Below are 46,324 nucleotides of genomic sequence, written 5' to 3'. Positions count from 1 at the left end.
GTCGCCGGCGCGCTGGTGCGGCTGCGGGATGGCTCGGCGGCCGGTGGGTTGGTGGCGCCGGGATCCGGCGGCAGGGTCCCGGACGGCGTGGTGGCCGGCTCGGACGCGGCGACCGAGCCGGACGCCGAGGGAACAGGCTGCCCGGTGTTGGTGCCGTCGTCGTCCGGCCCGCAGGAGGCCAGCACCACGAAGAGGAGAATCAGCCCCAGAAGGATCCCGACGCCGATCGTGGTCAGCTGGTTCCGATTCATCTGGTGCCTCCGGGGGAGCGGCGGCGCTGGGGGGACTGTCCACGTTAGCGGCCTGGCGGCCACCCCGCGAAACGGTGTCCGTGATCGGTCACTTACCTACCCTCAATGGTCCGCAGGTATCCACCGAGGACGCGTTTCACCTCCACGGTGAGGGCTGGGCGCTCCTCCTCGGGCGCGGCGACGACCAGCGGGACCAGGCCCTGGAAGACCTGGACCAGCACGCGAGCGTTGCGGGCCCGCTCCGGTTCCGGCGTGCCGGGGGCGCGGGCCGCCAGCAGCCGCTCGATCCGGCCGAGCAGCGCGCCCTGGATCGGCTGCGCCGCGGCGGCCAGGTCGCGGGGCATGTCCGGGCGGGCGAACAGCGCCTTGAAGCCGGGGTTGTCCACGTTGAACGCCAGGATCGGGTCGACCACCCGGTCCAGCAGCTCGTCCAGGGGCAGGGCCGCGAAGTCGGCGCCCTCGAACGCGGTGCGGTGGGCGGTGTCCATCTCGGTGACGAAGCGGTCGGCGAGCGCCTGGGCGAGAGCCGGCTTGTTCGGGAAGAACTGGTAGAGCGAGCCGGGGGAGATGCCGGCCGCGGCGGCGATCGCGTTGGTGGTGGCGCGCTCGAAGCCGGCCTCGGCGAAGACGCCGGCGGCGGCGTCGAGGATCTCCGCCATTCGTCGCTCGCCCCGCGCCTGCCGGCGGCGCGGACGTTCCTCGGGCATGAACCCCCCTTGTGAAACACGAGCGATTGCTCGTAATCTGGCGCTACGAATACGAGTGGTTGCTCGTAAACCTAACAGGAGTGTCCATGACCCGTCGCCGGGCCAGGTGGACCCTGGCCGTCGCCGCCCTGCTCACCGTCGTCGCGGCGGTGCTCGCCGCCGGAGTGCTCGACCGGCTCTCGCTCAACCGTTTCGAAGCGCCGGGCGCCGAATCCATGCGCGCCCGGGAAGCCCTCGCCGACCACTTCGGCACCGGCAGCCCCAACGTCGCGCTGCTGGTCACCGCGCGTGCCGGCACGGTCGACAGCGCCGAGGTGGCAGCGGCCGGCCGGGCGCTGACCGAAGAGCTGGCCGGGCAGCCGGGTGTGGCCGACGCGTGGTCGTACTGGAGCACCTCCGGGCTGGAGACCCTGCGCAGCACCGACGGGCGGCAGGCGCTGGTGCTCGCCTGGCTGCCGGGCGACGCGTACACCGTGCGCCGGGATGTGCTGCCGGCGCTCGCCCCGGCGTTCACCCGCACCACGGAGAGCATCAGCGTGCGGGTCGGCGGTGCGGACGAGGTGTTCCGCAACGTCATGCAGCAGGCCCGCGCCGACTTCCTGCGCGCCGAGCTGATCGTGCTGCCGGTGGTGTTCCTGCTGCTCTGGGCGGTGTTCCGGCGGGTGTCGGCGGCGGCGGTCACGCTCGGCGCGGGGATCTTCGCGGTGCTCGGATCGCTGGCCCTGCTGCGCGGAGCGGTCGAGTTCGCCGAGATCTCCACGTTCGCGGCGAACCTCGCGCTGGTCATGGGCATCGGGCTGGGTGTCGACTACGGGCTGTTCATGATCTTCCGGTTCCGGGAGGAGCTGCACGCCGGCGTTGCGGTCCCCGAGGCGGTCGTGCGGACGGTGCGCTTCGCCGGGCGTACCGTGCTGTTCAGCGCCGCGACCGTCGCCGCCTCGCTGGCCGTGCTCCTGCTCTTCCCCTTCCCGTTCCTGGCCTCTTTCGCGTACGCGGGAATCGCCGTCGTCGTGGCCGCCGCGCTCGCGGCGACCGTCCTGCTGCCTGCCGCGCTCGCGCTCCTGGGTCACCGCGTGCTGCGCGCCGGCGGCGCGCCCCGCGGCGCCTTCTGGCACGGCCTCGCGGCGCGCGTCATGAAAAGCCCGATCGGGTACGGTACGGCCGCGCTGGCCCTCCTGCTGCTGCTCGGGGCGCCGCTGCTCGGTATCCGTTTCGGCCTGCCGGACGACCGGGTGCTGCCCGCGTCCGCGCCGGTCCGGCAGATGTACGACCAGATCCGCGCCGGATTCCCCCAGGAGGAGGCGGACGCGCTGCAGGTCGTCGCCGCGCCCGCCCCGGCGGACGGCCTGGCCGCCTACGCCGCCGACCTGTCCCGCCTGGCCGGGGTGGTCCGGGTCGACTCGGCCGCCGGCTCCTACGCGGCCGGCTCCCCGGTGCCCGGCCTGCCCGCCACCCGCTTCACCGGCCCCGGCGGCCTGACCCGGCTGTCGGTCGTGCCGGCCAGCGCCGCCCTGGAATCCGACGCCGTCGGCCTGGTCGCCGCGGTCCGTGCCGTGCCCGCGCCGTCGCCGGTCGACGTCGGCGGCTATCCCGCCGACCTGGCCGACTACCGCGCCGGGGTGCTCGACCGGCTGCCCCTGATCGGCGCGGTGATCCTGATGGTCACGTTCGTCGTGTTGTTCCTGATGACCGGCAGCGTGATCGCCCCGCTCAAGGCGGCCGTGCTCAACCTGCTCAGCCTGTCGGTGATGTTCGGCGCCCTGGTCTTCGTCTTCCAGGAGGGCCACCTGGCCGGGCTGCTGGGTTTCACCCCGACCGGCTCGATCGAACCGAGCATCCCCATCCTGATGTTCTGCGTGGCCTGGGGCCTGTCCATGGACTACGAGGTTTTCCTATTGGCCCGCATCAAGGAGGAGTACGACCGCACCGGTGATCCCTACGCCGCGGTCCCGCTGGGCATCGCCCGCAGCGCACCCCTGGTGACAGCCGCCGCGCTGATCCTGGCCGTGTCGTTCGCGGCCTATGCCACCGGCCGGGTCGTCTTCCTGCAGCAGCTCGGCATCGGCATGGCCCTGGCCGTGCTCGTCGACGCGACCGTGGTGCGGGGTGTGCTGATGCCGGCTCTGCTGCGCCTGGCCGGCCACGCCAACTGGTGGTCCCCGGCCCCACTGCGCCGCCTCCACCAGCGCATCGGTCTGGCGGAAACCGCCGCGCGGCCACCACGGCCCGGTGACCTCGCGGATCGTCAGGTCTGCGGCAACGCCGTCAGAGCAGGAAGATGAGCAGCGTTACGAAGAGGGCGTGGGTGACGACGCCGCCGGTGCCGAGTGCGACCGCCAGGGTTCCGGTGCGGCGGGCCGGGGAGTCGGGGGCCGACTCGCGGACGGCGCGCAGGCCGATCAGGATCGCGTAGATCGAGCAGAGCAGCAGCGGGTTGATCACCAGGCTGACCGCGCCGACCACCACCGTGCGCTTCTCCGGGGAGAGGCCGGGTCCCGGCGTCGGCGCGGGCGGGCGGGTGGCCGCCGGCACGGTCACCGGGGTGGCGTACCCGAGCTGCTCGGACACCGAGTCGACCGGCTGGGTGAGGAAGGGCGCGTATCCCGGGGAGGCCGGCAACGGCGCCGCCGGCGTCGTGATCGACGGCGCGGTGATCTCCGCCGAGTGAGGCGCGAAGATCTCGCCCGGCGACTGCTCGTTGGTGTGCGGGCCGGGCACCGGGGCACCGGTCGGCTTGGTGGCCAGACCGCCGCGCCACCCGGCCGAGACGGTGGTCGGCGGCATGGCGGCCCCGCCCGGTTGCAGGTGCGACGTCCACTCCCGGCCGTCCCACCAGCGCAGGGCGGGCAGACCGCTCGGGTCGGCATACCATCCGGCGGGCACGGGGTCCGTCATGAGCGTGCGTCCTTGTCTGCGGCGTCAGCAGGGCTGTGATTCCCCATCGGCGCCGCACGCCCGGACCTGAGTCATTCCGCCGGGCTCGAGCACGTGGGCTGCGGCCGGGACGTACGCGGCCGCAACCCACGTGAGGCAGCTCAGGCGCGGGTGATCCGCAGGTTGTCGACGGCCGCCTCGACCAGGGACGCGGTCCCGGCGTCGGCCGCTTCCACCTGCAGGCGGATCGTCTGCCCGGCGTACCCGGAGAGGTTTGCCGAAGCGGCCGCCCAGGCCGCTGCCCGGTTGGTGGCCGCGCCGGTCAGGGTCAGGACCGTGGTGGTGGTCGTCCCGGAGACCACCCGGACCCGCAGGTAATCGGCGGTGGTCGCGTTGTTCAGGTGGGCGAGGTACCAGGACAGGTTGAGCGTCAGCGTGCCGGACGGCAGGGTGATCTGCGGCGACTGCAGGGTGGTTACGCCGCCGTCGAGGTCGTTCGCGCCGGCGCTGGCGCCGGCTGCCGCACCGGTGATCAGGGCGTAGCTGCCGCTCGCCGCGGCGTCGAGCTGGGTGGCGACGCCGGAGCTGGTGGTCGCGGCCGGGTTGCCGCGTTCCAGCCGGCCGGCGGTCGCGGTGTCGGACGACAGCGCGGTCCAGGCGGTGGCCGTTTCCAGATCGTCGGACCAGACCGTCTCGCCGGGCGGCTGCGCGTCGGCAGCGAGGTTCCACACCGCGTACGCGATGGCGTCGGCATTGCGGTTCAGCGCCGTGTCGTTGATGTTGGTGATGGTGTCGCAGGACGCGTGGTAGCAGGGGTCGAAGCGCCCGGTGGTGCCGCCCCAGAGCTGGACCTGCGCCGCGGTCTTGGTGCCCTCGGCGCCGGTGAACGTGCCGCCCGCCGGGATGCCGGCGCGGATGAACGGGCCGTAGTCGCTGCGCCCGTCGAAGTCGGTGCCGCGGGTCGGCACGCCGATCGACGAGAAGTACGCGGCGAGCGTCTGCTCGATCTCCGCCGAGCCGGCCGGCCCGGGTCCGGCGCCGGTGCCGTCGGAGTTGTCGCCGTCGTAGAGGAAGTAGCCGGCGTTCGGCGAGCCGACCATGTCGAAGTTCAGGTAACCGGTGATCGCCGCCCGCTGGGCGGAGGTCAGCGAGTTCACGTACGCCGTGGAACCGCGCAGACCCAGCTCCTCCGCGCCCCACCAGGCGAAGCGCAGGTGCCGGTCCGGCTGGAAGCCGGAGCGTGCGACCTGCAGCGCGACCTCCAGGATGGCGGCCGAGCCGGACCCGTTGTCGTTGATGCCCGGACCGGCGGTGACGCTGTCCAGGTGCCCGCCGATCATCAGCGTGTCCGAGGTGTCGCCGCCCGGCCAGTCGGCGAGCAGGTTGTACCCGGTGGCGCCGTTGTAGGTGAACGACTGCTGGGTGGTGGTGAAGCCGGCGGCGTCCAGCAGGTTCTTCACATAGGTGACCGAGTCGAGATAGCCGGGCCGGCCGTGCGCCCGGTTGCCGCCGTTGGCGGTGGCGATGCTCTGGAACTGGCTGAGGTGGGCCTTGACGTTGGCGACCGGGATGTCCGGTGCGGCGGCGGCGTGAGCCGGGGTGGCGGTGGCCAGCCCGGCTACGAGTGCGGCGACGCCGATGAGGGGGAGTGCTCGCATGGGCCCGAGCATCGCAGAGCGGACAGGTCACGCCCTCATATCAATCGATACCTATCGTGTGGACTTTCGTCCGGACTTCGGGCGCGGATCGCGCCCGAAGTCCACACAGCCACCTACTTCGCGGCCTTCTTGGCGAGCTGGATCTGCTCATAGACCCGGGTACGCAACTCGACGAACCGTGGATCGGCGCGGGTGTGCAGCTGGTCCCGCTCGGCCGGCAGGTCGATGACCAGCTCGTCCTGCACCACGGTCGGCGAGGACGACAGCATGACCACCCGCTGCCCCAGGTACACCGACTCGTCGATGTCGTGGGTGACGAACAGGATGGTCACGTTGAGCCGCTTCCACAGTGACCGGACCAGGTCCTCCAGGTCGGCGCGGGTCTGCGCGTCGACCGCCGCGAACGGCTCGTCCATCAACAGCGTCTGCGGCTCGTAGGCGACCGCGCGGGCGATCGCCACCCGCTGCTGCATGCCGCCGGAGAGCTGCCACGGGTACGCCGACTCGGTGCCGGTCAGCCCGACCGCGTCCAGCGCCTCGTCGACGAGGTGCTTGCGGCGCGCCTTGGCCACCTTTTTCTGCTTGAGCGGCAGCTCCACGTTGTCGCGCACACTCATCCAGGGGAACAGGCTGCGCCCGTACTCCTGGAACACCACGGCCATGCCGGGCGGCGGCCCGTCCACCGCCTTGCCGTTGACCCGCACGTCACCGCCGGTCGGGTCGAGCAGACCGGAGATGCAGCGCAGCAATGTCGTCTTGCCGCAGCCGGACGGCCCGACCAGGCAGACCAGGTCGCCGTTGTCCACGGTGAACGTGAGATCGCGCAGCGCCTCCACCTCCCGGTTGCCGGACCGGTAGACCTTGCGCAGGCCCTTCACCTCGAGCATCGACGACCTCCTACCCTTGGCGCTGCGCCGCGCGCAGGCCCTCGTACCACCGCAACGCCCGCTGCTCAGCGAGCCGGAACAGCACCGACAGCACGAAGCCGAGCAGGCCGAGCAGGATGATCCCGCTCCACATCTCCGGGATCGCGAAGCTGCGCTGGAACTGGACGATGGTGAAGCCCAGACCGTTGCTGGCCGCGAACATCTCGCTGATCACCATCAGGATGATCGCGATGGACAGCGCCTGGCGCAGTCCGGCCGCGATCTGCGGGCCCGCCGACGGCAGGATCACCTTGGTGATCCGGGCCGGGCCGGTCACCCCGTACGCGCGGGCGGTGTCCAGCACCACGCTGTCCACCGCGCGCACCCCCTCCACGGTGTTGAGGAGGATCGGCCAGATGCAGCCGAAGACGATCACGATCACCTTCATGCCGTCACCGATGCCGGCGAACAGCATGATCACCGGGACGAGCACCGGCGGCGGGATGGCCCGGAAGAACTCCAGCACCGGCTCCACCGTGGCGCGCAGCCGCCGGCTCATGCCGATCGCCACACCGAGGGCGATGCCGATGACGGCTGCCAGGGCGTACCCGGTGAACAGCCGCACCAGGCTCGGCGCGACGTCGGCGCGCAGCCGGTCCGGCTGCCAGGTGTCGCCGAAGGCGGTCAGGATGTCGCGCAGCGGCGGCGAGTAGAAGCTCTCGCTGCCGTCGCTGAGCACGAACCAGGCCCCGAACAGGACGATCGGCAGTGCCAACACATAAGCAGCGCGCTTGGCAAAAGCGATCATGCCGTCACCTCGCCCCGGACCGACTGGTGCCAGGCGAGCAGGCGGCGCTCGCCGGTACGAGCCAGCAGGTTGATCAGCACGCCGAGGATGCCGGTGACGACGATCAGCGCGTACATGGTGGGGACCGCCTCGGACGCCTGCGCGACCGCGATCTCCTTGCCCAGGCCGGGCGAGCCGATCACCAGCTCGGCGGTGATCGCCAGGACCAGGGCCACCGAGGCGGCGAGCCGCACACCGGTGAAGACGTACGGCAGGGCCGTCGGCCACAGCACGTGCCGGATCCGCGCCCACGCGGAGAACCGGAAGCTGCGGGCGGTCTCGTCGGCGACCGGGTCCACGTCGGCCACCCCGTAGAGCACCTGCACCAGCACCTGCCAGAACGCCGCGTAGCAGACCAGCATCAGGGTGGAGCCGATGTCGGTGCCGTAGAGCAGCACGGCCAGGGGGATCAGCGCGACCGACGGGATCGGCCGCAGGAACTCGACCGTCGAGGCGGTCAGCGCGCGCAGCACCGGGATCGAGCCGATCACGATGCCGGCCAGGACGCCGGCGCCGACCGCGATGGCCAGCCCGAGCGCCCAGGCGAGCAGGGTCTCGCCGAGCGACAGCCAGAACTGCGACCGGCCGGTCTCGTCGGCCAGCGCGGCGGCGATCCGGCTGGTCGGCGGCAGGTACCGCTCGTTGACCAGCCCCAGGCGGGGCAGCAGTTCGATGAGGAGAAGCAACCCGGCCAGGCCGGCAGCGCCCAGAAGGGCGGGGCTGCCGAGCCGGGCCGGGTTGCCGCGACGGGATGTCACGGGAGCAGCTTCTCCAGGTCCGGGGTGCCGGAGAAGATGCCGTCCTGCTCACCGAGCTTGGCCAGGGTCTCGACCGACGCCTCGTTGATCTGGGTGGGCCACTTCGGCAGGACCAGCTTGGCGCCCAGCGCGGCGTCGATCTTGGTGTAGGTGCTGAGGACGCCGCGCACCTCGTCCGGGTGGGCGTCGGCGTACTGCAGCGACTCGTTCATCGCCTCGGTGAACCGCTTGACCAGGTCGGCGTCGTCGGCCGCCAGCTTGGTCGAGGTGAAGTACGCGGCGACGGTCAGGTCGTCGGCGGCGTCGACGAAGGTCGAGGCGATCTCCCGGCCACCGGCGGCCTTGATGGTGGACAGCTGCGGCTCGACCACCCAGGCCGCGTCGACGTCGCCCTTCTCCAGGGCCGCCTGCATGTTCGGGAACGGCATCTCGACGAAGTTGACGTTCGCCCCGTCGCCGCCGGCCTCGCGCACCGACTGGCGGGTCACCGTGTCGCCGATGTTCTTCAGCGTGTTCACCGAGACCTTCTTGCCGACCAGGTCGGCCGCGGTCTTGATGGTGCTGTCCTTCTTCACCACCACGGCGCCGAAGTCCTTGCCCTGCTCACCGGTGGAGGCGACGCCCGCGGCCACGGCCTTGATCGGCACGTTCTTGGTCTGGGCGATCATCAGCGAGGTGAAGTTGCTGAAGCCGAACTGGAACTGGCCGCTGACGACACCGGGGACGATCGCCGCGCCGCCCTGACCGGACTCCATGGTCAGCTCGATGTTGCGGTTGGAGAAGAACCCCTTCTGCTGGCCGAGGTAGATGGGGGCCACGTCGATGATGGGGATGACGCCGACCTTGACCTTGTCGACGCCGCCGCCCGAGTCGCCGGAGCCGCCGGAATCGCTGTCGGTGCCGCACGCCGCCAGCGAGCCGGCGAGCGTCACCGCAACGATCCCAGCGAGAAGACGCCGCATATCTACTCCTTCGAAATGTGTGCGCTCTACGAACAACAGTTCTCATGAAGAACGCTATGATGTGCCCCGTGTCACGTCAACGATTGCGCTCGATCATCTGATGCCGCGCGAACCGTACTACGTCCAATCGCTCGAGCGTGGGCTCGCCGTGATCCGTGCATTCGACGCACAACATCGCGAACTAACCCTCAGTGACGTCGCGCGAGCCTGCGGTCTGACCCGCGCCGCAGCGCGGCGATTTCTGCTCACATTGACCGATCTGGGGTACGTGCGGACCGACGGCCGGCTGTTCTCCCTGGCCCCGCGCGTGCTGGAGCTCGGCTACTCCTACCTGTCGAGCCAGTCGCTGCCCGAGGTCGCCGAGCCGCACCTGGAGCGGCTGGTCGCTGAGGTTCGCGAGTCGTCCTCGATGTCGGTGCTCGACGGTGACGACATCGTTTACGTCGCCCGCGTCCCAACCAGCAGGATCATGCGGGTCGCGATCAACGTCGGGACGCGCTTCCCGGCGTACGCCACCTCGATGGGCCGGGTCCTGCTGGCCGCCCTGCCCGACGGTGAACTTGAGGCGTACCTCACACGCGCCAAGCTGGAGCCGCTCACCGACCGCACCATCTGCTCGCCCGTCGCGCTGCGCGCCGAACTCGACCGGGTCCGCGCCGACGGCCACGCCATCGTCGACCAGGAACTCGAGGAGGGCCTGCGCTCGATCGCCGCACCGGTCCGCGACCGCACCGGCGCCGCCGTCGCCGCGGTCAACGTCTCCGTGCACGCGGTGCGCGCCACCGTCGAGGACATCCGCGAGCGGCTGCTGCCGCCGCTGCTGGCCGCCACCGCGGCCATCGAGGCGGACCTGAGGATCGCGAACGGTTGACGCTCACAAAGGCCAGATATCCGTCGAAAAGATAGGTTGTGACGGACTTCCGGCTGCGCCCCTGGTGGCTCTGGCTGGCTGCGGGGATCGCCGGCGCGGTGGGCTACGTGCTGCTGCCGTACGGCTGGCTGTCCCTGGCCGTCTCCACGCTGATCTCGGCGGGCTCCTGCGCGCTGATGCTCGCCGGCGCCCACTGGCACCGGCCGGCGTCACGCCGCCTCTGGCACGTCTTCGCCGCCGGCATCGCCCTGTGGGTGCTCGGCGACCTGATCTACGCGGTGTACCTGCTGGTCCTGCGGAACCTGCCCTATCCGTCCTGGGCCGACGCCTGCTACCTGGGCGCCTATCCGATGCTGACCGTGGCGCTGTTCCGGCTCACCCGCCAGCGCGGGGCGATCCGGTCGGGCAACCTGATCGACTCGGCGATCATCGCGGTCGCCGTCGGGATCGGGTACTGGACGTTCCTGATCGAGCCGATCGTGACCGACCGGTCCACACCGCCGTCGGCCCGGGCGGTGGCCGCCGGATACCTCGTCGTCGGGGTGCTGCTCTGCGCGGTGATCACCCCGATCCTGCTGCGGCGCGGGCCCCGCACGGTCAGCCTCTGGCTGCTCACCGGCGGCAGCGCCATCACGCTGGCCTGCAACATCGCCTACTCGCTGCCGGCCGTGCAGTCCTCCGCCGCCCAGTACGTCTTCGGCGGCCACCTGCTGGCGTACGCCTTCTGGGCGGCCGCCGCGCTGCACCCGTCGATGGGCCGCCCGGCGATCACCGAGGGCGACAGCCTCGGGCGCAGCCGCCTGCTCGTGCTGACCGCCTCGATGCTGCTGGTCCCGGCGATCCTGCTGGTCCAGGGCGAACGCGACGGCGGCGGCGACCTCAGCTGGGCCGCCGTCGGCATCGGCTCGATGGCGCTGTTCGTGCTGGTCGCGACCCGGATGTCCGGATACGTCGCCCGGGTCGACAGCCAGGCCCGGCAGCTGCGCGAGCTCGCCATGCGCGACGACCTGACCGGCCTGCCGAACCGGCGCGACCTGGAACGCCAGGCCGCCGAGGCGGTCGCCAACGGCAGCTGCCACCTCATCATGATCGACCTGGCCGGGTTCAAGCACGTCAACGACCGTCTCGGCCGGGCGGTCGGCGACCAGACGCTGGTGGCGGTCGCCGGGCTGCTGCGCGAATGCGTCCGCGACGGCGACGTGGTGGCCCGGATGGGCGCCGACGAGTTCGCCGTGCTGGTCTGCGACACCCTGCCCGGCGACGGCGACACCGTGGCCGACCGGCTGATGGAGATGCTGCGCCACCCGGTGCAGGCCGGCGAGCACGAGCTGCTGCTCAACGCGCGTCTCGGCGTCGCCGAGGCGACCGGGGACATCAGCGCCATCGAGCTGATCCGGCGCGCGGACACGGCCCGGTACGCGGCGAAGGCTTCCGGTGGGCAGCTCATCACGTACAGCAGCGAGCTGGACGAGCGCGCCGAAGCCGCCGAACGCCTCGGCGCGGACCTGCGGCACAGCCTCGACGACGGCGACTTCCGGGTCGTCTACCAGCCGATCATCGAGCTGGCCGACGGCCGGGTGGCGGCGGTCGAGGCCCTGGTCCGCTGGGAGCACCCGGTCCGCGGACCGGTCAGCCCGGCCGCGTTCATCCCGGTCGCCGAGGACAACGGCCTGATCGTCGAGCTGGGCGAGTGGGTGATGCGGACCGCCTGCCGGCAGTTCGCCACCTGGCGCCGCGAGCTCGGCGACCGCGCCCCGCGCTACGTCAGCGTCAACGTCTCCGCCCGCCAGCTCAACGAGCCCGGCTTCCCCGATGTCGTTTCCGGCATCCTGGCCGAGACCGGCGTCGCCCCGAACGCCCTGCTGGTCGAGGTCACCGAGACCGCGCTGTTCGCCGGGCGCACCGCGATCGAGGCGGTCGAGACCCTGCACCGGGCGGGTGTCGGGATCGCCCTCGACGACTTCGGCACCGGGCACTCGTCGCTGGGCCTGCTGCGCACCGTCCCGGTCGACGTCCTGAAGGTCGACAAGTCGTTCGTCGACGAGATCACCACAGCCGGCCGGCGCGCGGTCATCGTGGACGCGCTGATCCACGTCAGCAACGGCCTCGGCCTGCGCGCCGTCGCCGAGGGCGTGGAGACCGCCGAGCAGGCCGCCTACCTGCGCGACCTGGGGTATCAGTACGCCCAGGGCTACCACTTCGGCCGCCCGGTGCCGCAGCCCGCCTTCGAGGAGGTCAGCGTTCTCGGACGCGCTCGGTGATCGCCTGGCCCAGCTCCGCGGTGGTGCCGTTGCCGTGCAGGTCCGGGGTGAGCGGCGCGTCGCCCGGTCCGGCCGCCAGGACGTCCTCGACGGCGCCGAGCAGGTGGGCCGCGGCCTCCGGATGCCCGAGGTGTTCCAGCATCATCGCACCGCACCAGATCTGCCCGACCGGGTTGGCGATGCCCTTGCCGGCGATGTCCGGCGCCGAACCGTGCACCGGCTCGAACAGGCTCGGGTGCCGCCGGTCCGGGTTGATGTTCGCGCTCGGGGCGATGCCGAGCGTGCCGGTGCAGGCCGGGCCGAGATCCGACAGGATGTCGCCGAACAGGTTGCTGGCCACCACCACGTCGAACCAGTCCGGGCGCAGCACGAACTGCGCGGCCAGCGCGTCGATGTGGAACTTGTCGACGCGCACGCCGGGGAAGCGTTCGCCCATCTCGGCGACCCGCTCGTCCCAGTACGGCATCGAGATGGAGATGCCGTTGCTCTTGGTCGCGGACGTCAGGTGCCGTTTCGGGCGGCTCTCGGCCAGCTCGAACGCGAACCGCAGGACCCGGTCGATGCCGATGCGGGTCATCACCGTCTCCTGCAGCACGGTCTCCCGCTCGGTGCCCTCGAAGATGCGCCCGCCCACACTGGAGTACTCACCCTCGGTGTTCTCCCGCACGACCAGGAAATCGATGTCGCCGGGCTCGCGCCCGGCGAGCGGGCTGCGCACGCCCGGCATCAGCCGGCACGGCCGCAGATTCACGTACTGGTCGAAGGTACGCCGGAACTGCAGCAGGCTGCCCCAGAGCGAGACATGATCGGGTACGACGGAGGGCCACCCGACCGCGCCGAAATAGATGGCGTCGAACCCGCGCAGCGTCTGCTCCCAGTCATCCGGCAGCATCGTGCCGTGCCGCTGCCAGTACTCGGCGCTGGCGAAGTCGAACTGCTCGAACTCGAGCCGCAGGCCGAAGCGGCCGGCCGTGGCCTCCAGCGTCTCGAGCCCGGCCGGAACCACCTCTTTGCCGATGCCGTCGCCGGGAATCACCGCGATCCGATGTGAGCTCATTCCCTCACTGTGCCCGCGGCGGGCGCGCCTTAGACCTCGGGTCAGTAGGGGCCGACGATGAACGCGGCGCCGCTGCTGATGATCGACGGATTCCCGTTGTTCGGGGCGCCGATGGAGCCGTCGTCCACCACGGTCAACACGTAGGCGTCCTCGACCACGCCCGTCAGGTCGAGGTCGCAGACGAACTGGGTGTCACTGACGACCACCTTGACCATGCACTCGGCCGCGTTCCGGTTGCTGACCGAGTTGTAGGCGCCGTTGACCAGGAAGACGTGTGCCTTGGAGCTCGTCGGGTCGACGACGGTCTCGAAGTCGAGCTGGGAGAATCCCGCGCCGGCGACCTCGACGGTGACGAGCTGCGTATTGGCCGCGGCGTTGTTCGGCGACACCGTGATGCCGTTGCTGTACGTGAAGTAGATCGGGTTGTTGGTGTTCGCGTCGTTGTCCGGATCGGCGCTGTTCACCGTGCCGCCCGGCGCGACCACGGACAGTTCCAGGTTGCCGCCCGCGGCTCTCGGCGCGGTGGTCGCGGTGAAGCTGGTGCCGTTCGCGCCGACTTTGATGTCGGTGAGCGGCACGTCCCCGATCGAGGCGGTGATCGGCGCCGTGACCGCGGTGAACCCGGTGCCGGTCACGGTGATCGGCTGCCCGCCGGCGGCCGGGCTGCTGTCCGGCGTGATCGCGGTGATGGTCGGCTTGAGGGCCACCGTGTACAGGGCGGTCGCCAGCAGGACGCTGGTGCTGGTGTTGTCGGTGTCATAGGCGCAGACGTGCCACTTCGACTGGATCTGCTGGACCTGCTGGGCCTGCGAGTTCGTGAAGCTCAGCGGCACCGCCGGCACGTTGAAAACGATCTTCCACGAGGTGACCCGCTTGACCGTGGCCGGAGTGGCCGTGAACACCCCGGCCGTCAGGGTCGTGCTGGTGCCGTCAATCGCGGCATTCGCCCTGGCCCTCGTGCTGCACGAGGCGGAGCCCGACCCGAAGTACTGGAACTGCACCGTCGGCGTGGCCCCGGCCGGGAACGGCGACGGCACCGCCGTGTTCGGGGTGATCGAGCCGACGACCGTGTTGCCGCCTCCCGCCGGCCCGTAAGCGGGGCTCAGCGTCATCCCCATCGGGGCCGCGGAGGCCGGCGCGCTCAGGCCGGCCAGCACCAGAACGGTCGCCATGAGCGATGCCAGCACGGCACGTCGGGTGCTTCTCATGGGTGCGCACTCCTCCTACGGCTCACCTGCGGCCAGGCGGTTTCAGAGCAGCGTAACGTTCATGTTGGTCCGGAATTGCGGAGAATGTCGAACCGGGCTTGCCCCGCCCCGCCTCGATCGGTGATCATGACTGTCCGGGGGAGGGGAGCGGTCTGTTGGTGCGGTGGCGGTTCAGGCGGGTCCGTACCCTGATCATCGGCGGCCTGCTGCTCGCCATCTCGGTGGGCATGCTGGTGGCCGCCCACGCGACGCGGGGCTTCACCAGCGATCTGCTGCTCAACCTCGGCTCCAGCCTGGTGCTCGCCGCGGTCTCGTACGTGATCTTCGATCCGATCTTCGACGAGGCCCGCAAGGCCCGCGTCGAGGAGCACGACCGCTTCGACCAGGCCACCTTCATCGACCGGATGCGCGAGACCCACCGCAACATCCGGATCCTGGACACCTGGACGATCCTGCTGGAGGGCCGCGCCCGCGCCCGCACGTTCAGCGCGATGCGGGAGGCCCTCAACCAGGGCGCGACCATCCGGGTCCTGCTGCTCGACCCGAACTCCGCCGCCGCCCAGCAGCGCGCCGAGGAGCTGGAGCGCCGCCAGATCGACGTCGCCGCGCAGATCATGGAGAACCTGCGCCACCTGTACCTGTTCCGCGAGCAGCTGGACAGCCACGAGCAACGCTCGCGCCTGAAGGTCTGCGTCTACGACGCCTCCCCGTCGATCCAGCTCTACCAGTGGGACGGTCGGGCACTGATCTCGTTCTTCCCGATCGGCAAGGTGTCGTTCGACGTCCCGCAGCTCGAGGTCGACATGGCCAGCCCGTGGGGCCAGTTCGTCGACCGCCGCTTCGACGAGCTGTGGGACCACGGCGACCACATCCGCACCCTGGACCGGTACTGGCGGCTCACCGTCACCCTCACCCACGGCGGCGACCGGCTCGACGCGGTGCCGGTGCCCTACGTCAGCGACGGCGACGGCGTCTACGTCGACGGCACCGGCCACCTCGCCAACCGGCTCGCCGACCGGGTGCTGCACGCCCACGCCGAGCAGCCGGCCGCCTTCGGCGCGCAGGCCGTCTGGCCGCCGCGCCGCTCCGGCCAGCACACCCGCACCTTCGACCTGATCCGCCTCGACGAGCCGGCCGAGGTCCTCGCCCTCTTCGACAAGAAATACGGCGGCTACCCCGCCGCCCGGTCCGGCGAGGTCTTCCTGCTCCACCTCGCCGCCCGGTAGAAGCGGGGGCGAGGTACGACACCCCGCCGTGCCCCCGGCCGCCGACTCGCGCTGTGATTGACTAACACCCATGGTTCGGTGTCCGCCCACGTCAGCCCGAGTGATGCGGTGACCGCCGGGCCGGCTGCGGCCACCCGACCGCACAACCGCAAGCAGCTCATCGTCGAGGCCGCCGGCCAGGTGTTCAGCGAGCGTGGCTACCACGCGGCCTCGATGGAGGAGATCGCCGCCGGGGTGGGCATCAGCGCGGCCGCGCTGTACCGGCACTTCCCGAACAAGTACGCGCTGTTCGCCGAGTGCGCCGACGTGATGGCCGGCCGACTCGTCGCCGCCCTCGCCGCGCTGCCGCCCGGTGCGGCCCTGACCGATGTGCTGGCCGCCCTGGTCCGGGTCACCGTCGCGCACCGCGCGTCCGGCGGGCTGTACCGGTGGGAGGCCCGCTACCTGGAACAGCCCGACCGGCGGCTGCTGCGGGCCAAGTTCGCGCACGTCGTCGACTCGGTGACCGAGGTGGTGCGGCGCGAGTACCCGATGCCCGACGAGCGCCTGCGCGCCGTCGCGGCCCTCGGCGCGATCGGCTCGGTCACCATGCACCACACCGCGATCGCCCAGCGCCGGCTGGAGGAACTGCTGCTGGCCTCCGCCACGCGCGTGGTCGCCACCGACCCGGCCGCGGCCGCGGGCAGCGCGCGCCTGGTCGAGCTGCCGGCCCTGCCGGTGCCGCGCACCCGGCGCGCGGAGATCCTGGCGGCGGCCATCCCACTGTTCGCGCGCGACGGCTTCGCCACCGTCACCAACGGGCAGATCGCGCAGGCGGTCGGCCTCGCCCCGTCCGCGATCTACCGGCACTACCCGAGCAAGGTCGACATTCTGGTCGCCGCCTGCCTGCAGGCAGCCGGCCTGCTGACGCAGGCCGTGGACCGCAGCCTCCACCAGGCGGCAGACCCGCGCCAGGCCGTTGTGGCACTGACCGCGGCGTACGTGGCCTACAGCTTCGAACACAACGCCCTGAACAGCGTCGCCGAGGCGGAGATCCGTGGCCTGCCGGACGATCTGCGCCGCCCGCTGATCCTCGCGCAGCGTGAGCACATCGCCGTCTGGGAGCAGCAGCTGCGGCTGGCCCGCCCGGAGCTGGACCAGCGGCAGGCCCGGCTGCTGGTGCACGCCGGCTTCGGTGTGGTGGTGGAGGCCGGGCGCGCCCTGCGCTGGCAGGACACGCCCGGCCACCGGGACGCCGTCACGGCCATGGTCACCGGCGCCCTGACCCTGTGACCGAGAAGCGCCGGCTCAGGCGCCGGGGCGGTTCCCGGTCGGGATGGTGATCGGCGTGTGGGTCGCCGAGGTGCCGTTGTTGAGGAAGAGCATCGCCAGGCCCCGCACGAACCGGTCGAACATCGAGAACCCGGTCGGCATGATCGGCGACAGCCCCTCGCGGAACGCCACGTACGCCGGCCAGCCGACCTCGATCAGCGTCCGCGCCGCGTAGTCGCGCGGCAGCTTCAGCCAGTCGCCGATCCTGTCGCTGAGCAGGTAGCGGGCGAACTCGCGCTGGAAGCCCTTGGTGACACCCAGATCGATCTGCGAGGTCAGGCCGAGCAGGATGTCGGCCAGGTCGATGCCCTCGGGCGTCGGGGCGAGCAGCGGCGTCAGCGCGTACGCCGACTGCTGTTTCGCCGCGGCCCAGCTGGCCGGGATGAAGTCGTCGCGCACGCCCAGCAGGTGCAGCGCGACCTGCCACATGTGCAGGAAGGCGTCCTCCTCGGCGGCGGACATCCGGATGCCCCACGACTTGAGCTTGCCGTGCACATAGGTGCCGAGGCTGTGGAAGGTGATCAGGATGTCGCCGTTGCTGATCGGGATGAAGTCCTGATCGTCGGTGACCGCCCGCCACTTCGCCGACTGCGGGAGCAGATGCCGCACCGCCGCGTGGGTCAGGCGCGTCTTGTTGGAGGTGGTGATGAACATGCCGGACGGCTTGAAGGCGTCGGGGGCGCTGAGGTCGTACCCGTAGGTGAAGGTCTTGGCCGCCCGGTCCTGCATGTCGGCGCCGCCCTGCGACCAGTAGACGTTGCGCGCCTCGCGCGGGATGACCGTGCTCATGATCCCGCTGCCCAGGCCGTAGAGCAGGAACAGGTACATGCTCATCCGCTTGTTGAACTGGGCGGCCCGGTCCAGCTTGGTCTGGTCGGCCCACGACGGCAGCCGGTTGTGCTGCTGCAGATAGGTGGTGAGGGCGGCCGGGATGCCGCTGGGCAGCGGGTCCCCGTTCTTGATCCACTTGCTGAACGCGGTGTTGACCGCCGGAACCTGACCGTTCTGCAGGAGCGAGGCGACGAGCGGGTCGGTGGCGTCGTCCCAGACACCCCACGGATCGGTGACGGTGTCGGTAGCGGCGATCGAGCCGGCGGACGACCAGGCCCAGGCGGCGGAAGGCGCGGCCACGCCCGCCAGCCCCAGCGCGGCGCCCAGCGTCAGAGCGCGCCTCCTGCTGAGATTCTGCATTGACTTTTCCTACTTCCCGTCGAAACCACGTCACACCAGGAAACGAGGTCAGTGCTGGCATTACTAGCAGGCTTACACATTCATCGATGTGTGATTTCCCGTTAACATAGCGGCCCGCAGCGCTCCCGGCAAGGCTGCTGGTTTCGCGATCGGCGAGCCTCGCGCGGCGCCGGGAAGTCCGCTTCTGGTCGGCGCCGCGCCCTAGTGATCAACCTCGGATAGCAATACGGTCGTCAATGGATCACTCGTCACCTCTCCTCGACCGGGTCGCCGGTTCCAGCAAGGAGGTCAGGACATGAGCACGAGCCGCAGACCGTGGATGATCACCGTTCTCGCTGTCGTCTCCCTCGTCGCCGCCTGTTCGGGCGACGGCGGCACCGAGGGTGGCGACGCCGGCGGATACCCGGACCAGAACATCACCTTCGTCGTGCCGTTCAGCGCCGGCGGGCCGACCGACACCGTGACCCGGATGATCGCCGACCCGATGGCCAAGGCGCTGGGCGGCAAGATCGTCGTGCAGAACGTCGAGGGCGCCGGCGGCACGGTCGCGGCCGGCCAGGTCGCGCAGGCCGAGCCGGACGGCTACACCGTGCTCATGCACCACATCGGCATGTCCACGGCGCCCGCGCTGTACAAGGACCTCAGCTACCAGCCGCTCGAGGACTTCGCGACCATCGGGCTGGTCACCGAGGTGCCGATGACGGTCGTCGCGCGCAAGGACTTCGCGCCCGCCGACCTGGCCGGCCTGACGACGTACGTGAAGGCGAACTCGGACAAGGTCACCCTGGCCAACGCCGGCATCGGCGCCGCGTCGCACCTGTGCGGCCTGCTGTTCCAGTCGGCCGCCGGCGTCAAGCTGCAGGAGGTGCCCTACCAGGGCACCGGCCCGGCGCTGACCGATCTGGTCGGCGGCCAGGTCGACTTCATGTGCGACCAGACCACCAACACCACCGGCCAGATCACCGCGGGCAAGGTGAAGGCGTACGCGGTGACCACCCCGGAACGGGTGAAGAGCCTGCCCGACGTGCCGACGACGACCGAGGCCGGGATGCCGCAGCTGCAGGTCAGCGTCTGGCACGGCCTCTACGCGCCGGCCGGCACCCCGCCGGAGATCGTGCAGAAACTCTCCGAGGCGCTGAAGACGGCCCTCGCCGACCAGGCGGTCATCGACCAGATGGCCAAGCTCGGCACCGCGCCGGTCGCGGCCGCGGACGCGACCCCGGAGGCGCACCGCGCGCACCTGGAGGAGCAGATCACGACCTGGGCGAAGGTCATCTCCGACGCCGGCGTCAAGGCCTCCTGAATGCAGCGTCGGCGGTCTCTCCCGGACGTGCTGGCCGGGGGAATCTTCGTCCTGATCGGAGGCGTGTTCGTGGTGGGGTCCCTCGGCTACGACCGGGGGACCCCGCTGCGGATGGGACCCGGCTACTTCCCGCTGCTGGTCGGGGCGATCGTGACCCTGCTAGGCCTGGCCATCGTGGTCAAGGGGCTGGTCGCGGGTGAGGACATCACGTTCGGTTCCGTACCGTGGCGGGCCATCGTCCTGATCGTGGCGGCGGTCGTCTTCTTCGGCTACTTCGTCCGGCGCCTCGGGTTCGTGCCCACGTCGCTGGTGACGGCCCTGCTCACCGCGCTGGCGAGCAGACGCGTGCGGCCGCTCACCGCGGTGGCCGTGGCGGTCGGCCTGACCGTGGCCGCCACTCTCATCTTCATCGTCGGGCTCCAACTGCGGCTCCCGCTGTGGGGCTGGTGATGGACCTCTTCGACAACCTCGTTCTGGGCTTCTCGACCGCGCTGCTGCTCCAGAACGTCCTCTACTGCTTCGTGGGCGTGCTGCTGGGCACGGCGGTCGGGGTGCTGCCCGGCATCGGGCCGACCGCGACCGTGGCGATGCTGCTGCCGATCACGTTCAACTTCGAACCGGTGACCGCGCTGATCATGCTGGCCGGCATCTACTACGGCGCGCAGTACGGCGGCTCCACCACGGCCATCCTGATCAACCTGCCCGGCGAGTCGTCGGCCGCGGTGACCGCGCTCGACGGCCACGAGATGGCCCGCCAGGGCAGGGCGGGACCGGCGCTGGCCACCGCGGCGATCGGCTCGTTCGCCGCGGGCACGGTCGCCACCGTCGTACTCGCGGTGGCCGCCCCGCCGCTGGCCGACGTCGCGCTGAAATTCGGGCCGGCCGACTACTTCGCGCTCGTACTGTTCGGTTTGATCGTGTCGATCGCGCTGGCCCGCGGCTCCGCGCTCAAGGCCCTGGCGATGATCGCGCTCGGGATCCTGCTCGGCACCGTCGGGCAGGACATCTACACCGGCACCCCGCGATTCGTCCTCGGCCAGCGCGAACTCTACGGCGGCATCGACTTCGTCTCCGTCGCCGTCGGCATGTTCGGCATCGCCGAGATCCTGCGCAACCTGGAGAACGAGCGGGACCGCCCCGCGCTGCTCGGCGCGGTGACCCACCTCTGGCCGACCGCGGAGGACCGCCGCCGCATCATCGGCCCGATCACCCGCGGCACCGGCCTCGGCGCCGCGCTCGGCGTGCTGCCCGGCGGCGGGCACGTCCTGGCCTCCTTCACCTCGTACGCCGTGGAGAAGCGCATCTCGAAACGACGGGCGGAGTTCGGCCACGGCGCGATCGAAGGTGTGGCCGGCCCCGAGTCGGCCAACAACGCGGCCGCGCAGACGTCGTTCATCCCGCTGCTCACCCTCGGCCTGCCCGCCCACCCGGTGATGGCGTTGATGGTCGGCGCGTTCATCGTGCACGGCATCACCCCCGGCCCGAACGTCATCACCGACGAGCCGGCTCTGGTCTGGGGCCTGATCGCCTCGATGTGGATCGGCAACGTGCTGCTGGTGCTGCTGAACCTGCCGCTGATCGGCATCTGGGTGCGGATGCTGCGCATCCCGTACCAGGTGCTGTTCCCGATGATCGTGCTGTTCGCGGTGATCGGCACGTACTCGCTGGGCTTCAACGCGTTCGACGTCTACGCGATCGCCTTCTTCGGCATCCTCGGCTACGTCCTGATCAAATGCGGCTGCGAGCCCGCGCCGCTGCTGCTGGGTTTCGTCCTGGGCCCCCTGCTGGAGGAAAACCTCCGGCGAGCCCTGATCATCTCCCGCGGCGATCCCACGGTCTTCCTGACCCGCCCGATCTCCGCAACCCTGCTCCTCCTGACAGCGGTGGCGCTCGCCATCGCCGCCTTCCCGGCAATCCGCCGGCGGCGCGAGGTCGTCTTCGCCGAGGAGGGGTGAAGCCCGCGCTACGCATGCGCTTCGGCATCCTGCAGCCGGCGCCGGTACCAGAGGGTCGTCGACAAAGCGTGCGCATCGTGACGGCTGCCGCGCTACCGGGGCGCAACAGCGGCGTTACCGGGGTGGCTGAGCCTTCGACGTAGAGCAAGCACGGCGGGACCCCGCCGGACCTGACCACCGTGGGAGGAAATCATGGCAAGCCTGGTGCAACTCATGGATCTGATCTGCCACCGCACCGAGGACAACGGCAACGACGAGATCTACCTGGTCTTCAACGGCGGCCGGGTCTGGGGCGGCGAGGACGGCCACGCCATCGCTCAGGGGCAGACCCGCGATCTGCGCGGCCACGTCCTGCCGGTCAACGGGCTCTCGCACCTGGCGCTGTTCGACGAGGACTGGCCGGACTCGGACGACGCGCTCGGCGTGCACGAGGTCAGCGAGGCGCAGGCCGGCACCGGTGTGCGGACCGCGGTCTTCAACTGGGACGACGCGCACTACACGCTGACCTACCGGGTGGAGCGGAACCCGTTCGGCTGATTCGGCATCCCGCCGCGGCACATGCCGCGGCGGGATGCTGCTTTCACCCGATGTCTCGGCACCGGCCCTGCGACGTACGGTGGGCGAATGCCTCTGGTGGTTCGCCTGCTGGGCCCCCTGGAGCTGGAGTTCGACAGCCGCCCGGTGCCGATCAGCGCGGCGAAGGAACGCGTGATCGTCACCGTGCTGGCGCTCAGCCCGGGCCGGGTGGTGTCCACCACCGACCTGGTCGCCGCGCTCTGGGCCGACGATCCGCCCGAGTCGGCGGGCGTCTCGGTCCGCGTCCTGGTCTCCCGCCTGCGCAAGACCCTGGCCGCGGCCGGCTGCGGCACCGTCATCGTCACCCGGCCACCGGGCTATCTGCTCGTCGCGGACGAGGTCGACGTCGACCACGACCGGTTCCGTGCTCTCGCGGCCGACGGCCGGGAACGGCTCGCCGCCGGTGCGCCGGCCGAGGCCGCTGCCGCGTTGAGCGCGGCGCTGGCGCTGTGGCGGGGGCCGCGGCTGGCCGAGTCGGACGACGGGCGGCTGGCCGGTGAGGCGGTGCGGCTGGCCGAGGACCGGATGACCACCACGGAGAGCTGGGTCGACGCGGAACTGGCCTGCGGGCGGCACGCCGGGCTGATCGGCGAGCTCGACCGCCTGTGCCGGGAGAGCCCGCTGCGCGAGTCGCTGTGGGGCCGGCGCATGCTGGCGCTCTACCGGTGCGGGCGGCAGGCCGACGCGCTCGCCGTCTACCAGGAACTGCGCAGCGCCCTGGCCGACGAACTGGGCCTGGACCCGTCCGCCGAGCTGCGCCGGCTGGAGTCGGCCATCCTCACCCAGGATCCGGCGGTGGCCGCGCCCGCGACGGCCCGGGCGCACCGCCGGGACCATCCGCTGCCGCGCCAGTTGCCCGCGCCGCCGCGCCCGTTCAGCGGGCGGGAACGGGAGCTGGCGCGGCTCGACGACTTCCTCGCCGCCGCCGACGCCGGCGGCCCGGCAGTCGGCGTGGTCTCGGGTACGGCCGGCGTCGGCAAGACCGCACTGCTGCTGCACTGGGCGCACCGGGTCGCCGGCCGGTTCGACGGGGGACAACTGCACATCGACCTGCGCGGCTACGGCCCGGCCGGCTCCCCGGTGGGGCCCGAGGCCGCGCTGCGGGGTTTCCTCACCGCCCTGGGCATGGCGCCGGACGCCGTCCCGGCCGGTTTCGAGGCGCAGCTCGGCCTGTACCGCAGCCTGGCGGCGGACCGGCGGCTGCTCGTGGTGATCGACAACGCCCGGGACGCCGGGCAGGTGCGCCCGCTGATCCCGGGCACTCCCGGCTGCCTCACGGTGATCACCAGCCGGGACCGTCTCTCCGGGCTGGTGGCCGACGGCGCGTACCCGCTGACGCTCGACCTGCCCACCGCGGCCGAGGCGTTCGAGATGCTGGCGCACCGGGTCGGCCGGGAGCGGGCCGCGGCGGACCCGGCCGGGATGAACGAGATCATCACGTTGTGCGCGAGGCTTCCGCTCGCGCTGGCCGTGGTGGGCGCGCGGGCGGCGACCTACCCGACGTTCGCGCTGTCGGTGCTCGCCGGCGAGCTCGGCAAGGCCCGCAGCCGGCTGGACGAGCTGTCCGACGAGGACGCGGCGACCGATGCCCGCGTCGCGTTCTCCTGGTCGTACGGGCAGCTGACACCGCCGGCGGCGCGGCTGTTCCGGCTGCTGGGCCTGCATCCCGGCCCGGACATCGGGCGGTCGGCGGCGGCCCGCCTGGCCGGCGTCCCGGTGCCGGCGGCGCGGTCGCTGCTGCGCGAGTTGGCCCACGCCCACCTCGTCTGGCAGCGCACCCCGGGCCGGTTCTCCTTCCACGATCTGCTGCGCGCGTACGCCAGGGAGCTGACCGAGACGCACGAGACGCGGGCCGAACGTGCCGCCGCCCGCCGCCGGTTGCTGCACCACTACATCGAGCGTGTGGACCACGCGGACGCGCTGCTCAGCCCGTACCACGAGGATGCGGCCGCAAGGCCGTCGCGACCGCAGGCGACCGACCTGCCGGACGATCGTGCTCAGGCTCTGGGGTGGTTGAACACCGAGTTCCCGGTGCTGCTCGCGGTGGTGGGCCAGACGACCGGTTTCGATCGCCAGGTCTGGCAGATCGCCGCCGGGCTCACCCACTTCTTCAGCGGCCAGGGGCACCTGCACGACGCGGTGGACGTGCTGGGCGCGGCGGTGGCCGCGGCGCGGCGGATGGGTGACCCGGCCCGGCAGGCGTTCGCCCACCGCTACCTGGGGTGCGCGTTCGTCCGGCTGGGCCGGTACGCCGACGCGCAGGTGCACCTGCAGCAGGCGCTGCGGCTGTTCCAGGACACCGGGGACCGGACCGGGCAGGCGCACGTGCACCGCCATCACGCCTGGATGCTGGACCGGCAGGCCCGGCACCGGGAGGCGCTGCCGCACGCCGAACGGGCGCTGGCGATCTACCGCGACACCGGGCACCGGGCCGGGCAGGCGCGGGCGCTGAACGCGATCGGCTGGTTCCACGCCGTGCTCGGCGACCACCCCGGCGCGCTCGACCACTGCCGGCAGGCGCTCGACCTGCAGCGGGAGATCGGCGACCGGTTCGGGGAGGCGGAGACCCTGGACAGTCTCGGCTTCATCCATCACCACCTCGGCCGGCACGCCGACGCGGTGGCCTGCTACCGCGACGCCGTGCGGCTCTACCGGGAGTTCGAGGACAGCTACAGCGAGGCGGAGGTGCTGGCCGCCCTCGGCGACGCCCACCGGGACGCGGGCGAGGCGGAGGCCGCACGCGAGGCCTGGCAGCGATCGGTACGGATCCTGGACCGCCTCGGCCATCCGGACGCCGAGAAGGTCCGCGCCAAGTTGACTGACACGCGCCTTGCCTCGCCCGGTCCGCTGCCTTCAAGCTGAACCGGGCGGGACACACGAGCGGAGGTCCACGATGGCCGAGGTGCAGATCAGCGACGACGACGTGCGGGGCCTGGCGGAGGCTCTCGACCGGCTGGAGCTGCCGGACGCGCAACGGGCCCTGTTGACGGCGATCGTGGCGCTCGGCACCGCCGCCATCGACCAGGCGAACGAGTCGCTCGTCGTCGACGTGGACCCGGTGCCGTCGTTCCACGCCCAGTTCGCCGGGGCGTTCACCCCGGAGAGGTTCGAGTCGGCCGAGGCCGTGGCCAGCGGTGTGAAGGTCGACCGCGTGACGAGGCTGATGCGCATCGGCCGGCACTGACATGCCGGCGGCCGCCGGTCCGGTCGTGCTCGTGTCGATGCCGTTCATGGCCGCGGACCGGCCGTCGATCCAGCTGGGCCTGCTCGCGGCGGTGGCACGGGCGCACGGTTTCGCGGCCCGCACGCTGCACGCGAACCTCGACCTCGCCGCCCAGCTGGGCGCCGAACGGTACGGGCTGCTGGCGGAGCACCGCGGCCCGTTGATCGGGGAGTGGCTGTTCTCCGTCGAGGCGTTCGGCGCCGCCGCACCCGACCCGCGGGGCCGGTTCCCCGCCCGTTTCGCGGACGACCTCGGCTACCTGGGGGAGTCCGGCGAAACACTGCTCGATCTGCGCCGCCACGCGGTGCCGGCCTTCCTGGACGGCCTGCTGGAAGCCGTACCGTGGCAGGAGGCGGGCGTGGTCGGCTTCAGCTCGACCTTCCAGCAGAACGCCGCGTCCTTCGCCCTGGCCCGCCGGCTCAAGCGCCGCTTCCCGCACCTGTTCGTGGTGGTCGGTGGGGCCAACTTCGACGACGAGATGGGCCCCGAACTCCTGCGCGGCGTCGACGCCGTGGACGCCGCGATCATCGGCGAGGGGGAGCGCGCGCTGCCGGCGCTGCTGACCGCGCTCGCCGATGGCGGGGACCTGGCAACCGTCCCCGGCCTGGCTCACCGGGCCGGGGAGCGGGTCGTGGTGAACCCGCCCGCCGCACCGGCCGTGCTGGACGAGCTGCCGCCGCCGGACTACAGCGAGTACTTCACCCGCGCCGAACAGCTCGGCCTGCTGCGGCGCGCGGCGCACCGCGCGGTGTGGATCCCGTTCGAGTCGGCCCGCGGCTGCTGGTGGGGGCAGCGCCACCACTGCACGTTCTGCGGCCTCAACGGCGCGACCATGCGGTTCCGGGCGAAGTCGCCGCAGCGGCTGCTGGACGAACTGGCCCACCAGACGCGGCAGTACCGCAGCTTCCGTTTCGAGGCCGTCGACAACATCCTGGACATGCGCTACCTGCGGGAGGTGTTCCCCCGGCTGATCGAGGACGGCGCCGGCTACGAGATCTTCTACGAGTCCACGGCGATGCTGACCCGGGCCCAGCTCAGGATGCTCGCCCGGGCCGGGGTCACCCGCCTGCAGCCGGGACTGGAGTCGCTCAGCTCCCACGTCCTGGGCCTGATGAACAAGGGCACGACCGCGGCCCGCAACATCAACCTGCTGCGCTGGGCCCGCTACTACGGCATCGACGTCGCCTGGAACGTGCTGTGGGGCTTCCCCGGCGAGACCGCGCCGGACTACGCCGGCCAGGCGGCGATCGTGCCGCATCTGCGGCACCTGCAGCCGCCCGGCTCCGCCGGCCGGATCTGGCTGGAACGCTTCAGCCCGCTCTACACCCAGACCTCGGTGCGCCACCCGGAGAGCAGCTATTCGTACGTCTACCCGCGCTCGGTCGACCTGCAGCGGGTCGCCTACTTCTTCGAGTGGGAGCAGCCCGCGCCGCTGCCGGACGCCGCTTACGACGAGCTGCGCACCGCGATCGCCGGCTGGTCCACCGCCTGGGCCGCCGGGCCGCCGCCGGCGCTGACCTACTGGTCGTCGCCCGGCTTCCTCCAGGTCCACGACGGCCGGCGGCCCGGGCACGAGGGCACCTACACCTTCCAGGACACCCTCGCCGAGATCTACCTGGCCTGTGCCGATCGGCCGGTCACCGCCACCGCCGTCCGCGAGAAGCTCAGCGCGGACGTGCCGGCCGGCGCGGTGCGGGAGGCTTTCGAACAGTTCAGCGAGCGCGGGCTGATGGTTCTCGACGGGGGCCGGGCACTCGCCCTGGCCCTGCCGGCGGTCCCGGGCCGGTGACGCCACCCGCTCACCGGCCGGTTCGCCCGATGCCGTCGTGGCCGCGGATCGGCTCGACGGTCGCCGCGCGGTCAACTGGGGGACGGGTCGCGGCGGCCCTTGGCGAACCACCAGATGATGCCGATGCCGGGCGCGAGGACGACCAGCCAGATCCATCGGTTGCGCGACCGCTGGTCCAGCGGCGCCCGCAGGACGCTGACGATGGTGGCGATGAACAGGGCGACGTAGGCGCCCAGCAGGACGGTCCAGAAGGCGATGCCGGTGAGGGTGGTGACGAGGTCGGCGGCGGCAAGGGTAGTCATGGGTCTCGCTCCTTCAGGGATGAGTCGGTGGCGGGATCAGGCGTCGCGGCGGCTGAAGCTGACCGCGCCGGCGATGAGGGCGATCAGCACGTATCCGGCGGTGACCGCCGCGGCGCCGCCCTGCGAGAGCAGGTAGGGGTGGTGGCTGCCGGCCAGTTGCGGGGTGAGGTTGGGCAGCAGGACCGACGCAAGCCGCAGCTGCCACACCGTCGGCAGGAAGTGGGCGAAGATCGGCGCCACCAGGACGAGCGCGCCGAGCGTGGTCAGGGCCGCAGCGGTGGACCGGACGACCGCGCCGACACCCATCGCCACCAGGCAGGTGACGGTCACGATCAGCGTCGCGCAGAGCACGGTCGGGATGGCGTCGGTCCACTGCGGCCACGGGTTGATCGGCTTCGGCCGGTCACCGAGCAGCAGGCGGGCGTCAGCGAAGGCGAGCAGCGCGAACAACGCGCCGCAACCCAGGCCGACCAGGCCGGCCACGGTCGCCTTGGCACCCATCAGCAGGCGCCGATTCGGTACGGCCAGCAGCGCGGGACCGATGGAGCGGGTGGTGTACTCACTCGTGATCAGCATGGCGCCGATCGCACCGACGAAGAACATCACGAACGGCATCGTCACCACGGTCGGGTCGGCGGTCTCGTAGTTCGCCCGGTCGGCCGGGGTCGCCGCGTCGTAGGACTGCACCAGCATGAACAGGATCAGCGCGCCCAGCGCGGTCACGGCCACCCCGCCGGCCAGGAACGCCCAGGTCGACCGGAGGGTGCGCACCTTCATCCACTCGGCGGCGACGGCGTCGCGGAACCCGCTCGACCGGGGGACGGAGACGGCCGGGGCGGCGGGGACGGCGCGGGTCTGCAGGACGGTCATCGGTGGTTCTCCTCAGCGACGGTGGCCTTGTACTCGGCGGCCTCGTTGGTCATTTGCAGGTAGACGTCCTCGAGCGTGGCGCTGCGCGGCGTCAGCCCGTGGATGGCGATCGACGCGCCGGCGGCGGCGTCGCCGATGGCCGGCGCGTCCACACCGACCGCGATCAGGTCGCCGTCCTCGGTGCGGGTCACCGTGGCCCCGAGGCGGGTCAGCACCTCGGTCAGCTCGGCGGGGCGGGGCGTGCGGACGAGCACGTCGCGCTCGAACCGGGTGCGCATCTCGGCGATCGAGGTGTCCTCGATCAGCCGGCCCTTGCCGATGATCAGGATCCGGTCGACGGTGACCGCCATCTCGCTCATCAGGTGGCTGGAGAGCAGCACCGTCCGGCCCTGGGCGGCCAGCGAGCGCAGCGTCGAGCGGATCCACCGGATGCCGGCCGCGTCCAGGCCGTTGACCGGCTCGTCGAGCAGCACCACCGGCGGGTCGCCGAGCAGGGCGCCGGCGATGCCGAGCCGCTGCCGCATGCCGAGCGAGAAGCCGCCGACCCGCTTGTGCGCCACCCCGGCCAGGCCGACCTGCTCCAGCACCGCGGTCACCCGTGCCTTGCCGATGCCGTTGCCGCGGGCCAGGCAGGCGAGGTGGGTGAAGGCGCTGCGGCCCGGGTGGGCGGCGTCCGCGTCGAGGACCGCGCCGACCTCGTGCAGCGGGTGGCGGATCTCGGCGTAGCGGCGCCCGCCGATGAGAGCCAAACCTGCGGTCGGGCGGTGCAGGCCGAGCATCATGCGCATCGTGGTGGACTTGCCCGCCCCGTTGGGCCCGAGGAAGCCGGTCACCACGCCGGGACGGACCTCGAACGACAACCGGTCGACGGCTGTGGTGGCCCCGTACCGTTTGGTCAGCTCTCGTAGCTCGATCATGGACACCATGGTCTCGGGATGCGGGGTTTCCGGGCGTCTGCCCAGGGTCGGAAACTGAGGTATGACCTGGGTCAGACGCGCCGGCCCGGCCCGCCCGTATAGCTTGGGCGCGTGACACGGGTACGCGGCACGCTGATCGACGGGGGCGTCGCCGCCCTGATGACCTACCTGATCGCCTCGGCCACGCTCGATCCGCCCGGCCCGGCCTACACCGGCCCCACCGCGGTGGCGTGGCTGGTCGCCGCGGTCGTGGCGGTGCCACTGGTGGTCCGCCGCCGATGGCCGCTGCCGGTGTTCGCCGTGGTGGCCGCGGCCGCCGCGATCGCCACCGCCACCGGGGTCGTCGGCTTCGGAGCGATCTTCCTGACCTGGATTCCGGTCGCGCTCGCGCTCTACAGCGCGGCCACCGCGACCGGCCGGATCGCCGGCATGCTCCTGCTGGCCGGCGCGCTGGCCGCGCCAGGCGTCACGATTCCCTGGCTCTACCTGCGCACGGGCGTCTCCTCCGCGGACGCGCCGGAGAGCGAGGCGCCACTGTGGTGGCAGGTCGAACTGGGCCTGGTCGTGGTCCTCCTGGCCACCGCCTGGGCCGGCGGCCGCCTGATCCGGTGGCGGCGCGCCCTGCGGGCCGAGTCCGCCCGCCGGCTCGCCCGCGACGCGGTCGCCGACGAACGGCTGCGGATCGCCCGCGAGCTGCACGACATCGTCGGGCACAGCCTGAGCCTGATCGCGGTGAAGGCGACCGTGGCGAACCACATCGCCGTGGAGCGGCCGGCGGAGACCCAGGCGGCCCTGCTGACGATCGAGAAGACCAGCCGGTCCGCGCTCACCGAGATCCGCCGGCTGCTGGACGTGCTGCGCGACGACGACGACCCGGCGGCCGAGCTGACCCCGTCACCCGGCCCGGCCGACCTGCCCGACCTCGTCGAGCGGCTGAGCTCCACCGGGCTGCGCATCGACCTCGAGGTCAGCGGCGCCGAGGAGCTGCCGACCGCGGTCGGTCTCACCGTCTACCGCATCGTGCAGGAGTCACTGACCAATGTGATCAAACACGCGGCGGCGAGCCGGTGCGCGGTGACGGTGCGGGCCGGCGCCGGCACGGTGCACGTCGAGGTGACCGACGACGGGCGGGGCCGGCAACCGTCCCGCAAACGCCGCGGGGGACAGGGACTGATCGGCATGCGCGAGCGTGTGACCATGTACGGCGGCAGCCTCGCCACGGACACCCGGCCGGAAGGCGGGTTCCAGGTCACGGCTGCCATTCCGTACGCCGCAGCCGAGGAGCCCGCGTGACCGACATCAGTGTCCTGCTCGCCGACGACCACGCACTGATGCGGGAGAGTTTCCGGGCGCTGCTCGACGTGTCGCCCGGCTTCACCCCGGTCGCCGAGGCCGGCACCGGCGCCGAGGCGGTCCGGCTGGCCCGGCAGCACCGCCCCGACGTGGTGCTCATGGACGTCCGGATGCCGGAGATGGACGGGATCGAGGCCACCCGCCAGATCTGCGGCGACCCGGAGACCGCCGCGGTGCGGGTGCTCATCCTGACCACGTTCGACCTCGACGAGTACGTGTACTCCGCACTCCAGGCGGGCGCCAGCGGCTTCCTGGTCAAGGACGCCACCGCCGCCGAGTTGCTCAACGGCATCCGGCTGGTCGCCGCCGGCGAGGCGCTGCTCGCGCCCCGCGTCACCCGCAAACTGATCGACGCCTTCGCCCGGCCGGGCAAACGCCCCGCCGGCACGCCGCGCGGCCTGGAGACGATCACCGAGCGGGAACGCGAGGTGCTGACGCTGATCGCCGGCGGGCTCTCCAACACCGAGATCGCCGAGCACCTGCACCTCGGCGTGGGCACGGTGAAGACCCACATCGGGCGCCTGCTGCACAAGCTCGCCGCCCGCGACCGCGCCCAGCTGGTGATCACCGCGTACGAGAGCGGCCTGGTGACCGCCCAGGGCGCCGGCGGCTTCCGCTGACGTAGCGCTTTGTGCGGCGTCCCGCCGTGCACAAATCGCTGACCTGCGGGAATCCTGTCCTTTGTGCAAGATCGGCGCCGGCCCGTTCCGGACCGGCGCCGCAGTCGCGACCCTCCAACGAGGCGGCCGCATCAGCCGGCCGGACACGGGGAGGGCCGCTCCATGCCGCGCGCTTTTCTATCTGCTGCTCGGGCGTCGCTGGTTGCCGCCCTCCTCCTGAGCCTGCCGGTCGGTGTTCCGGCATCGACGAGGGCGGCGGTCGCCGAACGGTTGAAGCCACCGGCGGAGCGCGTCGACGCCGACGGCGGCCCGGTCACGACCGGCAAGGCCTGGGCCCAGAACCGGGTTCAGTACGAGCCCGCGCCGAAACCGGTGTGGCCCGGCGCCGCGTCGGTCACCTCGGCGAGGGGCGTCAGCGTCCGGGTGCTGGACCGGGCGTCGCTGCCCGGGCAGTGGCGCGACCGGCTGGTCATGTCGCTCAGCGCCGCCGGCCCGGTGTCGGTGAACTACTCCGGCTTCCGCTACGCGTTCGGCGGCGAGTGGGCCTCCCGGCTGCGGCTGTGGCAGGTCCCGGCCTGCGCCCTCACCACGCCTGACGTCGCGGCCTGCCGGTCGACGCCGGTGCGCGCCGTCAACGACGTCGCGGCCGGTGTGATCAGGTCCGCCGCCCCGGTCACGGCCCGCAACGCGTACGTCGTGCTGGCCGCGGCCGAGTCCGGCGGCGACGGTGATTTCTCGGCGACCTCGCTGGCGCCGTCCGGCACGTGGAGTGCCGGCGGCAGCTCCGGCGACTTCAGCTGGAAGTATCCGCTGCGGGTTCCGCCGGCGACCGGGCCGGTGCCGGAGATCGCCCTGGCGTACTCGGCGCAGTCGGTGGACGGCCGGTCCGAGGTCACCAACAACCAGCCGTCGATGATCGGTGAGGGCTTCGAGTACACGCCCGGCTTCCTGGAGCGCCGCTACAGCCCGTGCTGGGACGACATGGGCAACGGCGCCAACAACACCAAGCAGACCAACGACCAGTGCTGGAAGTCGGAGAACGCGACGATCAGCCTGAACGGCCGTGGCGGCGAGCTGGTGCACCAGACCGGCAAGGGCTGGCACTTCCGGGGCGAGGACGGCTCGCGCGTCGAGCGGCTGACCGGCGCGGACAACGGCGCCCGCGACGGCGAGTACTGGAGGATGACGACCACCGACGGCACCCAGTACTTCTTCGGGCTCAACGCGCTGCCCGGGCACACCGAGCGGACGAACAGCACGCTGACCGTGCCGGTCTTCGGCAACCACCCCGACGAGCCCTGCTGGAAGAGCGGCAATTTCGCCGCCTCGCACTGCACCCAGGCGTGGCGGTGGCAGCTCGACTACGTGGTCGACGTGCGCGGCAACACGATGTCGTACTGGTACGGCAAGGAGACCAACAAGTACGCGCGCAACGGGACCGACGCCGACGACACGTCCTACGACCGGGCCGGCTATCTGACCAGGATCGACTACGGCACCTATGACCGGGGCGCCGAACGGTCGACCACCCCGCACGCGCAGGTGCTCTTCGAGAACGCGCTGCGGTGCATCGCCGACTGCGGCACCGAGGCGGCCCCGGTCAAGGCCAACTGGAAGGACACCCCCTGGGATCAGCAGTGCAAGGGTGACTCCTGTCCGCAGCAGTACGCGCCGACGTTCTGGACCACGAAACGGCTCGCCAAGGTCACCACCCGGGTGTGGGACACCACCAAGGCGACCCCGGCGTGGCAGGACGTCGAGCAGTGGACGCTGACCCACACGTTCGCTGCCAGCGCGGACAGCACGCACACCGGGCTGTGGCTGGACCGGATCGACCACGCCGGGCTGGTCGGTGGGACCGCCGCGTTGCCGCCGGTGACCTTCGGCGCGGTCTCCAAGGCCAACCGGGTGCTCACCGCGAACGGCACCACGCACAATTGGCTGCGGATCTCCGACATCGTCACCGAGACCGGTGCGCGCATCCACGTCGACTACAGCCCGGCGGAGTGCACCGCGACCGGAACGCCGGCCCCGCACACCAACACGAAGCGCTGCTATCCGGTGCTGGTGCCCGACCCGCTCGACCCGACCCTCAAGAAGCTGATCACCGAGTGGTGGCACAAGTACCGGGTCGACCACGTGTCGCAGGACGACGTCCAGTTGGCCGGCGGCAAGCAGGCACGGTCGGTGCACACCTGGTACGAGTACGGCGGGACGCCCGCCTGGCACTACGCCGACGATGACGGGGTGACCCGGCCGGAGCGGCGGACCTGGTCGCAGTGGCGCGGCTACGGCACCGTGAAGACCCGGGTCGGCGACAGCCTGGCCGGCCCGACGACCCTGACCGTGACGAACTTCCTGCGCGGCATGCACGGCGACCGCGCCGCACCTACCGGCGGGACCCGCACGGTCACCTCACCCGCCTCGCTCGGTGACGAGACCGTGCACGACGAGGACCAGTTCGCCGGTCAGGTTCGGGAGCAGGTCGTCTACAACGGGGCCGAGACGAAGCCGGTCTCCAAGACGGTGAACGTGCCCTGGCGGTCCGAGCCGACCGCCGCACGCGGCGCCGTGGAAGCCCGGTTCACCGGCACCCGGGCGGTCTACACCGCGCACGCGCTGGGCAAGGACGCCAGCCGCGGCTGGCGCACGGCCCGGCAGGTCAACGAGCTCGACCCGGCGTACGGCACGGTCAGCTGGACCCAGCAGGACGGTGACGTCGCGGTCGCCGGCGACGAGCGGTGCACGACCAACGCGTACAACCGCAACGCCGCGAAGAACCTCACACGGATCCTGCAGCAGTCGACGGTCACCGCGCTGCCGTGCGGGCGAGCGCCGGCGAGCGCCGACGACGTCATCTCCGACGAGCGGTTGTTCTACGACGGCGCGGACGCGCCCACAACCGCGCCGGTGTACGGATCGGTGACCCGCACCGACCAGCTCAAGGACTGGACGCCGGGCAGCGGAACGGTCTGGCACACCGTCGGGCGCAGCACCTACCGGCCGGACGGGCGGGTGGCCACGGCTACCGACATCCGGGGCAACGTGACCACCACCGCGTACACACCGCAGGTCGGCGGGCCGGTCACCGCCGTGACCACCACCGGGCCGATGCCGGGCTGGACCGCCCGGCGCGAGATCAACCCGTACTGGGGATCGACGGTGAAGGCGGTCGACGTGAACGGCCGGGTGAGCGGTGAGCTGGCCTACGACCCGCTGGGGCGCACCGCCAAGGTGTGGCGGCTCGGCTGGGACCGCGCCGGACACGAGGACCGGCCGTCCGACGAGTACACCTACCACTACGCGCCGGAACGGGACGGTTATCCGTACGTCCGGACCGCGACGCTGAACGCCGGCGGCACCGCGGTCACCTCGTACCAGATCCTGGATGCCCTGCTCCGGCCGAGGCAGACGCAGGCGCCGTCGGCGGCCGGCGACGGCAACCGCGTCGTCACCGACACCATCCACGACCAGTACGGCCGGGCCACCGTCGCATACGGCGCCCACGTCGAGCCGGGCGCGGCATCCGGGACGCTGTGGCAGGAGCCGGAGTGGTCGGTGCCGGCGGTCTCCCGCACCCACCTGGACCTGGCCGCGCGGGTCGAGGCCGAGGTGTTCCTGTCCGGCGACGGCCGGGAGAACCTGGTCGAGAAGTGGCGCACCACGACCACCCACGAGGGCGACGTCCTGACGACGACACCCCCGGCGGGCGGGGTGGTCACGACCACGGTCACCGACATCGAGGGCCGCACGGTCGCGCTGCGGCAGCACACCACGGCCGCCGGCGCCTACCAGGAGACCCGCTACCGGTTCGACCGCAAGGGCAACCAGGTCACGGTCATCGACCCGGCCGGCAACGAGTGGACCTCGCAGTTCGACATGCGCGGCCGCCAGACGCGGACCGTCGACCCGGACCGGGGAGCGACCCGCAAGAGCTACAACGACGCCGGTGACCTGGTCACCACCACCGACGCGCGGGACGAGGCGATCTGGTACGGCTACGACCGGATCGGCCGCCGCACCGAGATGCGCGACGACTCGGCCACCGGAACGCTGCGCGCGCAGTGGCGGTACGACACCCTCTACAGCGGCCAGGCCGGCTTCCGCGGCCACCTGACCGAGTCAGTCCGGTACGAGCCGGCCGGCTCCGCCAACGCCTACCGCTGGCAGGTCCGCCAGTTCGACGCCCGCTACCAGGCCACCGGCGTCAACCATGTCGTTCCGGCCGCCGAGGGAGACCTGAGCGGCACCTACGTCTACAGCTACGGGTACGCCGCGGCGACCGGTGCGCCGCTGACCACGACGTTCCCCGCCGGCCCGCCGGGCAGCGGGCTGGTGACCGAGCAGCTGACCGTCGGCTACCACGACAGCACCGGGCTGCCGGTCCGGCTCGACACCAGCCTCACCGGCTCGGCGGGCACGCTGGCGACGGCGAGCCACACCGCGTACGGCGAGGTCAACGGAACGGTTCGCAGCGTGGCGGGCAGCCCGGCGGTGGAGGACGTGGTGCACCGCGACGAGGCGACCCGGCGGATCTCCCGCACCACCGCGGCGGGCGTCTCGGAGCGCGAGTACCGCTACGACCCGGCCGGCAACGTCACGGAGATCGCCGAGCCGGACGACCGGCAGTGCTTCCGCTACGACCGGCTGGCCCAGCTCACCCGCGCCTGGACACCCAGGCAGGGCGTGACCTGCGCCGACGAGCCCGCGGTGGCCGATCTGGGCGGGCCCGCGCCGTACTGGACCGACTGGACGATCAACTCGACCGGCAGCCGGGTCAGCGAGGTGGCGCACGCCGCGGCGGGGGACACCACCCGGACGTACCGGGTGCCGGCCGGCGGCGCGGGCGCCGTGCGCCCGCACGCGCTCACCGCGATGACGACGGCGGAGCCCGGGAAGGCGGCGGTCACCAACGACTACACCTACGACGCGACCGGCAACACCGTCTGCCGCCCGGCCGGCCCGGCCGGCAACGACTGCGGCAACGGCAGTGGCAGCCAGGTCCTCTCCTGGGACGCCGAGGGCCGGCTGGCGACGGTCGCGGCCGCCGGGAAGACCGAGCAGACCAACGTCTACGACGCCGACGGCGCCCGCATCGTCCGCCGGGACGGCACCGGCCGGACGCTCTACCTGCCCGGCCAGGAGATCCGCCAGGAAGGCACGACGGTCACCGGCACGCGCTACTACTCCTTCGCCGGCGGGGCCGTCGCGTTCCGCAAGGGCGGATCAGCGGCGGCCAACCTGACCTGGCTCTACTCCGACACGCAGGGCACGCAGCAGGTTGCGGTGAACGCCGCCAGCCAGGCGGTCACGGTGCGGCGGCAGCATCCGTACGGCGGCGCGCGCGGCCCGCGGTCGTCCTGGCCGACCGAGAAGGGTTTCGTCGGCGGCGACAACGACCCGACCGGCCTGGTCCATCTCGGCGCCCGCGAGTACGACGCCGTCACCGGCCGGTTCATCTCGGTCGACCCGCTGATGGACCTGGCCGACCCGCACCAGTGGAACGGCTACTCCTACGCCAACAACAGCCCGGTCACGCTGTCCGATCCGGACGGGCTCAAGCCGATCACCGACGACCAGTGGTTCAACACCGGCATGTGGGACGGTTCCGGCGCACCCCCGTCGACGAGCACCACCGTCCAGAACACCAACCACGCCGCGGCGGACCACGCGCACGACCGCAAACCGCCGACGAACAAGCAGGACGCCGAACGCCGCATCCCCAAGCCGTTCCTGCCCAGCGACTACGTCAGCGGGCGCGGCAAGGGCTACCAGAACCAGATCGGCGGCTTCGAGTACACCGACGGTCCCGACCCGGTCGAACTGGCCCGCGCGGCGGACAAGTACTACGCGCGCTATTACGAGGAGACCGGCGACTGGTACTACGCGAACGTCCTGGCCATCCGGGCCGCCTGCGAGAAGGGCGACGTCCAGTGCGGCGCGCCGCTGCGGGACCAGCTCGCGACGGAGGACAACCTCCTCAACAACATGCGTGACCCGGACTGCGGCAAACGGTGCATTGAACTCTCCCGCCAGGTAGGCGAGTACGGCGACATCGTCTCCGACTTCGGCGCCATGCCGGGCCCCACACCGAGATTGGGGCCGGTGCAGAATCCGTCGCGTGGCAGCACCGCACGACGGCAGCCCACCGAGTGGGAAGAGGAGTACATGCACCAGGTGCGGGAGAATCCGGAGGCCGGTGAAGAGCTCTGGGGAGTCCCGCAGACGGACTCGAGGTGGCCGCGCAGCGCGGGCTGGGTGAAAATGGAACAGACGATCGATGGCGTCGTCATCCATTACCAATATCAGAGAGGGACCGGCGCGGTCGACGACCTCAAGCCGAAAGACTTCATTCCTGGGGCTGATGAGCGATGGTGATGCGGGTCGTCTGTGTCGGCAATCGTGGCAGCGACCTGCCGACATCGGTTCGCAGCATTTCGCCTGACTCCGGGTCCGTCCGGTTCGATCTGACGGTCGGTGCCGCTTATGCGGTCTATGCGATGGCTGCCAGGCAGGGGAACCTCGGTCTTCTTGTCCTCAATGACCACGCCCGGCCGGTGTGGTCTCATGTCGAACTCTTCCAATTCGCCGACGCCACGCTTCCCGCCGGGTGGGGCTTCACCACGCGGGACGAGGAGGTCTTCGGCATCGGCGCGTTGTGGGGTTACCGCAGCCTGATCCAGAAGCCTTCGCACAATGCGGCATTGATGGAGCGAGAACGCGGTGCTTGGAAGGATTTCCTGGCGGACAACGAATGGGCGATGCGTGAGGGCCCGGATCAAGCCAAGATGCGGATGTTGAACGACATGTTCCGGTCGGGGCGCACGTTTCGGAAAGCACCTGACATGGGTCCTGGCGCCCCCGTCACCGGCGGAGGCGGAAGCTCGGGGCCGTGATGGATCCGGGCGGCCCGGACGTCTCGCGCTGCAGCGGGCTGTGCAGGTAATACTTGCCCGGCTCCGTCGAGGTGGTGGTGCGCAGCGTCTGCTGCGCCTCACCGACGAGGTTCACGCGCACGTCGACCGACGCCCGGTAGCGGATCATCGGTCCGTCCGCGGCCGAGTAGAGGTGCAGCGTCGCCGGTTCGCCGGATGGGAAGCCACCCAACTGCACCTCAACGGCCGACCCGGCCCGGACCCTGTCCGGGTGGATCCAGATCACCGGCTGGGTGACCCGCTCCACCGGGAACTCCGCCTCCGCGCTCGTCCCGCCCTGGGTCGCCCGGATCCGGTAGCGGCCCTGCGGGCGGCCGACGCCCAGATAGACGTCCACCCCGTACTTCGTGTCCCAGCCCGCCGGGACCGGGAAGGTCGACGCCCGCCCGGCCGGGTCCGTGACGACGAACGTCACCGCGTCGGCGGTGGGGAAGCCGGGCAGGCACACCGTCAGGAACCCCGGAACCAGCACCCGGTCCGGGACGGCGACCGCGGGCACGACCGGCGGCGAGGTCTCCGGGGTCGTCATGGTCGGCTCCACCGGGGTGGGGCACTCCTGCGGGATGCCACCGTTGAAGGCCCCCAACTGCTTGGCGACGCCGTCCGGGACCGGTCCGCCCTGCCGCAGCAGCTCGTCCAGCGACATGCCCGCACCCGAGGGGCGTGGCGCGGCGGGCTCGGGAGACCTGTCTCTCCGGGGCCGGGCCGGCGGCGAATCGAGGGCCGCACCGGGCGGCAGCAAGCCCGGCGCCGGCGATCGGGCGCCGGGCCGGGGCGCCGACGTGGGCGCACCGAGGCCGGGGGCCGGCACCTGCGCGGTATCGGACGCTACGGGGCGGGAGGGCGCGGACGCGGCGAGAGCGGAAGCGGGCCGGGCCTGCGGCGAACTCGGGCTGCCCGGCGCCGCCGGGGGCCGTCGATCCGCCGGGTTCACGGCCGCCCACACCGTGACCCCCGACGCGGCCACGAGCACGGTGACGGCCGGCGCCATCAGGCGCCGCCGCAACCCGTTCAGCCTGACGCCCATCAGGGCGTGTTCACCCCCGAGTAAGGGCCACCAACGGCAGGTGGTCGGTCTCGCGGCATTCTGCCAGCAGCGGCCGCAGCGCGCTGTCGCCTTCGCGCACCGCCCCGCCCTCCATCCGGGCGAAGTAGCGCACCAGGAAGTCCCCGACGATCGCGCCCCGGATCCGGTCCGGCGCCGGGCTCACGGCCTCGGCGGCTTCGATGACCAGGAGCAGCAGGCCGGGCAGGCGTCCCGCACCCGGCATCAGCTCCGGCATCAGGTAGGGGATCGGCAGGCGGCGCGCGCCGAACCCCTCGTACAGCCGTAACCGCGCACCGCCGTCGCCGTAGTCGGCATCGGAGAAGCGGGGGTCGCCGGCCTCGGCGAGGACCACGTGCGGTTCGAGCTCCGCCCGCCATCGCGGCCCGGCGACCGCGACGAGCCGGCGGCCGATGCCCTGGCCGCGCCGGTCGGGCCGGACCGCGAAATAGCAGAGCAGCGCGGCCCGGATGTCGGCGAACCACTCCAGGAAGAGCGCGCCCACCGGCTCGCCGTCCGGCGTCACCGCGACCGCCCCGCGCAGCTCGTCAGCGGCGAGCACCCGCCGGAGCTTCTCGAACGGCTCGCGTTCGGCGGGCGGGAAGCTCGCCGCGATCACCGTGTCGTAGAGCTGCCGCAGTGTGCCGGCGTCGGAGTCCCCGTCGAGGAACCGGATCGAGACCGGCGGCATCACCGTCGCACCGTGCAGGAGATGGTGACCGTCGCCGCCGGATCGCTCTCCGAGGTGATGGTGACCGCCACCTTCGCAGCGCCCTTCACGTAGACCTCCGCCGAGGACGCGCGGCCGCCGGCCACGCCGATCACGGTACGGGGCAGCACCGCACCCGGCGCCGAGACCCGGAAGACGTCGGCGGCCCGGCTCGTGTTGCGCAGCGGCACCGTGCAGCGCGCCCAGCCGGAAGCGTCGGTGCGGGCCTTCGCCGCGGACGCCCTCACCCCGCGGGCGGACGGTCCGGCCCCGTCGAGCGAGCGCACCGCCACCTCGTACGACAGCACGCCCCTGCGATCCCGCTGCCGGTCCAGGACGTAGAAGTGCAGCCGGTTCGCCGTGTCCGCGTACTCGAAGAGGCTGCCCGACCCGGTGCCGGCGTGGAACAGCGCGTCGGAGAGCTGCCGGTAGTCGCCGATGGTCATCTTCTGGGGCGTGCCGTCCGGCAGCACGAAGTCGACCTTGTCGATGTCCTGCGGGTTGGCGTCGACGGTCCAGATGTACGGCGCGTCGTCCTCGTCCTTCGTCTTGGCCAGCAGCACACCGGAGTCCGGGGTGAACGAGTCGAAGCCCATCCGGTCGACCACTTCGAGCGTGTAGTTGTCGTATCCGCCGCCGTCGCAGTACGGATCCGTGGCCGGATCGCAGGCCGGGCTCCGGTCACCGCCGTCCATGGTCACGTTGATCCCGGCGAGCCGGCGCCCGGCGGGGTCGACCGCACGTGCCGTCACCCGCGTCACCACGACGCCGGACCGGGCGAGCGCGTCGCGGGACAGTTTCAGCACCGCGGCGTCGTCGACGATGCCGAGCTTCATCTTGTTGCGCAGCATGTGCTGGGCGCCCATCGACGACCCGGCGGTGCCCGGGATCAGCCAGCGGCTGTGCGGCCCACCGGGACCGTTGAACGTGCCGCGGCTCAGCATCTCCCACGGCCCGCTGTAGTCGCGGCGCGGCGGGACGGCGTACGGATTGTTGTAGTTGTCGCCGATGCCGAGGATGTGGCTGAACTCGTGCGCGTACGTCGACATGCCGGAGCTTTCCGCCTGCAGCGAGCTGCCGCGGGTGGCGTTCGGCCAGATGTTGGAGGAGGCCTGCCAGGAGGTCCAGTCGACGTATCGCGTCGCGTTCCAGTTCGGCAGCGCGTCGTCCGGCGGGCCGAACTCCTCGGTGACGTCCTCCCTGGTGGTGAACTTCATCTGGCCGAACTCCTGCCAGGTGGCCGACTCGTCCTGGCCGGCCGACAGGAAGAACACGAAGTCGTACGCCGCCGCCTCTTCCTCGCCGACCGCCGCGATCCAGGCGGCGCGAGCATCGGTACGCAGGTCACGCCCGCACTGGTCGTCGCTGGGGCACCCCATTCCGCGCTGCATGGAGTTCTCGATGCCGTACTCGTGGCTCTCGGCCGGCATCTGGTAGACGCCGAACGCGCTCAACTCGATGCCGTAGCGCCCGTTCGAGTCCTCCATCCAGTACTCGTGGATGGTGTGGCCCCGGTTCAGCGCACCCGGCTTGTTGAGGAAGTCCCGGTAGAACGCGGGAACCGCCGAGCGTTCCAGATTCTGTACGCCGGACGGGTTGCCGTAGATCGTGGAGTTCGCCGGCCGGGTGACCACGAACGGCTGGTTCGGATAGTCGACCAGCACGAGCGCGCCGTTGAAGTTGCGCACCGAGCCGCGCACCGCCGGGTTCGCCCAGTCGGTGCCCGGCACCGGCCGGTAGTCCGACCAGGTCATCGTGTCCGGCAGCTCGTACCGCTGGGGGTCGATCGGCTGCGGCGCGCCGCCCGGGCGTCCCAGCGTGGTGGCCGCCTCGTCGACCTGCCACGGCTGGGTCTGCGGCCAGTGCCGCGCCCGCCACGGCGTGTCCGGATCGGCGCCGGGCGGCGCGCCGGTCGCCGGTGTGGCAATGAGGGCCCCGGTCATCGCCAGTGCCGCCGCGGACAGGGCCGAGAGCAGGCGTCGCGCCGTCGTCATGGCGCCATCCTCGCAGAGCCATCGAGGTCTCTCAATGAGCAACCGTCGCGGCGGGCGGATGGGGGCGGCGGTCCAGGCGGCGCTGACCGCCCGCGATCCCCACGCAGGAGGAGCGTCAGCAGCGAGATGCCCTGGTCAAGCAGGGCGGCGGCGGCGACGTCGGCGGAGTGGGCCGATGGAGCCAGAAGACCGAGTTGTCCGGCTCGGGCCAGGCGTTCGGAATCTCCGGTGGGGTGTAGATGAGGGCGTTGTTCATCGCGTAGCAGGTCGGCTCAGTGGCGGTGTTCGTCCGCAGGTCCAGGCGGCCTTCGCCGTTGTGGTCGATCGAGACGGTCATCGTGGTGCGGTATTGCAGCTGCGGGCAGGCGTAGAGGTGGAGGCCGACCGGCTGGCCAGGGGCGAAACCGCCGAGATAGACGTGGATCGTCTCCCCTTGAGTGATCAAGTTCTTGAGCCACAGCGTCGGCACGCTGGCGCGGCGTACCTCGAACGTCGTGCTGACGGTTGTCCGTCCCTGGGCCGCGTGGACCTGGTAGCGACCGGTCGGGCTGCCCGGCGGCAGCAGGTATTCGATCTCGCTCAGGCTGTCCCAGTAGGCCTTGATCGTGAAGGTACTGCGGGTGCCGGTCGAGGTGGTGACGGTGACCGTGAGGTCGCGCGAGCCGTCGAAGCCCCCGAAACACAAGATCGGCGCCGTCGGGATCTCCACCACCGGCCGCACCCGGATGCGCGGCGGACCGTCGTCCCCCATGCCCGCGCAGCGCGAGCCGCCGCCGAGGAACAGGTCCAGTTGGGCGGGCACGCCCTCGGGCACCGGGCCGTGCTGTTCCAGCAACTCGTTCAGGTCGAGGGTCTGCGGCGGCGCGGCCGGACCGGAGGGGCCGGGATCCTGCGGCGGCCGTGACGGTCCGGCACCGGGCTGCGGGGAGCCCGGCCGTGGGGAACCCGGCCGTGGGGAGCCCGGCCGAGCGGAACCCGGCCGAGTGGAGCCCGACGGTTCCGGGCCGGGCGTGGCCACTGGTGGCGGATCCAGGAGGGAGGCCGGGGTCGGCGTGGGGGTCGTCTGGCGAGACGTGGCCGGCGTATCGCGTTCTGACGTCGCGGTAGCCGGGGCTGGAGAGGAAGGCGCCGCGACGACGGGTGGCACGGCTGCGGACGGGGCGCCGCCGGGGGTGGTTCCGGCGACGCGCATCGTGACGGCGGCGGCCACGGCCAGCACGATCCCGGCCGGGATCACGATGCGCCGGCGGTGCATCACGGCTTGCCGCCGGCCCGGTGGATTCCGGTCGGTTCCTCCGCGTCACCCGTCTGGACCATCGACTGCCCCCAACCGCTGCGTCGGATCGACGAGAGTCTAATCGTCGACGGCAAATCGAGACGCCAGCCCGGGCGAACGAGGAGCAGGCGTCCCGAGCCCGGCACCGGGCTCGGGCGTCAGATCAGGCTTTGCGGGCGACACCGCCGTAGTGCGGGACCGGCTCGGCGTGCTCGCTGCCGGCATCGGGACGCCAGCGCGAGCAGCTGACGACGCCGGGCTCGACAAGCTCGAGGTCGCCGAACAGGCGCCGGACCTGCTCGGCGCTGCGGAGCACCATCTTCGCCGCCGGGCCCTCGTTCCACAGGCGCAGCGCCTCGACCATCGTCTCCCCGTTGATCTCCGTGGTGGGATGCGAGATGGCCACGTAGCTTCCGCTGGGAAGCGCCTCGGCGAGCCGGGCGACCAGCGCGGCGGCCTCGTCGTCGTCGGGCACGAAGTTCAGGATGCCCAGCAGGGTGAGGGCGATCGGCCGGCTGAAGTCGATGGTCCTGCGGGCGCCCTCGATGATCGCTTCCGGCTCGCGCATGTCGGCGTCCAGGTAGTCGGTCCGGCCGTCCGGGTGGCTGGTCAGCAGGGCGCGGGCGTGGGCGAGCACCAGGGGGTCGTTGTCGACGTAGACCACCCGGCTGCTCGGGGCGATCGCCTGAGCCACCTCGTGCGTGTTGTTCGCGGTCGGGATGCCGGTACCGACGTCGAGGAACTGCCGGATGCCCACCTCGCCGGCCAGGTATCGAATGACCCGGCCCAGGTAGGCGCGGTCGGCGCGGGCCGACTCGACCATCTCGGGAACCATTTCCAGGATCTGGTCGGCGACCGCCCGATCGACGGCGAAGTTGTCCTTGCCGCCCAGCCAGTAGTTCCAGAGACGCGCGGAGTGCGGCACCCCGGTGTCCAGCTTCGAGATGGCGTTGCCCGACTCGGACACCGGTGTCCTCCGATTCGATACGGAACTGCTTGGCCAGAGACTATCGGGTGCGGTCGGCGAGCGTCACCCCGACCGTCCACTGACGACGGTCGAGCAACCTGGGTGTCAACGAGGCGACGATCTATACGCCGAGCTGGCACGCGGTGATTAGGCTTGAGTGCGCCACGGGGCTCCTCCCACACGCCGGGGCCGCCCATCAGCGTGTGCCGAAGGAGTGACGAGTGGATGCGACGGAGGTCGCCGCCCGCGCGACCGACCTGTACAAAACATACGGCAGCGGAGAGGCGCAGGTCATCGCCCTGCGCGGGGTGAACGTGGAGCTGCAGCGCAGCCACTTCACCGCCATCATGGGGCCCTCCGGGTCCGGCAAGTCGACGCTCATGCACTGCCTGGCCGGCCTGGACTCGGTGAGCCGCGGCCAGGTCTACATCGGCGACACGCAGGTCACCGGCCTCGGCGACGCCGGCCTGACCAAACTGCGCCGGGACAAGGTCGGCTTCGTCTTCCAGCAGTTCAACCTGCTGCCCACCCTCACCGCGGCGGAGAACATCCTGCTGCCGCTCTCCATCGCCGGTCGCAAGCCGGACCGGCAGTGGTACGACACGGTCATCGACACCGTCAACCTGCGTGACCGCCTCGACCACCGCCCCGCCCAGCTCTCCGGCGGGCAGCAGCAGCGCGTGGCCTGCGCCCGTGCCCTGGTCGGCCGGCCCGAGGTGGTCTTCGCCGACGAGCCCACCGGCAACCTCGACAGCCGCTCCGGCGCCGAGATCCTTTCCTTCCTGCGCGCGTCGGTGCGCGACTACGGCCAGACCATCGTCATGGTCACCCACGATCCGAACGCGGCGAGCTACGCCGACCGGGTCATCTTCCTCACCGACGGCCAGATCGTCGACGAGATGCGCGACCCCACCGCCGAAGCGGTGCTCGACCGCCTGAAGAGCCTGGACACTCCCGCCGCTGCCACTCAGAGCGAGCGCTGATGCTGCGCGCCAGCCTTCGCGGGCTGTTCTCCCGCAAACTGCGGCTGACCCTGGCGCTGGTGGCGATCCTGCTGGGCACGGGCTTCCTGTCCGGGGCATTCGTGCTCACCGACTCTCTCGGCGCCCGCTTCGAGAAGCTGTTCACCTCCATCAACCAGAACGTGGCCGTGCAGATCAGCGCGACCGAGGAATCGGCCGAGGACGGCGAGCCGCCGCTGCTGACCCGGGAGCAGCTCGACCGGCTGCGGGTCCCCGGCGCGGCGGCGGTCCAGGGCGACGTGAGCGCGCTCGGCGTGGTCCCGTTCGACGTCCGTGACGGTGACCCGGTCACCACCTCCGGGGCGCCGCAGATCGGCGGCGGGGTCACCGGCAACGACCCGTTCGCGCTGGTCGGCATCGCCGAAGGACGGTGGCCGACGCAGGCCGGTGAGACGGCGATCAGCCGCTTCACCGCCGAGCAGACGCATGCCACGGTCGGCGACCGGCTCAAGATCTACCTGCCACGGGTCAACGAGGCCCGGGAGTTCTCGGTGGTCGGCGTCGTCACGTACAGCGGCGACCGCGACTCGCTGGCCGGCGAGACGCTCGTGCTGTTGCCGGAGGCGCAGGCTCAAGAGATCTTCTACGGCCGGACCGGGGTGTACTCCGGTGCGTTCCTCGCCGCCGAGCCGGGCGTCTCGTCCGAGGAGCTGCGCGACCGGGTGGCCCCGCTGCTGCCCGCCGAGTTCGAGGCCATGACCGGGGAGCAGGCCAACGAGGAGCAGGCGAACGCGGTCAACGAGGGCCTGTCGCAGCTCAGCCGATACTTCTTCGGGCCGTTCGCGATCGTCGCGGTGCTCGTCGGCATCTTCCTGATCTTCAACACCTTCAACATCGTGGTCGCGCAGCGGGCCCGGGAGCTGGCCCTGATGCGCGCGATGGGCGCGAGCTGGGCGCAGGTCGCCGGCTCGGTGCTGGTCGAGGCCGTGCTGGTGGGGCTGGTCGGCGCCACCCTGGGCCTGCTGGCCGGCATCGCGCTGGGGTACGCGGGCAGCGCGCTGCTGACCGGCCTGCTCGGCGTCGACCTGCCGGGCGGCGGCGTGCGCGTCGGCGCGACCCCGATCGTGCTGGCGTACACGGTCGGGGTTCTCGTCACGGTCCTCTCGGCGCTCGTGCCGGCGGTGAAGGCGTCCAGGGTGCCGCCGCTGGCGGCGATGCGTGAGGTGGCCCGGCCGGACAAGCCGCTGCGGACGCTGTCGATCGTGGGCGCGGCGCTGGCCGTGCCGGGCGCCGCGCTGGTGGGTTTCGGCCTGACCGGTGCGGGCGACCTGACGCTGCCCGCGCTGCTGTTCGGTGTCGGGCTGGTCTTTCTCGGTGTGGCGCTGCTGTCGCCGCTGCTCACCCGGCCGCTGGCCGGCCTCATCGGCCGCGCCGTCGGCTGGGGGACAAGCGGCAAGCTGGGCGTGCGCAACGCGCTGCG

Annotated in this window: 36 protein-coding genes and 1 pseudogene (1 of these 37 running past the window's edge); 18 read left to right on the top strand and 19 right to left on the bottom strand. The window is 71.7% G+C overall.

Going from position 1 to position 46,324, the window contains the following annotated elements; genetic code table 11:
* Nucleotides 1-251, bottom strand: a pseudogene (locus AB0F81_RS06455) (hypothetical protein); the annotation flags it as partial.
* Between the two features lie 92 nt (nucleotides 252-343).
* Nucleotides 344-958, bottom strand: a complete 615-nt coding sequence (locus AB0F81_RS06450) for a TetR/AcrR family transcriptional regulator (RefSeq protein WP_360191920.1) — start codon at nucleotides 956-958, stop codon at nucleotides 344-346.
* Nucleotides 959-1,044: 86 nt separating this feature from the next.
* Here AB0F81_RS06450 and AB0F81_RS06445 point away from each other — a divergent pair, with 86 nt between their 5' ends.
* The gene (locus AB0F81_RS06445; RefSeq protein ID WP_360191917.1) at nucleotides 1,045-3,240 is read left to right on the top strand and encodes an MMPL family transporter; all 2,196 of its coding nucleotides are present in this window, start codon (nucleotides 1,045-1,047) and stop codon (nucleotides 3,238-3,240) included.
* Here the strand turns inward: AB0F81_RS06445 and AB0F81_RS06440 are convergent.
* The 6 genes from AB0F81_RS06440 to AB0F81_RS06415 all read right to left on the bottom strand — a co-directional run bounded on the left by AB0F81_RS06440 (nucleotide 3,224) and on the right by AB0F81_RS06415 (nucleotide 8,923).
* Entirely contained in the window at nucleotides 3,224-3,853 is a 630-nt protein-coding gene (locus tag AB0F81_RS06440; RefSeq protein WP_360191914.1) for a DUF2510 domain-containing protein, read from the bottom strand. The two genes, AB0F81_RS06445 and AB0F81_RS06440, sit on opposite strands and share 17 nt — an antisense overlap.
* A gap of 140 nt (nucleotides 3,854-3,993) precedes the next feature.
* On the bottom strand, nucleotides 3,994-5,490 hold the full coding sequence (locus AB0F81_RS06435) for a M28 family metallopeptidase (RefSeq protein WP_360191911.1): 1,497 nt from the start codon (nucleotides 5,488-5,490) through the stop codon (nucleotides 3,994-3,996).
* Nucleotides 5,491-5,603: 113 nt separating this feature from the next.
* Nucleotides 5,604-6,377: an ABC transporter ATP-binding protein gene (locus AB0F81_RS06430; RefSeq protein WP_360191908.1), complete on the bottom strand. Its 774-nt coding sequence runs from the start codon at nucleotides 6,375-6,377 to the stop codon at nucleotides 5,604-5,606.
* Between the two features lie 10 nt (nucleotides 6,378-6,387).
* On the bottom strand, nucleotides 6,388-7,164 hold the full coding sequence (locus AB0F81_RS06425) for an ABC transporter permease (RefSeq protein WP_360191905.1): 777 nt from the start codon (nucleotides 7,162-7,164) through the stop codon (nucleotides 6,388-6,390).
* Nucleotides 7,161-7,961, bottom strand: coding sequence for an ABC transporter permease (locus AB0F81_RS06420; RefSeq protein WP_360191902.1), 801 nt, complete (start codon nucleotides 7,959-7,961; stop codon nucleotides 7,161-7,163). The genes AB0F81_RS06425 and AB0F81_RS06420 overlap by 4 nt, the downstream gene beginning before the upstream one ends.
* The gene (locus AB0F81_RS06415) at nucleotides 7,958-8,923 is read right to left on the bottom strand and encodes an ABC transporter substrate-binding protein (RefSeq protein ID WP_360191899.1); all 966 of its coding nucleotides are present in this window, start codon (nucleotides 8,921-8,923) and stop codon (nucleotides 7,958-7,960) included. The genes AB0F81_RS06420 and AB0F81_RS06415 overlap by 4 nt, the downstream gene beginning before the upstream one ends.
* Before the next feature lie 100 nt (nucleotides 8,924-9,023).
* Here AB0F81_RS06415 and AB0F81_RS06410 point away from each other — a divergent pair, with 100 nt between their 5' ends.
* Nucleotides 9,024-9,794, top strand: a complete 771-nt coding sequence (locus tag AB0F81_RS06410) for an IclR family transcriptional regulator C-terminal domain-containing protein (protein WP_360191934.1) — start codon at nucleotides 9,024-9,026, stop codon at nucleotides 9,792-9,794.
* A 38-nt stretch (nucleotides 9,795-9,832) separates the two neighbouring features.
* A complete protein-coding gene (locus AB0F81_RS06405) occupies nucleotides 9,833-12,055 on the top strand; it encodes an EAL domain-containing protein (RefSeq protein WP_360191896.1) in 2,223 nt (740 codons plus the stop codon).
* Here AB0F81_RS06405 and AB0F81_RS06400 read toward each other — a convergent pair.
* Both AB0F81_RS06400 and AB0F81_RS06395 read right to left on the bottom strand, forming a co-directional pair.
* Complete coding sequence (locus tag AB0F81_RS06400) at nucleotides 12,030-13,112, bottom strand: tartrate dehydrogenase (protein ID WP_360191893.1); 1,083 nt, start codon at nucleotides 13,110-13,112, stop codon at nucleotides 12,030-12,032. The genes AB0F81_RS06405 and AB0F81_RS06400 overlap by 26 nt on opposite strands.
* A 41-nt stretch (nucleotides 13,113-13,153) precedes the next feature.
* On the bottom strand, nucleotides 13,154-14,320 hold the full coding sequence (locus AB0F81_RS06395) for an IPT/TIG domain-containing protein (RefSeq protein WP_360191890.1): 1,167 nt from the start codon (nucleotides 14,318-14,320) through the stop codon (nucleotides 13,154-13,156).
* A gap of 158 nt (nucleotides 14,321-14,478) precedes the next feature.
* On the opposite strand from AB0F81_RS06395, the gene AB0F81_RS06390 reads away from it, so the two are divergent.
* Both AB0F81_RS06390 and AB0F81_RS06385 read left to right on the top strand, forming a co-directional pair.
* Nucleotides 14,479-15,546, top strand: a complete 1,068-nt coding sequence (locus AB0F81_RS06390) for a hypothetical protein (protein WP_360191887.1) — start codon at nucleotides 14,479-14,481, stop codon at nucleotides 15,544-15,546.
* A 78-nt stretch (nucleotides 15,547-15,624) separates the two neighbouring features.
* Entirely contained in the window at nucleotides 15,625-16,818 is a 1,194-nt protein-coding gene (locus tag AB0F81_RS06385) for a TetR/AcrR family transcriptional regulator (protein WP_360191884.1), read from the top strand.
* A gap of 15 nt (nucleotides 16,819-16,833) precedes the next feature.
* Here the strand turns inward: AB0F81_RS06385 and AB0F81_RS06380 are convergent, their stop codons facing one another.
* On the bottom strand, nucleotides 16,834-18,048 hold the full coding sequence (locus AB0F81_RS06380) for an oxygenase MpaB family protein (protein ID WP_360191881.1): 1,215 nt from the start codon (nucleotides 18,046-18,048) through the stop codon (nucleotides 16,834-16,836).
* A gap of 295 nt (nucleotides 18,049-18,343) precedes the next feature.
* Between AB0F81_RS06380 and AB0F81_RS06375 the strand changes: the two genes are divergently transcribed.
* From AB0F81_RS06375 to AB0F81_RS06345, 7 genes are all read left to right on the top strand, one after another.
* Nucleotides 18,344-19,351, top strand: coding sequence for a tripartite tricarboxylate transporter substrate-binding protein (locus tag AB0F81_RS06375; RefSeq protein ID WP_360191878.1), 1,008 nt, complete (start codon nucleotides 18,344-18,346; stop codon nucleotides 19,349-19,351).
* Entirely contained in the window at nucleotides 19,352-19,801 is a 450-nt protein-coding gene (locus AB0F81_RS06370) for a tripartite tricarboxylate transporter TctB family protein (RefSeq protein ID WP_360191875.1), read from the top strand.
* Nucleotides 19,801-21,306 carry a tripartite tricarboxylate transporter permease gene (locus AB0F81_RS06365; protein ID WP_360191872.1) on the top strand — a complete coding sequence of 502 codons (1,506 nt, stop codon included), beginning with the start codon at nucleotides 19,801-19,803 and terminating at the stop codon, nucleotides 21,304-21,306. The genes AB0F81_RS06370 and AB0F81_RS06365 overlap by 1 nt, the downstream gene beginning before the upstream one ends.
* A gap of 192 nt (nucleotides 21,307-21,498) precedes the next feature.
* Nucleotides 21,499-21,843: a hypothetical protein gene (locus AB0F81_RS06360; protein ID WP_360191869.1), complete on the top strand. Its 345-nt coding sequence runs from the start codon at nucleotides 21,499-21,501 to the stop codon at nucleotides 21,841-21,843.
* An 87-nt stretch (nucleotides 21,844-21,930) separates the two neighbouring features.
* Nucleotides 21,931-24,744 (top strand): BTAD domain-containing putative transcriptional regulator, encoded by a 2,814-nt coding sequence (locus AB0F81_RS06355; RefSeq protein ID WP_360191866.1) that lies wholly within the window; start codon nucleotides 21,931-21,933, stop codon nucleotides 24,742-24,744.
* Nucleotides 24,745-24,775: 31 nt separating this feature from the next.
* Nucleotides 24,776-25,066 carry a hypothetical protein gene (locus tag AB0F81_RS06350; protein ID WP_360191863.1) on the top strand — a complete coding sequence of 97 codons (291 nt, stop codon included), beginning with the start codon at nucleotides 24,776-24,778 and terminating at the stop codon, nucleotides 25,064-25,066.
* Nucleotides 25,067-25,097: 31 nt separating this feature from the next.
* Nucleotides 25,098-26,894, top strand: coding sequence for a RiPP maturation radical SAM C-methyltransferase (locus AB0F81_RS06345; RefSeq protein ID WP_360191860.1), 1,797 nt, complete (start codon nucleotides 25,098-25,100; stop codon nucleotides 26,892-26,894).
* A gap of 71 nt (nucleotides 26,895-26,965) precedes the next feature.
* Here the strand turns inward: AB0F81_RS06345 and AB0F81_RS06340 are convergent, their stop codons facing one another.
* The 3 genes from AB0F81_RS06340 to AB0F81_RS06330 are packed head-to-tail and all read right to left on the bottom strand — an operon-like array spanning nucleotide 26,966 to nucleotide 28,983.
* Nucleotides 26,966-27,196, bottom strand: a complete 231-nt coding sequence (locus AB0F81_RS06340) for a hypothetical protein (protein WP_360191857.1) — start codon at nucleotides 27,194-27,196, stop codon at nucleotides 26,966-26,968.
* Nucleotides 27,197-27,232: 36 nt separating this feature from the next.
* Nucleotides 27,233-28,066 carry an ABC transporter permease gene (locus AB0F81_RS06335; protein ID WP_360191854.1) on the bottom strand — a complete coding sequence of 278 codons (834 nt, stop codon included), beginning with the start codon at nucleotides 28,064-28,066 and terminating at the stop codon, nucleotides 27,233-27,235.
* Entirely contained in the window at nucleotides 28,063-28,983 is a 921-nt protein-coding gene (locus tag AB0F81_RS06330) for an ATP-binding cassette domain-containing protein (RefSeq protein WP_360191851.1), read from the bottom strand. Before AB0F81_RS06330 ends, AB0F81_RS06335 begins: the two co-directional genes overlap by 4 nt.
* Nucleotides 28,984-29,094: 111 nt before the next feature.
* Between AB0F81_RS06330 and AB0F81_RS06325 the strand changes: the two genes are divergently transcribed.
* From AB0F81_RS06325 to AB0F81_RS06310, 4 genes are all read left to right on the top strand, one after another.
* The gene (locus tag AB0F81_RS06325; RefSeq protein ID WP_360191848.1) at nucleotides 29,095-30,276 is read left to right on the top strand and encodes a sensor histidine kinase; all 1,182 of its coding nucleotides are present in this window, start codon (nucleotides 29,095-29,097) and stop codon (nucleotides 30,274-30,276) included.
* Nucleotides 30,273-30,956: a response regulator transcription factor gene (locus AB0F81_RS06320; RefSeq protein ID WP_360191845.1), complete on the top strand. Its 684-nt coding sequence runs from the start codon at nucleotides 30,273-30,275 to the stop codon at nucleotides 30,954-30,956. Before AB0F81_RS06325 ends, AB0F81_RS06320 begins: the two co-directional genes overlap by 4 nt.
* Nucleotides 30,957-31,118: 162 nt before the next feature.
* Nucleotides 31,119-37,334, top strand: a complete 6,216-nt coding sequence (locus AB0F81_RS06315) for an RHS repeat-associated core domain-containing protein (RefSeq protein ID WP_360191842.1) — start codon at nucleotides 31,119-31,121, stop codon at nucleotides 37,332-37,334.
* Nucleotides 37,328-37,852: a hypothetical protein gene (locus tag AB0F81_RS06310; protein ID WP_360191839.1), complete on the top strand. Its 525-nt coding sequence runs from the start codon at nucleotides 37,328-37,330 to the stop codon at nucleotides 37,850-37,852. Before AB0F81_RS06315 ends, AB0F81_RS06310 begins: the two co-directional genes overlap by 7 nt.
* Here AB0F81_RS06310 and AB0F81_RS06305 read toward each other — a convergent pair.
* From AB0F81_RS06305 to AB0F81_RS06285, 5 genes are all read right to left on the bottom strand, one after another.
* The gene (locus AB0F81_RS06305; protein ID WP_360191836.1) at nucleotides 37,821-38,537 is read right to left on the bottom strand and encodes a hypothetical protein; all 717 of its coding nucleotides are present in this window, start codon (nucleotides 38,535-38,537) and stop codon (nucleotides 37,821-37,823) included. The two genes, AB0F81_RS06310 and AB0F81_RS06305, sit on opposite strands and share 32 nt — an antisense overlap.
* 391 nt (nucleotides 38,538-38,928) lie before the next feature.
* Nucleotides 38,929-39,627, bottom strand: coding sequence for a GNAT family N-acetyltransferase (locus AB0F81_RS06300; protein ID WP_360191932.1), 699 nt, complete (start codon nucleotides 39,625-39,627; stop codon nucleotides 38,929-38,931).
* Complete coding sequence (locus AB0F81_RS06295; protein WP_360191833.1) at nucleotides 39,627-41,639, bottom strand: M6 family metalloprotease domain-containing protein; 2,013 nt, start codon at nucleotides 41,637-41,639, stop codon at nucleotides 39,627-39,629. Before AB0F81_RS06295 ends, AB0F81_RS06300 begins: the two co-directional genes overlap by 1 nt.
* 115 nt (nucleotides 41,640-41,754) lie before the next feature.
* On the bottom strand, nucleotides 41,755-42,453 hold the full coding sequence (locus AB0F81_RS06290) for a hypothetical protein (protein ID WP_360191830.1): 699 nt from the start codon (nucleotides 42,451-42,453) through the stop codon (nucleotides 41,755-41,757).
* A gap of 625 nt (nucleotides 42,454-43,078) precedes the next feature.
* Entirely contained in the window at nucleotides 43,079-43,882 is an 804-nt protein-coding gene (locus AB0F81_RS06285; RefSeq protein WP_360191827.1) for an SAM-dependent methyltransferase, read from the bottom strand.
* 221 nt (nucleotides 43,883-44,103) lie between these two features.
* Here AB0F81_RS06285 and AB0F81_RS06280 point away from each other — a divergent pair, with 221 nt between their 5' ends.
* Complete coding sequence (locus AB0F81_RS06280; protein ID WP_360191824.1) at nucleotides 44,104-44,865, top strand: ABC transporter ATP-binding protein; 762 nt, start codon at nucleotides 44,104-44,106, stop codon at nucleotides 44,863-44,865.
* On the top strand, nucleotides 44,865-46,324 hold the 5' portion of the coding sequence (locus tag AB0F81_RS06275; protein ID WP_360191821.1) for an FtsX-like permease family protein. Its footprint extends 1,120 nt past the window's final position; 1,460 of the gene's 2,580 nt are visible here — the first part of the coding sequence; the start codon lies at nucleotides 44,865-44,867; its stop codon lies off the right edge, out of view. The genes AB0F81_RS06280 and AB0F81_RS06275 overlap by 1 nt, the downstream gene beginning before the upstream one ends.

The sequence above is a fragment of the Actinoplanes sp. NPDC024001 genome, from assembly GCF_040638955.1.
In the GTDB taxonomy this organism is placed as follows: Bacteria; Actinomycetota; Actinomycetes; order Mycobacteriales; family Micromonosporaceae; genus Actinoplanes.
This window is presented reverse-complemented; position numbering and strand designations above follow the sequence as displayed.

Bases quoted from the DNA above. Each gene is read 5' to 3' on its own strand.
- AB0F81_RS06450 (WP_360191920.1), bottom strand. From the start codon at position 958: ATGCCCGAGGAACGTCCGCGCCGCCGGCAGGCGCGGGGCGAGCGACGA.
- AB0F81_RS06445 (WP_360191917.1), top strand. From the start codon at position 1,045: ATGACCCGTCGCCGGGCCAGGTGGACCCTGGCCGTCGCCGCCCTGCTC.
- AB0F81_RS06440 (WP_360191914.1), bottom strand. From the start codon at position 3,853: ATGACGGACCCCGTGCCCGCCGGATGGTATGCCGACCCGAGCGGTCTG.
- AB0F81_RS06435 (WP_360191911.1), bottom strand. From the start codon at position 5,490: ATGCGAGCACTCCCCCTCATCGGCGTCGCCGCACTCGTAGCCGGGCTG.
- AB0F81_RS06430 (WP_360191908.1), bottom strand. From the start codon at position 6,377: ATGCTCGAGGTGAAGGGCCTGCGCAAGGTCTACCGGTCCGGCAACCGG.
- AB0F81_RS06425 (WP_360191905.1), bottom strand. From the start codon at position 7,164: ATGATCGCTTTTGCCAAGCGCGCTGCTTATGTGTTGGCACTGCCGATC.
- AB0F81_RS06415 (WP_360191899.1), bottom strand. From the start codon at position 8,923: ATGCGGCGTCTTCTCGCTGGGATCGTTGCGGTGACGCTCGCCGGCTCG.
- AB0F81_RS06410 (WP_360191934.1), top strand. From the start codon at position 9,024: ATGCCGCGCGAACCGTACTACGTCCAATCGCTCGAGCGTGGGCTCGCC.
- AB0F81_RS06400 (WP_360191893.1), bottom strand. From the start codon at position 13,112: ATGAGCTCACATCGGATCGCGGTGATTCCCGGCGACGGCATCGGCAAA.
- AB0F81_RS06395 (WP_360191890.1), bottom strand. From the start codon at position 14,320: ATGAGAAGCACCCGACGTGCCGTGCTGGCATCGCTCATGGCGACCGTT.
- AB0F81_RS06380 (WP_360191881.1), bottom strand. From the start codon at position 18,048: ATGCAGAATCTCAGCAGGAGGCGCGCTCTGACGCTGGGCGCCGCGCTG.
- AB0F81_RS06375 (WP_360191878.1), top strand. From the start codon at position 18,344: ATGAGCACGAGCCGCAGACCGTGGATGATCACCGTTCTCGCTGTCGTC.
- AB0F81_RS06370 (WP_360191875.1), top strand. From the start codon at position 19,352: ATGCAGCGTCGGCGGTCTCTCCCGGACGTGCTGGCCGGGGGAATCTTC.
- AB0F81_RS06365 (WP_360191872.1), top strand. From the start codon at position 19,801: ATGGACCTCTTCGACAACCTCGTTCTGGGCTTCTCGACCGCGCTGCTG.
- AB0F81_RS06360 (WP_360191869.1), top strand. From the start codon at position 21,499: ATGGCAAGCCTGGTGCAACTCATGGATCTGATCTGCCACCGCACCGAG.
- AB0F81_RS06355 (WP_360191866.1), top strand. From the start codon at position 21,931: ATGCCTCTGGTGGTTCGCCTGCTGGGCCCCCTGGAGCTGGAGTTCGAC.
- AB0F81_RS06350 (WP_360191863.1), top strand. From the start codon at position 24,776: ATGGCCGAGGTGCAGATCAGCGACGACGACGTGCGGGGCCTGGCGGAG.
- AB0F81_RS06340 (WP_360191857.1), bottom strand. From the start codon at position 27,196: ATGACTACCCTTGCCGCCGCCGACCTCGTCACCACCCTCACCGGCATC.
- AB0F81_RS06335 (WP_360191854.1), bottom strand. From the start codon at position 28,066: ATGACCGTCCTGCAGACCCGCGCCGTCCCCGCCGCCCCGGCCGTCTCC.
- AB0F81_RS06330 (WP_360191851.1), bottom strand. From the start codon at position 28,983: ATGATCGAGCTACGAGAGCTGACCAAACGGTACGGGGCCACCACAGCC.
- AB0F81_RS06315 (WP_360191842.1), top strand. From the start codon at position 31,119: ATGCCGCGCGCTTTTCTATCTGCTGCTCGGGCGTCGCTGGTTGCCGCC.
- AB0F81_RS06310 (WP_360191839.1), top strand. From the start codon at position 37,328: ATGGTGATGCGGGTCGTCTGTGTCGGCAATCGTGGCAGCGACCTGCCG.
- AB0F81_RS06305 (WP_360191836.1), bottom strand. From the start codon at position 38,537: ATGTCGCTGGACGAGCTGCTGCGGCAGGGCGGACCGGTCCCGGACGGC.
- AB0F81_RS06300 (WP_360191932.1), bottom strand. From the start codon at position 39,627: ATGCCGCCGGTCTCGATCCGGTTCCTCGACGGGGACTCCGACGCCGGC.
- AB0F81_RS06295 (WP_360191833.1), bottom strand. From the start codon at position 41,639: ATGACGACGGCGCGACGCCTGCTCTCGGCCCTGTCCGCGGCGGCACTG.